The sequence below is a fragment of the Cupriavidus sp. MEYA8 genome (assembly GCF_059278825.1).
In genome coordinates this window covers 2,021,961-2,076,699 of the sequence record NZ_CM181221.1, presented here as the reverse complement: position 1 = coordinate 2,076,699, position 54,739 = coordinate 2,021,961, and the positions used below count along the sequence as shown (strand labels likewise).

The following is a 54,739-nucleotide window of genomic DNA, read 5'->3' as shown; positions in this document are numbered from 1 at the left end:
CTCGAAGTTGAGCGCCGCGTTCTTGGTGAAGGCTGCGCTGAGGTAGACGTCGGTGCGCTTGGACAAGCTGTAGTCGGCGATCATCGTGACCTGCCACGGGTTGGCCGGATCGCCCGCGGCGCCATAGACCGACCTGAGGTTGTCGTAGTAGACCGCGCCGGTCAGCTGCAGCGCCGGAGTGGCCTGGAAATTGAGGGCGAACCACCAGAGGTCGTCGCGCCCGATGGCGCCGGGCGTCGCGACATCGTTCTTGCCGTAGCGGTACGCGGCCTGGGCCAGCAACTGCGGCGTGACCTGGTAGCGCAGGCCCAGTGCTGCTTTCTGCGTCCGCTGGTAGTCGCCCGCCACCTTCGCGCTGTTCACATTGTCATAGGCCGCCGCAATGCCGAACGATCCGATGCGGTAGTCCACGCCGGCACCGTAGCCCGCGGATCCCGTCATCGAGCCCGGCTGCTCGCCAAAACTCCAGTGCAGTTCCGTGGACAGCGGGCCGAAGTCGCCGTGGTACTTCGCCATATTGTCCTGGCGCAGCCCGGCGCCGGCGATGGTGGTCACCGGTTCGTACAGGGTCGCATACGCGGTGGGCGAGTAGTTGGCCATGGTCAGGAACAGCGACGAGTATTGCCGGCCGAAGGTCAGCTTGTGCCCGCCGGCCGCGAGTCCGACCCAGGCCTGGCGCCCGAACAGCCGGCCGCCCTGCGTGGAAATGCCGGTGTCGACGCTGAAGCCGCTTTCCAGCGCGTAGATCGCCTGCTTGCCGCCGCCCAGGTCTTCCACCCCGCGCAGGCCCCAGCGGCTCGGCGACAGGCCGCCTGAGCTGAGCGCTACCTTTGACTTGCCGTCCGGCTGCCCCGTCGCGAGGTTGTTGTTGCTGTACTCGATGTTGGCATCGACCACGCCGTACAGCGTGACCGAAGCTTGCGCCGTGCCGGCCAGGCCGGCCAGGGCGCACGCGATGCCGATGGTGCTTTTTTTCATTGCTTTTCTCCTCCAGGATGAACGGATTGCGCGGCTGATCCCGCCGCTGCACCGGGGTGCCATTGCATCAACGGCATGAACAAAATGGCCGGAAACGGCGTTTTCCGGCGGCACGGACCCGCGCCCGAGGCGCAGCCCAGGCAGGGCTGCAATCCATCGGACGCATCGGACGGTGTCGGGGTGGCGAGGGGTGGAAAACTCAGGCCGGCACGAGGCCCGGCTCGAGGTCAGCGAAGCGACGGCCTTCGCGCGCCAGGCGTTGAAGCAGCGGGGACGGGGTCCACCAGTAGCCATGGCGGGCATGGAAGCGCTCGATATCCGCGCAGACGCTGGCCAGTCCCAGCTGGTCCGCCAGGTACATCGGTCCGCCGCGGTGCGCCGGGAAGCCGTAGCCGGTCACGTACACGATGTCGATATCGCTCGCGCGCAGCGCAACGCCCTGTTCGAGCAGTTTCGCGCCTTCATTGATCATGCCGTACAGGCAGCGCTTAAGGATCTCTTCCTCGTCAACCGGCTGGCGCGCGATGCCCAGCCTGGCGGATTCGTCGACGATAAACTGCTCGACCGCCGGGTCGCGTTGCGGCGTGCGGCTGCCTTGTTCGTAGCGATACCAGCCCGCACCGGACTTTTGGCCCAGGCGTCCCATCTCGGTCAGCTTCAGGATCAGGTCGTTCCAGCGCCGGTCGGTGGGGCGGGTGGCCAGCTGCGCCTTGCGGGTCTGGTAGCCCACGTCGTTGCCGGCCATGTCATGCACGGCGAAGATCCCCATCGCATAGCCGAAGCGTGTCAGCGCCTGGTCGACTTCATGCGGCAGCGCGCCTTCCTCCAGCAGGAAGTGCGCCTCGCGCGTGTAGTTGCGGAACAGCGCGTTGCCGATAAAGCCCGGATAGACGCGGGCGAGCACCGAGACCTTGCCCAGGCGGCGTCCCAGCTCCATCAGCGTCGCGATCACGTCCGGCGCAGTCTGCTGCGCGCGCACGACCTCAAGCAAACGCATGACATGGGCCGGGCTGAAGAAATGCGCGCCGACCACATCCTGCGGCCGCTGCGTGACCGCGGCGATGGCGTCCACATCCAGCCCCGAGGTATTGGTGGCCAGGATCGCACCGGGCTTGGCCAGCGCATCGAGCTTGCGGAAGATGTCCTGCTTGAGCGCCATGTCTTCGAACACGGCTTCCACGATCAGGTCGGCTCGTGCCACGTCGGCGAGCTCGACCGAGCCGCGGATCCGCGCAAGCCGCTCGTCCATCTGCGCCTGCTGCAGCCGGCCGCGCGCGACGCTGCCCGCATAGTTGTCGCGCACGCGCTGCAGGCCACGCTCCAGCGCGGCAGGCTCGGCATCGATCACCGTCACGGGAATGCCGGCATTGGCAAGCGCCATGGCGATGCCGCCGCCCATGGTGCCGGCGCCGATCACGGCCACGTGTTCTACCGGGCGCAGCGGCAGTTCCGCCGCAATGTCGGGAATCCTGGAGGCTTCCGCCTGCGCCAGGCGGATGTGGGTCTCGGCGGCGTCGCGTTCCGGCTGGGTCGCGGCGTTGCCGGCAAGGGCAGGGGTGGGGTTTGTCATGGCCTCAGTCCTGTTTGCCTGCCGGGGAGACCAGCGGCTGGGCCCGCCCTTCGACGAATTCGCGCAGCCGCTCGGCGGTTTCGGGGGAACGCTCCATGTTCGAGTTCAGGTACTCCATGAACAGGCCGTCGTCATGCGACAGGTCGTTGATGCGCGGCAGCACATTGGTGATGCGCCAGTTGGTGTCGGGCGTATTGCGGGCGATCCTGGCGGCCAGCTCGCGCGCCTTGTCCAGCGCCTGCCCGGCCGGCACAACGTAGCGCACGATGTGCTCGCGCTCGCCCTCGGCCGCCGACAGCAGGCGGCCGGTCAGCATCATGTCGGCCATCACGGTGTAGCCCACCACGCGCTGCACGCGCACCGTTCCGCCGCCGCCGACAAAGATGCCGCGCTGGCCTTCGGGCAGGCCGAAGAAGGCGGATTCATCCGCCACGCGCACGTGCGCCGCGGTGGCCAGCTCCAGCCCGCCGCCGACCACCGCGCCATGCAGTGCGGCCACGAACGGAATGGGACCGCGCGCGATGATGTCGAACACGGTGTGCCAGGAATGCCGCTGGCGCTTGCGTGGCCGCGGGGCGTTGGCGAGGGCGCCGGCCGCGCGCGCCAGCGCTTCCTTCAGGTCCAGGCCCGCGCAGAAGTTGCTGCCATGGCCAAACAGCACGCCGACGCTGGCTTCTTCGCCGGCGCGCACCACGGCATCGCGCAGCGCCCACACCACGTCTTCATTGATGGCGTTGCGCTTGTCGGGGCGGTTGAGGCCGATCAGCGCGACCGGCCCGTCGAGTTCATAGGTAACCAGTTCAGTGCTCATAATGGGAGTTCCAGTTGGCAGGAGCGGATATCGCTCGTTCGTTCATTCGATCGGTGGATGGGGGCGGTCACAGGTCCAGCACCAGCTTGCGGCTCCTGGCGCCGGAGCAGCAGATCATCATGCGTTGGTTCGCGGTCTTGTCCGCCTCGCTGAGCACCAGGTCGCGATGGTCCGGCACGCCGTCGAGCACGCGCACCTCGCAGGTGCCGCAGATGCCCTCCTGGCACGAATACGGCGGCTCGATGCCCTGGCCGAGCAGGCAGTCCAGGATGGTCTGGCCCGCCTGCACTTCGACGCTGCGGCCGCTGCGGGCCAGCTCGACGGTGAAGCCGCCCTCGGTGGCGGCGCTCTCGCGCGCCGCGAAGTACTCGCGGTGGACCTGCGCGGGCGGCAGGCCGGTAGTGGCCTGCTCGAACGCTTCCAGCATCGGCAGCGGGCCGCAGCAATAGACATGGGCGCTGGCCGGCAGCGCACGGACGATGCCGGCGATATCCAGCATGCGCCCGCCGGGCTCGCGGTCGAAGCACAGCTGCACTTCGGCGTTGGCGTCATCGCGCAGCGCCTGCACGGCGTCGAGGAAGCCGGCATTGCGGCGCGTGCGCGCTGCGTAGTGCAGCTGCCAGTGCCGGCCGAGCGCCTGCAGGCGGCGGATCATGCCGAGGATCGGCGTAATGCCGATGCCGCCCGCGATAAACACACTCAGCGCGGCCGACTCCTCGAGCGGGAAGTTGTTGCGTGGGGCGCTGATCGCCAGCGTATCGCCGGGGCGCAGCACCTCGTGCAGGTAGCGCGAGCCGCCGCGGCTGTTCGGGTCCTTGTTCACGCCGATCACGTAGCGGTGCCGCTCGTGCGGCGCGTTGAGCAGCGAGTAGTTGCGGATCAGGCCATTGGGCAGGTGCACGTCGATATGGGAGCCGGCCGAGAACGGCGGCAGCGCCTTGCGCGGCGGCTCGGGCCACAGCTCGTAGCTCAGGATGCCGTCGGCCTCCCAGGCCATGGACTTGACCCTCACCTGCAGTGTTTCGGAATTGCTCATGGTGCTTCCTTCGGTTCTTCCTGTCGGAACGCTGTTATTCCGGGCGGAAGCCGGACGACCTGATGATGGGTTCCCACGTCGCCAGTTCGGCGCGCTGCCGGCGGGCCATGTCCGCGGCGTTGAGGTAGTCGGGCACGACCGACAGGCGCTGCATCAGGAACGTCGCGGTCCCGGGTGCGGACAGGATCTTGCGCAGGGCTTGCTGCATGCGCTCAAGTTCGGCCGGCGGGGTCCGGGCGGGCGCCCACATCGCGGTCCAGCCTTCGGCGAACGGCATGTTCACGCCTTGCTCGGCCATGGTCGGGATCTCGGGCGCCAGCGGCGATCGCTTCGGGCTGAAGATGCCGATCACGCGGACCTTGCCGCTGCGGTGGTACTTCATCATGTCGTCCAGCAGCGTGACGGCCGCGGGCACATGGCCGCCCACCAGGTCGGTGATCATCGGCGGGGTACCCTTGTAGGGCGCCGCAGTCAGCGTGATGCCGGCCGCCCGCGCGAACTGCATGCCGAGGAAGTGGTTCTGCCCGCCCAGCCCGGGCGTGCCGAAGGCCTCGGCTGGATGGCTTTTGGCCCAGCGGATGAACTCCTGCGCGTTCTTGCCGGTATCCGGGCGCACGGCCATGCCCAGCGGGTATGACACCAGCCCGGCCACCGGCGCGAAGTCGCGCCACAGGTCCCACTTGAGCTGCTTGCCGAACACCAGGGTCTGGAAGGTCGGCGTCGCGTTGGGGGCGATCATGTAGGTCAGGCCGTCGGGCCTGGCCGCCATCAGCATATCGGCCGCGATGCGGCCGCCCACGCCGACATGGCTTTCGATGATGACGGGCTGGTCCAGCAGCGCGGGCAGCCGGTCGGCGAAGTAGCGGGCGATCGCGTCGGTGCCGCCGCCGGGCGGCAGCCCGAGCAGAATACGGATCACGGGTTTGCCCTGCATGCCGGCATGCGCCGCCGCGGGGGCGGCTGGGGCGGCTGGGGCGGCTGGGGCGGCTGGGGCGGCGATGGCGGCACAGGCCGCCAGCAACAGCCGGCGTCGGCACATGCTTGTCATGCTTGTCTCCGTTTCTCTTTGTCTTTGTTTTCCGTGCCGGCGCGCTTCAGCCCGCCTGGGTCAGCACGCGCCAGTCCGTGCCGGCGGGCAGCACGCCGCCCACTGATACCGCTTGCGCGTAGTCGAGCTCGGGGCTGTCCGCCAGCGTGGGGGTCTTGCCGGCCATGAACTCGCGCACGGACTTCAGCAGCGCCTGGCGCACGCGCAGCACGGCGCCGTCGGCCGAGCACAACTGTTCGGTGGTGCGGTCGGCGATCGGGCCCTGGCCCAGGAACATGGCGAAGTCTTCGGTCCCCAGGTGCTGCGGGAAGCCGGTGGCGTGGCCGCGCCGCATCAGGTCGCGGTTCTGTCCCCAGTTGTTGTCGGGGCCGCCCGGCGGCAGCGGCGGGAAGTCCCACACGTCCGGCGTGGCCGACATCACCGTCATGCCCAGCGGCCGGTGCGGATTGAAGTGGACGAACCAGGCGCGGTGCGTGACGTCGTCGACAGGCGTCGAGAAGAACACCGTGCCGGGACCCTTCGCGTCGGGGGCGCAGATGATCCCGTACCACGGCATCACGAAGTTGTTGACGCGGGCATAGACCTTGTCGTCGGCCAGGGGGCGGATGGCCGCATAACGGTAGCCGTAGGGCCGGTCCTCGAATTCCAGCCGCGGCGCCAGGGCCTGCGTCATGTGCAGGCGCTCGTTGCCGGAGCCGGCGGTGATCTGCGTGGTGGACTCGTGCAGCACGCCGACATGCGAAGAATCCATCGAGGCTTCCACGCCTTGGACCCAGTTGGTCGGCACTTCCTGGCTGGTGACCGAGCGCTGGTCTTCCGGCAGGGTGGTAAATGGCAGGTCGGGGAACTTCGGCGCTTGCTCGCCCTTGCCCAGCCACACCCAGACGATGCCGCCGCGCTCCTCCACCGCATAGCGGTTGACGCGCACGTGCTTGCAGAACTGCGCCTGCTCGCCGGTGTGGTTGGGCGCCTCCACTACCTCGCCGCGGGTGTTGAGCTTCCAGCCGTGGAAGATGCAGCGCAGGCCGTTGTCTTCGTTGCGGCCCATCAGCAACGAGGTCTTGCGGTGCGGGCACAATTCGTCGACCACGCCCACGCTGCCGTCGGTGGCGCGGAAGGCCGCATAGTTGCTGCCCAGCAGGCGCACGCGCACCGGCGCGCCGTCTGCCACCAGCTTGGCCGACGGCACCGCCGGCAGCCAGTAGTGCTGGCGGATCATCTCGCCCATCGGCGCGCCGCCCTCGACGCGGGTGAGCAGGTCGTTGTCTTCGCGGGTCATTGCCATGTCAGCACTCCTCGTCCTTGCGGAAGGCGCGTGAGTAGAGGCGGGTGCAGTTGCACTCGAAGATATTGCGGCGCTGTTCCTCGGTCAGCCAGTCGATGCTTTCGATCACCGGCTTCATGTCGTCGAAGTCGCGGCCCGAGACCGGGTCGCGCGCGCTACCCGTGCCGGGCTTCTCGGTGCCAAACAGCACGTTGTCGGTGCCGGCCACCTTGAGCAGCAGCTCGATCGCCTCGCGCGAGTAGTTGCAGGTGTCGAAGTACAGGTGCCTGAGCTGGTCGTCGAAACTGGTGGCTTCGCCCTTGCGCACGTTCCACGCGCGGAAGCGGCCCATCTGGTAGGGAATCGCGCCGCCGCCGTGTGCCACCACGATCTTCAGGTCCGGGTACTTGTCGAACACCTTGGCGCCCAGCAGCGAGACGATGGCGATGCTTTCCTCGTTGATGAACTTCAGCGTGTACGACTCGCGCGCGCTGCAGCTGCCCGCGGAGTGGATCAGGCCCGGCACGTCCAGTCGCGTCATGGCGTCGTAAAGCGGATGCCAGAACGGGTCGCCCAGCCCCGGCGGGGTCGGGCCTTCGCCTTCGGTGGGATCCGGATTGATCAGGCAGCCGACAAAGCCCAGTTCCTTGACGCAGCGTTCCAGCTCGGGCACCGCGCGCAGCGCCGGCGATTCGTCCATGTACTGGGGCAGGCCCGCCACGCCGCGGAAGCGGTCGGGGAACAGCTCGACGAAGCGCGCGATCAGGTCGTTGCAGTGGCGCGACCACAGTTCCGTGACGCGGCCGGGCTTGACCGAATGCATCTGCAGGTAGGGGCGTGGCGAGATGAACTGCACGTCGGTGCCGACGTTGTCCATGCTGCGCACCAGCTCCTCGGCGACCTTGCGCACCGATTCATCGGGGATGCGCGGCGTGGTCGAGGGGTTGGCGCGGCCGCCGACCAGTTCCGCCATGTAGCGGAAGCTTTCGGGGGGCATGACGATGTGGGCGTGGGAATCGATGATCATGGGTTTCAGCCTTGGGTATCGCTGGCCACCACGGCCAGGCATTCGAGTTGCAGCAACATGCCGTGCTGGAGGTCGTGCACGACGATGTGCCGCGCGGGGCGGTCGCGCGGGTCCGGGAAGCAGCGCAGCCATGCGCCGTTGATGGCATCGCGCACGCTGTCGTCCTTCACGTACACGGTGAGCTTGAGCACATCGGCGAGCGAGGCACCGCCGGCATCGAGCACGCCCTGCAGGTTGTGGAAGGCGAGCGCGGCCTGCGCGGCGGCGTCTGGCGGCAGCTCGCCGGTGCGCGCATCCTTGCCGGCGATCGCCGACGTGCAGATCAGGTTGCCCACGCGCGCGCCGACCGGGATCGGAGCCTTGTGCGCGAGGCCGGGAACATCGAGTGAGCGAGCCGGGCGGGTCATGGAGTCCTCTGTCAGGAGATGTCGGCGCCGTGGTCGCCGTCGAAGAAATGGCGGGGCACGGTGGCCAGGAATTCGGAAAAGCCGGTGGTGCCGGCCGGCACGTGCAGCAGCATCGCCTTGCCGGCCTGGGTTTCGTCGCCGGCCTGGATGGCGCGGGCGATCTGCTGGTGGTCGTGCAGCGACCTGGCGATCTGCGCCGGGCTGATGAAGTCGCGCGTGCGGTAGCGCTGCAGGCGCCGGCGCGCGTGGCGGATGTGGTCGGCCAGGAAGTCGTTGCGGCTGCCGGCATAGATGGCCTCGTGGAACACCACGTTGGCGGCCGCGTAGCCGGCGGCGTCGCCGCTGTCGGCGGCTGCCTGGCAGCAGCGCAGACCCTCGTCCAGCGCCGCCTGCACGGTTTCGTCGATGCGCCGCGCGGCCAGCCTGGCGCTCAGCGCCTCCAGTTCTCCCACGTACTCGAGCATCGCCCGCACCCTGGCGATCGACATGCGCGCCACCGTGGCGCCCTGGCGCGGCGACATGCATACCAGCTCGCGCGCGGCCAGTTGCTGCAGCGCCTCGCGCACCGGCGTGCGCGACACGCCGAAGCGGTCTGCCAGCGCGCGCTCGTCCAGCAGCGCGCCGGGCGTCAGCACACCCTTCTCGACCTCATCCTCGAGCGTGGCCCGTATGTCGTTGGCCAGGCCGGCACGTGCCGGGGCGTCAGCAGCGCCGGTGCCTGCCGTCGGGGCGGGCGTGTGCGGGTGAGGAGTGTGCGGAGTCATCGGCGTTTCTTTCTGTCGGGGCGAAGCCAGCTCTGTATGCGAAAAAATATACAACACATGCTTTGTGGTATGCAAACAGAGATTTCAGGCATCCAGTTAGGTTGAGGCTGATACGCCGCTGGCAAAGTGCTGGTTTCGGGCCCATCGATGCATGCCGTCGCCGCCTCGGCAAGCTGTTGCTCCGGCTCGGAATTCGCAGCAAAGCCTTTGCTGGTGCGGAAAGCGCGTCCTAATCTGTTGCTGCGGAAGCGGCCTGGGAAGCAGTGCCTTCGGCGCCGCGCCGCGCTCGGGTGCGCAATCTCCGCCTAGGGAAAACACCGATCGGTGAATGCCAAGAAATTTATGTGGTGTGTTGAAATTGGTGTTCTGGTATGCCAGAATGAATTCAACCAACCCGGTCACGAACCAACCATGGCTGCGTGGGGCCTGCATGGCCCGGGCCGCACCATCCAACTGGAAGCTGCAATTCCATGAACAGTCACACTCCCGCCCCTGCATCCGAACTGGTGCCGGTGGATCGCATCCTGAAGCCGCGTTCGATCGCCATCGTCGGCGCCTCGGCGGACCCGAGGTCGTTTGGCGGCTTCGTGCTCGATAACCTGGAGCGCTTCGGCTATGCCGGCGCCATCCACCTGGTCAGCCGCAGCAGTACCGAGATCAACGGCCGTGCCTGCGTGAAGAGCGTGGATGAACTGCCGGAAGGCATCGACCTGGCCGTGCTGGCGATTCCCGAAGCCGGCGTGCTGGATGCCGTGCGGGCGCTGGCCGAGCGCCGTGCCAGCGCGGCGGTGTTGTTTGCCTCGGGCTATGCCGAGACCGGCGACGAAGGCCGTGCGAAGCAGGAGGAGCTGGCTGCCGCCGCGCGTGCGGCCGGCATCCTGCTGCTGGGCCCCAACTGCATGGGCTTCACCAACTTCGAGGCCGGCGTGCCGGTGACCTTCGAGCCGGTGCAGCCATATCCCTGCGGCGGCCGTCCCGGCATCGGCGTGGTGGCGCAGAGCGGCGCGATGGCGGCCAACCTGCGCGATGCCTTCATCGGCCGCGGGTTGCCGATGACCGCCACGGTGTCCACGGGCAACGAGGCGTCGGTCGGCATCGAGGACGTGCTCTCGTATTACATCGCCGATCCGCAGACGCGCGTCATCGCGGTCTACGCCGAGCAGGTGCGCAGGCCGGGCCTGTTCCTGCAGCTGGCGCGCACAGCCCGCGCCGCCGGCAAGCCCGTGGTGATGCTGATGCCGGGCCGCAGTGCGCGGGCGCGCGAGGCCGCGCAGTCGCATACCGGCGCGCTGGCCGGCGACCACGCCACGGCGTCGGTGCTGCTGGCGCGCGAGGCGGTGGTGCTGGTCGATGCGCTCGACGAACTGTTCGACACAGCGGCGATCCTGCTGCGTTTTCCGGTTCCGCCCAGCGGCGGGCCGGCCTTTATGACCGGATCGGGTGCGATGAAGAACATCGCGCTCGACTTCTGCGACGGACTCGGCCTGGAGCTGCCGGCGCTGACCGCGCCGACCACGCAGCGCCTTACCGAAATGCTGCCCGGCTATGCCGTCGCGGAGAATCCGCTGGACTACACCACCATCGGCGTGCGCCAGCCCGGCCTGATCGGCGACATCCTGCTGACCATGCTGGCCGATCCCAACATCGGCAGCATCGTGCTGGGCATTCCGGCCGGCCCGGAGGTGGCCCAGCGCGACAAGGCCGAGCACATCGTGCCGGCGCTGGCCCGCGCGGACAAGCCGGCGGTGCTGGTGGTGACCGGCGACAGCGGACCGATCGAACCGTTCTTCGTGGAGGCGATCCGCGCCAGCGGCGTGCCGTTCTTCCGTTCGCCGGACCGCGCGCTGCGCGCGCTGGCGCGCGTGGCCGCCTACGGCGAGGCGCTGCAGCGTGCGCACCGTGCCACGCAGGGCGCGCCACGGGCGCTGCCGCTGCCCGGCCCGGTGCCACCCTCGGGTGTGTTTGCCGAGTACCAGGGCAAGGCCTGGCTCGCCGGCGCCGGGCTGCCGGTGCCGCAGGGTGGCCTCGCCGCCACCGCGGACGAGGCCGTCGCAGTGGCCGCGCGCATCGGCTATCCGGTGGTGATCAAGGCGCAGGCCAGCGAGCTGCCGCACAAGAGCGACGTCGGCGGCGTGATCGTCGGGCTGGCGGGCGAGGCGGCCTTGCGTGCCGGCTGGCAGCAGCTGCACGACAACATCGGCAAGCACCGTCCCGGCCTGCGCCTGGACGGCGTGCTGGTCGAGGCCATGGGCCCGCGCGGGCTCGAACTGGTGGTTGGCGCGCGGCGCGATGCCGACTGGGGGCCGGTGGTGCTGGTGGGCCTGGGCGGCATCTGGATCGAGGCGCTGAAGGACGTGCGGCTACTGCCGGCCGACCTGGCCGAGGCCGACATCCTGCAGGAACTCGGCCGGCTGAAGGCGGCATCGCTGCTGCGCGGCATCCGTGGCGCGGCTGCGGTCGACACCGCGGCCATCGCCAAAGTGGTCGCGCTGATCGGCGAGCAGATGCGGGCCAATCCCGGGCTTGCGGAGATCGACATCAATCCGCTGGTGGCCTACCCGGACCGCGTGCTGGCGCTGGATGCGCTGGTGGTCCTGCAGCCGCAGGCGGTGGTCATGAAGCCGCACGCATGAGGCAAGCACGATGAGACTGACATTTTCCCCCGCAGAAGAAGCCTTTCGCCAGGAAGTGCGCGCCTTCGTGAAGGCGCACCTGCCGGCCTCCATCAAGCGCAAGGTCGAACTCGGCCTGCGCCTCGAACACGCCGACTACGTGACCTGGTTCCGCATCCTGGAAGCGCGCGGCTGGCTCACGCCGGGCTGGCCGGTCGAGCACGGCGGCCCGGGCTGGACCCACGTGCAGCGCTACCTGTTCGACGAAGAGACCATGCTCGGCGGCGCGCCGCGCATCATCGCCAGCGGTATCCAGATGCTGGGCCCGGTGCTGATTGCCTTCGGCACGCCCGAGCAAAAGGCCAGATACCTGCCGGACATCCGGCAGAGCAATACCTGGTGGGCGCAGGGTTTCTCAGAGCCGGGAGCCGGTTCGGACCTGGCAGCGGTGCGCACGACGGCGGTGCTGGAATCCGACGGCAAGCATTTCGTCGTGAACGGGCACAAGGTGTGGACCTCCTACGCGCACTGGTGCTCGATGATGTTCGCGCTGGTCCGCACCGATCCCGATGCCGCCAAGCCGCAGGAGGGCATCTCCTTCCTGCTGATCGACATGAAGTCGCCCGGCGTGGAAGTGCGCCCGATCCGCATGCTCGAAGGCGGCACCGACCTCAACGAGTGCTACCTGGACAACGTGCGCGTGCCGGTCGAGAACCTGGTCGGCGAGCTGCACAAGGGCTGGTCCTACGGCAAGTACCTGCTGGGCCATGAGCGCACCGGCATCGCCGGCATCGGCTCGTGCAAGCAGCAGCTCGAGCGGGCACGTGCGCTGGCGGTGCAGCAGGGACTGGAGCACGACGCGGTGCTGCAGTCGCGGCTCGCGCAGTTCGAGATCGAGCTGATGGCGCTTGAATTCACCGCGCTGCGCCTGCTGAGCCCGAACCAGCAAAGCCGCGTGCCGGCCGTCGAGGCCTCTATGCTGAAGGTGCGCGGCACCGAATTGCGCCAGGCCATCTATGAGCTGCTGGTGGAAATCGCCGGCCCGCATGCGGTGCCGTTCGACGAGGCCGCGCTGCTGGGTGGTGCCGGTGATGGCGCGGACGCAGCCAGTCCGCCGGAGCTCGCCGCGCTGGCGGCCAACTACCTCGATGCGCGCAAGCTGTCGATCTACGGCGGCGTCAATGAAGTGCAGCGCAACCTGATCAGCAAGGCCTTCCTTTCGGCCTGACACCGTACCCGACCATGGATTTTTCTCTTAGCGACGAACACCTGGCGCTGCGCGATGCGGTGCGCCGATTCTGCGACGGCGAGTATCCCGCCCACCAACGCGGCGAGGCCGAGCCGGCGGAACTGGCCGCCGCGCGCTGGGCCGGCATGGCCGATCTGGGCCTGCTCGGGCTGCCGCTGGCCGACGATGTCGGCGGCAGTGCGCAGGGCCCCGTGGAAATGATGCTGGTGGCGCAGGAACTCGGCCGCGCGCTGGGTGGCGCGGGCTGGCTCTCCAGCGTGGTGCTGGCCGGCCAGCTGCTGGACGAGGCGGGCAGCCAGGCCCAGCGACAACGCTGGCTGCCGGCCCTCGCCGGAGGCGAAGCGCGCATGGCGCTGGCATGCAGTGAAGCCGATGCGCGCTACGACCTGTCCCGCGTCACCACGCTGGCGCGGCGCGATGGCGCTGGCTGGGTGCTGGACGGCACCAAGACCCTGGTGCTGGAGGCCGGCAGCGCGGACGTGTTTCTGGTTGTCGCGCGCACCGCCGGCGATGCCGACGATGCTGCGGGCCTCTCGCTCTTTCTGGTCGAGGCGGGCACTTCGGGCCTTTCGCTCAGGGAATTCAGCACGCTCGACGGGCGCCGCGCCGCACACCTGACGCTGCGTGGCGTGCGCGTAGCGGCCGATGCCCTGGTGGGAGAGGCCGGCGCAGCGCTGCCACTGGTCGAGGCCGCCACCGACCGCGCCAGCGCCATGCTGTGCGCGGAGGCGGTGGGCGCGCTGGAAGCGCTGATCGAGCTGACTGCCGAGCAGCTCAAGACCCGCAAGCAGTTCGGCTCCACGCTGGCCAAGTTCCAGGTGCTGCAGCACCGCATCGCCGACATGCTGATCGCGCTGGAGCAGGGCAAGTCGATGGCCTGCGCGGCCGCCATGGCGGTGCAGGAAGGCGAGCCGGCACAACGGCGCCGGCTGGTGTCCGCGGCCAAGGTGCTGGCCGGCCAGGCCGGCCGCCAGCTCGGGCAGTGGGCCATCCAGATGCACGGTGCCATGGGCATGACCGACGAATGCCGCGTGGGGCACTACGCCAAGCGGCTGATGGTGATCAACCAGCTGTTCGGCGACGCCTCGCATCACCTGCGCCGCTTCGGCGGACAAGCGTAGCCGCCCGGACGGCGCATCCATAAAGATAAAAGGAGACAAGGCATGGCCATTTTCAAGACCCTCAGGACGGTGTGCTGCGCGCTGGCGCTGGGCTTCTGCCTCGCGGCCCACGCCCAGGAAAAGCCGCCGATCCGGCTGCTGGTGGGCTTTCCGCCGGGCGGCTCCACCGATACCGTCGCCCGCGTGCTGGCAGACAAGCTGCAAGGCGTGCTCGGCCAGGTGGTGATCGTCGACAACAAGCCCGGCGCGGGCGGCCGCATCGCCACCGGCATGCTCAAGCACAGCGCGCCCGATGGGCTGACCTATATGGTCGCGCCGAATGCCACCGCGATCTTCCCGACGCTGCTCTATCCGCCGGCAACGCTCAAGTACGACCTGCTGACCGACCTGAGCCCCGTCGCCGTGGTGATTTCCTACCCGCTGGCGCTGGTGGTGAGCAGCCAGACCGGCGTGACCAACGTCAGGGAATACGTGGCCTGGCTCAAGGCGCATCCCAAGGAAACCGTGTTCGGCAGCGCCGGCCTTGGCGGCCAGACGCACTTTACCGGGCTGCAGTTCGGCAAGGCAGCCGGCGTGCCGCTGAACGTGGTGCCGTACAAGGGCAACGGGCCGCTGGCGACAGACCTGATCGGCGGCCAGCTGGCCGCCGCGGTGATGACCGCCGGCGACATCCTGCCGCACACGCGCGGCGGCAAGGTGCGCATCATCGGCGTGTTCGGCGCCAGGCGCTCGCCGTTGCTGCCCGACGTGCCCACGGTGGCCGAGCAGGGCGTCAAGGTAGATGCCGGCGAGGCCTGGACCGGCGTCTGGGCGCCGGCGAAGACGCCCAAGGCCGAACTCGAACGCATGCAGACGGCGCTCGGCAAGGTGCTGGCCATGCCCGACGCGCGCAGCATGCTGGAAGAAAAGGCGGTGCTGCAGCCGGACTACCGCGACGCCGCGGACCTGGACCGCCTGCAGCGCAAAGAGCTGGCCTACTGGGGCCCCGTCATCAAGGCCAGCGGCTTCAAGCCCGAACAGTGACCCCTCCATCCATCCCGCTATGACTCTGAACGGATCCGCATACATCGTGGGGGCCTACGAGCACCCCACCCGCAAGGCCGACGATCTTTCCGTTGCCCGCCTGCACGCCGACGTCGCCCTCGGGGCGCTGGCCGATGCCGGCCTCTCGGCGAGCGATATCGACGGCTACTTCTGCGCCGGCGATGCGCCGGGGCTCGGCACCACCACCATCGTCGAATACCTCGGCCTGCGCCCGCGCCACGTCGATTCCACCGAATGCGGCGGCTCGGCGCCGATCCTGCACGTGGCCCACGCCGCCGAGGCGATTGCCGCGGGGCGCTGCAACGTGGCGCTGATCACGCTGGCCGGGCGCCCCCGCGCGGCGGGCGCGGCGCTCTCGCTCAAGGCGCCGGACCCGGACGCGCCGGAGCTGGCCTTCGAGTTGCCGTTCGGGCCGGCCACGCAGAATCTGTATGGCCTGGTGGCCCGGCGCCACATGCACGAATTCGGCACCACCAGCGAGCAGCTGGCGTGGATCAAGGTTGCCGCCTCGCACCATGCCCGGCACAACCCGCACGCGATGCTGCGCAATGTGGTGACGGTGGAAGACGTGGTGAATTCGCCCATGGTCTCGGATCCGCTGCACCGGCTCGACTGCTGCGTGATGAGCGACGGCGGCGGCGCGCTGATCGTGGCGCGTCCCGAGATCGCCAGGCAGCTCAAGCGCCCGCTGGTCAAGGTGAAGGGCGCTGGCGAGGCACCCAAGCACGCCATGGGCGGCAAGATCGACCTGACCTGGTCCGCGGCCGCGTGGTCCGGCCCCGCGGCATTCGCCGAAGCCGGGGTGACGCCGGCCGACATCAAGTACGCATCGCTCTACGACAGCTTCACCATCACCGTGCTGATGCAGCTGGAAGACCTCGGCTTCTGCAAGAAGGGCGAGGGTGGCAAATTCGTCGCCGACGGCGGCCTGATCTCCGGCGTGGGCAGGCTGCCTTTCAACACCGACGGCGGCGGGCTGTGCAACAACCACCCGGCCAATCGCGGCGGCGTTACCAAGGTGATCGAGGCCGTCCGCCAGCTGCGCGGCGAAGCGCATCCCGCCGTGCAGGTCAAGAACTGCGACCTGGCGCTGGCCAGCGGCATCGGCGGCGCGCTTGCCTCGCGCCACACCGCGGCCACGCTCATCCTGGAAAGGGTTTGAAACCATGAGCACCACGACTACCAACACCGCCGCGCGCAGGATCCCCGCGCCGCGCACGCTGCCAGAGAGCCTTCCTTTCTGGGAGGCCGCCGACCAGGGCCGCCTGCTGGTCAAGTTCTGCCTGGACTGCGGCGAGGCGCATCACTACCCGCGCGACGTCTGTCCGCACTGCCAGTCCCTGCGCACCGAATGGCGCGAGGCCAGCGGCCACGGCACGGTCTATTCGTACAGCACCATGGGGCGGGCCGAGGCGGCCTACACGCTGGCCTTCATCCAGCTCGACGAGGGCGTGACCATGATGAGCAACCTGGTGGACTGCGATCCGCGCGAGCTGGCCATCGGCCAGCGCGTGCGGGTGGTGTTCAGGGCGAGCGATGGCGGCCACGCGGTGCCAATGTTCACACCCGCATGACCTGGGAGAGCTTGAAGATGGAAGACAACGCAACCAATCCCCGGCAGGCGGAGCCGAAGCGCCACGGCCCCTTGTCGCGCTTCACCGTGATCGACGCCTCGCGCGTGCGGGCCGGCCCCACCGCGGTGCGGCTGTTCGCCGACATGGGCGCGCGCGTGATCAAGCTGGAGATCCCGCCCGGCGCACCCGGCGGCGACGACATGATCGGCGGGCGCGACCACAACCGTGCCGACTACGAGAACCTGCACCGCAACAAGGAAAGCCTGACGCTCAACATGAAGTCGCCGCAGGGCGTGGCGATCCTGCATGACCTGGTCCGGCGCGCCGATGTCTTCATCGAGAACTACCGGCCGGACGTGAAGCATCGCCTTGGCATCGGGCCCGATGCGCTGCGCGAGATCAATCCGCGCCTGGTCTACGCCAGCATCTCCGGCTTTGGCCAGGACGGCCCCTATGCGGGCTGGCCGGGCTTTGACTCCATCGCGCAGGGCATGGGCGGCCTGATGAGCGTGACCGGCAAGCCGGGCGAAGGGCCGATGCGGGTAGGCATTCCCATTGCCGACCTGTGCGCGGGCCACTTCTGCGCCATGGGCATCCTGACCGCGCTGCTCGAACGCGAAGCGTCGGGCCAGGGGCAGTGGGTGCAGACCTCGCTGCTGGAAGCGCAGATCGCCATGCTGGACTTCCAGGCCGCGCAATGGCTGATCGACGGCAAGGTGCCGGCGCAGAGCGGCAACGAGCATCCGCTCACCGTGCCCACCGGCGTGTTTGCCACGCGGGACGGCTACCTCAATATCGCCGCGATCGGGCAGACCATGTGGAAGCGGCTGTGCGAGGCACTCGACGTGCCGCATCTCGTCGACGAGCCGGGCATGGGCTCGGACCCGGAACGCGTGCGCAACCGCGACCAGGTCAATGCGGCAGTCGCCGCCGCGCTGCGCGGGCGCACCACCGCGGAATGGACCGAGCGCCTGCTCAAGGCCGGCGTGCCGTGCGGGCCGATCCACGGCATCGACCAGGTATTCGCCGACGCGCAGGTGCGCCACCTGGGCATGGCATGGCCGATGCGGCATGCGGAACTGGGCGAGGTCTCGCTGGTGGGCCAGCCCATGCGCCTGTCGCGCTATCCGCGCGAAGCGCCGCCGCGCATGGCGCCCGAACAGGGCGGCGACACCGACACCATTCTCGCGGAGCTTGGCTACAGCGCGGCGCGCATCGCCGAACTGCGCGCGGCATTCATCGTCTGATCGAAGGACATTTCCATGGCAAAAATCGTTGCCGCATTCGGCTCTTCACACAGCATCATGCTGGCCGCCCAGCGCGAGGACTGGCAATACGGCTTCCCGCAGGTCGATCCCAAGAACCCGTATTACTTCGACCGCGCGGGCGAGCCCACCACCTACGAGAAGCTGCTTGCCGCGGCGCCGGCCGAGGCCGAGTCCATGGTTACGCCCGGTCGCATGGGCGAGCGCTACGACCGCGCCGAGGCCGCCATGGACGAGCTGCGCGAGCGTATCCACGCCGCCCGGCTGGACGTGCTGCTGGTGGTCGGCGACGACCAGACCGAGTTGTTCCGCACCACCAACAACCCGGCCTTCGCGATCTACTACGGCGACACCATCCGCAACGCCAGGCGCGACGTGGGCGCGAACGACGGCTGGTACAAGAAGGCCCGCATGGCGCGGCAAGAGCCCGACGCCGACCGCGACTACCCCGTGCATGCGCCGCTGGCGCGCTGGCTGATCCGCGCGCTGTGCGACCGCGACTTCGACATCACCGCGATGGACGGCCTGGAGCGCGGGCAGTTCGAGGGCCATGCCTTCTCGTTTATCCACCGCCGCTACCTGCAGGACATTGACCGGCCAGTGGTTCCGATCGTGCCGGTGATCGTCAACACCTTCGATCCGCCCAACCAGCCCACGCCGCGGCGCTGCATCCAGCTCGGCACCGCGCTGCGCGAGCTGATTGCCAGCTACCCGGAAGACCTGCGCGTGGGCGTGCTGGCCTCCGGCGGCCTGAGCCACTTCGTGGTGGACGAAACGCTGGACGAAGCCATCATCGCCGCCATCCGCAACAAGGACACCGCCTTCCTGGCTTCGCTCGATCCGAAGCAGCTGCAGGCCGGCAGCTCCGAGATCCGCAACTGGCTGATCGCCGTGGAAGCGGTGCGCGAGCTGGACCTGGAATGGGTCAGCTACGTGCCAGGCTACCGCACCCCCGCGCTGACCGGCACCGGCCTGTGCTTCGCCGCCTGGCGCACGCTGGGCTGACCGGATCCCGCCACACAAGACAAGCCAAGACAACACCATGACGCAACCTGATTCCTACGTACAACGCCTGCGCCGGCTCGATTGCTGCGCCGTCTCGGACGCGCTCGACAAGCTGCAACTGCCCGGCGTGGTCACGGGCCTGCCGCAGCGCAGCGGCGCCGGCCGCATTGCCGGCCGCGCCATCACCGTCAAGCTCGGCACCGGCGCGCCGCCGGCGGGGCCGGTGCGGCACCTGGGCTGCACCGCCATCGAAGCGGCCGGCCCCGACCACATCATCGTGGTCGAGCAGCGCAGCGGCGTCGAAGCCGGCAGCTGGGGCGGCCTGCTGTCGCTGGGCGCCAAGGTGCGCGGCGTGGCCGGCGTGGTCGCCGATGGCCCCGTGCGCGATATCGACGAGGCCATCGCCTTTGATTTCCCGGTGTTCAGCCGGGGCCTGACGTCCTTCACCGCACGCGGCCGCGTGGTGGAGAAGGGCACCAACGTGCCGGTCGAGATCGCGGACGTGACCGTGGCCGGCGGCGACTACGTGCTTGCCGACCGCAGCGCGGTGATCTTCATCGCGGCGGGCGATATCGAGCGCGTGCTCGACACCGCCGAGGCCATCGTCCTCAAGGAGTCCGCCATGTCGAAGGCCATCCTGGCCGGCACGCCGATCGGGCAGGTGATGGGCGGCAACTACGAACACATGCTGAAGGACTGACGACCATGAGCGAATCAACGGACATCAACGTGGGCCGCGCGGCGCGGCTCGATACCGCCACCCTGAGCGACGCGCTCGACAAGCTCGGCATCGCCGGGCAGTGCTACCGCATCAAGCCGCGCGGCGACAGCTTTGCCATGGCGGGGCGCGCGTGGACGCTGCTGTACGGCCCGGCTTCCAACCCGCCGGGCACGGTGGGCGACTACATCGACGACGTGCCGCCGGGCAGCGTGCTGGTACTCGACAACGGCGGGCGCGACAACGCCACCGTGTGGGGCGACATCCTGACCGAGATCGCGCACCGCCGCGGCATCGCCGGCACCGTGATCGACGGCGTGTGCCGCGACGTGGCGCTGTGCCGCCAGCTCGGCTACCCGGTCTTCAGCAAGGACCACTGGATGCGCACCGGCAAGGACCGCGTGCAGGTGGAAGCCACCAATATCCCCGTCAATATCGGTGATGCGCGCGTGCAGCCCGGCGATATCGTGCGCGGCGATGCCGATGGGGTGGTGGTGATCCCGCGCGAGCATGAAGCGGCGGTGCTGGACACGGCCGAGGCCGTCGAGCATGCCGAGAACGCGATCCGCGAAGCCGTGCGCGGCGGCATGCGCCTGGACGAGGCGCGCCGCCAGTTCCGCTATCACCAGTTGCAGACGAAAGGGGCATGAGCATGAAGGAACATGACGCAGCCAGCACCACGCGTGCGGATTTCGAACGCGTGCCGGCGGAGGTCGTCGTGGCCGCGGCGACGCTGCCAACCGCCACGCTGCACGAGGCAGGCGGCAAGATCGGCGTGCTGCCGCCGGTGATCAAGCCGGTGGCGCCCCGCTTCCGCCTGTGCGGCCCGGCGCTGACCGTGCATTCGCCCGGTGGCGACAACCTGTGGCTGCATCGCGCCATCGAAGCCGCCCGGCCCGGCGATGTGCTGGTGGTCCATGTCGGCGGCGCCTACGAGCACGGCTATTGGGGCGAGATCATGAGCACTGCCGCCAAGGTGAAGGGCCTGGCGGGACTGGTAATCGACGGCTGCGTGCGCGACGGCGTGCTGCTCGACGAGATCGGCCTCCCCGTCTTTGCGCGCGGGCTGTGCATACGCGGCACCGGCAAGGACTATGGCGCCATCGGCTGGCTCAACGAGCCGGTGCTGTTCGGCGAAACCCGCGTGGAAGCCGGCGACCTGATCGTGGGCGACGCGGATGGCGTGGTGGTCGTGCCGCGGCGGAGCGCGGCCGACGTGGTGGCGCGCGCGCAGCAGCGCGAAGCTGCCGAAGCCGCCATCCTCGGCCGCGTGCGCGCGGGCGAATCGACCATGCAGATCTATGGCTTCCACTGACGGTAAGGCCAGCGCGACCGCGCCGGGGCAGCCGCCGGCGCTTGCCATCGACGGTGCGGTGGCGGTCATCACGCTGCGCCGGCCCGAGGTCGCGAACCGCCTCGAGCCGGAAGACCTCGACCTGATGCGCGAGCACATCGCCGCCATCAATGCCCGCGACGAAGTGCTGGTGCTGCGGATCGAGGCGCAGGGCAAGCATTTCTGCAGCGGCTTCCATATCGGAAAGGTCGGTGGCAGCAACGCCGGCGAGCGCTTCGAAGCCCTCGCCAACGCGCTCGAAGCGGCACGGCCCGTCACCATCGCGGTGATCCAGGGCGGCCTGTACGGGGGCGCTACCGACCTCGCGCTGGCCTGCGATTTCCGGCTGGGCGCGCAGGGCGTCGACATGTTCGTGCCGGCGGCGCGGCTGGGGCTGCTGTTCTATCGCGGCGGGCTGGAGCGCTACGTGGCCCGGCTGGGCCTGGCCACGGCCAAGCGCGTGCTGCTGGCGGCCGACAGGCTTGATGCGGCGCAGATGCTGGCATGCGGCTTCCTTGACCGCGTGGCGGCGGATGCGCAAGCGCTGCAGGTGCAGGCCGCCGGGTTGAGCGAAAAGCTGGCCGGCATGGCGCCGCTGGCCCTGCTTGGCATGAAGCGATACCTGAACCGGATCGCGGCCGGCACGCTCGATCCGGCGGAGATTGCCGCCGACATTGCGCGCGCCGATGCGTCCGCAGACCTGCGCGAAGGCGCGCAGGCCTGGCTGGAAAAGCGCGCGCCGCGCTTTCGCGGCTGCTGAGAAGAGAGGATAGGGAATGACATCGTTGTCGACATCGTTGGAAAAAGCCTCGGACAACTACTTTGCCAGGATGCGGCGCGGGCAGGTGCCGCCACCGCCGATCTGCGCATTGCTTGGCGGCAATATCGGCGCGGTCGACCTGCAAGCGGGAACGCTGGAATCCGCCTATCAGGCCACGCCGGCTTTCCTGAACCCGGCCGGCCAGGTGCAGGGCGGCATGCTGGGAGCGATGCTCGACGACGTGACTGCCATGCTGGTGACGGCTACGCTGGGCGCTGAGGAATTCTGTGCAACGCTGAACCTCAACCTCTCCTTCCTGCGGCCGGCCAGAGCAGGCGAATTGCTCGGGCGCGCCAGGCTGGAGCGCCGCGGCAAGAACGTCTGTTACGTTGCGGCGGAGCTGCTGCAGGACGGCCGGGCGGTCGCCACCGCGACGGCAACGTGCATGCTCGTCAGCCGGGCATCGGGCTGACCGGACGCGGCAGCCTTCAGCGCTTGCCGCCCGCTTGCGCCGCGAACGTCCGCCATTCGCGGAACACGGCGTCGAGGCATGCCGCCGTCTCGCAGCCGTCACGCTTCTTGCGGAACGCGGCAACCTCGGCCTCCGTGATCGTGCCGGCCTTCAGCTGCCGCTGCTGGTCGGCATAAATGCGCTGATAGCCCATCGAAAACAGCGCCGACTCGCAGATCAGCCGCTGCGAGGGCGCGTGGCCCGCGGGCGCGGCCGACGGGTCGCAGTCGATATCGGTCGCAGCATGGGCGGTGCCGGCGAGCGCAACGGCAATGGCGGCAATGCAGCAGCGCACAAAGCGGGAGCGGAAAAAGCGGAAGCGGAGAAAGCGGGTCATGACGGGTTATGCAGCGGCACGGCCTGACGGCGCTGTGGTGCCGAACTGCTTGCGGTAGGCGGAAGGTGAAATGGCAAAGGTCTGGGCAAAGTGCTGGCGCAACGAAACCGCCGAGCCGAACCCGACCAGGCCGGCGATCACGTCGATGCTCTTGCTGGTGGTCTCCAGCAGCCGCTGCGCCGCGGTGAGCCGGTGGTTCAGCACCCACTGCGTCACCGTGGTGCCGGTCTTGGCCTTGAAGCGCCGCGTGAAATTGCGCCGGCTCATGCCCGCCTTGTCGGCCAGCAGGTCAAGCGTCAGCGGCTGTTCCAGGTGCTCGATGGCCCAATCGAGCGTGGTGCTCAGCTTGTCGGCGCCGGCCGTCTGCGGCAGCGGCTGCTCGATGTACTGCGCCTGCCCGCCATGCCGGTGCGGCGCCACCACCATGCGGCGGGCCACGCGGTTGGCGACGTCCGCGCCATGGTCGCGGCGCACCAGGTGCAGGCAGCAGTCCAGCGCGGCGGCGGTGCCCGCCGACGTGAGGATGCTGCCATCGTCGATATAGAGCGAACGGCGGTCGAGCCGGACCCTGGGATAGCGCGCGGCGAAGTCATCGGCCCAGACCCAGTGGGTGGCCGCCGGCCGGCCGTCGAGCAGGCCGGCCTCGGCGACCACAAAGGTGCCCAGGCACAGCCCGGCGATGCGCGCGCCGCGGGCGCTGGCGGCCTGCAGCGCCGCCAGCAGGGCCGGCGACGGACGTTCCGCCGGGTCGCGCCAGGCCGGCATGATGACGGTATCGGCCTGTTCCAGCGCGCAGAGGTCGTGCTCGACCTCGATGCGGAAGCCCGACATGGTCCGGATCAGGCCGGTCTGCTCGCCGCAGATCAGCAGTCGGTAGCGCGGCACGCCCAGATTGGCGAGATCGTCGCCGAACACGATGCAGGGCACGGACAGGTGAAACGGGCTGATGCCTTCGAAGGCAATCACGGCGACGGTGTGCATCGCTTCCTCGCAGGCAGGGGGGCGTCTGAAGTTGGCCCGATTCTAGCGGATGTTGTCCATCGGGACGCTTTCGGGGCGGCGGCGGTCGTTGGAAACTGCGTGCAGCGATGTGCCATGGCGGCAATCCCGCCAGGCAGGCGCGCTCCCTTCCATCACGATGAAGACAGCGAGGACAACGATGACACACCCGACGATCCGCACCCTGGCCGGTGCCAGCGCCCCCACCGCGATCGCAGCCGCCAGCACGGCGCTGCTGGTGATCGATTTCCAGAACGAATACTTCGACGGCAAGCTGCCGATCCCGGATGGCGCGGCCGCGCTCGGCAACGCGCGGCGCCTGGTGGCGCATGCGGACGCCGCCGGCATTCCCGTGTTCCACGTCCAGCACCTGGCGCCGGCGGGCAGCCCCGTCTTTGCGGAGCAGGGCGCCAGCGCGGCGTTCCACCAGGACCTGCAGCCCGCAGGCCACCATACGGTGGTGCAGAAGACTTCGGTCAGCGTGTTTCCGACCACCGACCTGGACCAGCGCCTCAAGGCCGCCGGCATCAGGACGCTGGTCATCACCGGGTTGATGACGCACGCCTGCGTCGCTGGCGCCGCGCGCGACGCGGTGCCGCTGGGCTATGGCGTGATCGTGGCGGAAGACGCCTGCGCGACGCGCGACCTGGACCGGCCCGGCGGCGTGGTGCGGCATCGTGACCTGCACCAGGCGGCGCTGGCGAGCATCGAGGATACCTTTGGCGATGTGCTGACGACGGAGCAGGTGCTGAAGCTGCCGGTGGTCTGACCGCGGCGCTGCGCGGTCGCCTGCCTACTGTTGCCCCGTGGCGTGTCCCTTTGCCAACCGCACCGGATCCACGAGTCGGTCGAATGCCTCGCCGCTCAGCAATCCCAGCGCAATCGCCGCTTCCCGCGGCGAGACGCCTTGTGCCAGCGCGACTTTGGTGATCTGCGCCGCGCGGTCATAGCCCAGCACCGGGTTGAGCGCGGTGACCGCCAGCAGCGGGTTGTCCAGGTTGCGCGCCAGCCGTTCGGCGTTGACCGCCAGCCCCTGCACCAGCCGCAGGGCGAATACGCGCGCACCATCGGCCAGCACGCGGATCGACTGCAGCACGTTGTAGATCAGCACCGGCTTGGCCACGTTCAGTTCGAAGCTGCCGGAGGCGCCCGCCATGGTCACGGTGACGTGGTTGCCGGCCACCTGCATGGCGGCCTGCGCCACGACCTCGGCGATGGTCGGGTTGCGCTTGCCGGGCATGATCGACGAAGTCAGGCCATCGTCCGGCAGCACCAGCTCGCCCAGCCCGCAGCGCGGGCCCGAGCCCAGCCAGCGCAGGTCGTTGGCGATCTTGGTGAGGGAGACGGCGATCACGTTGAGCACGCCCGACAGCTCGACCAGCGCATCGTGCGCGGCCATGCCCTCGACCTTGCAGGGATTGGAGCGGAAGGAATGGCCGGTGAGCTGACTGGCTTCCTCGCAGAAGGCCTCGGCAAAACCCGCCGGGGCGTTCAGGCCGGTGCCGGCCGCGGTGCCGCCTTGCGGCAGCACCAGCAGGCGCGGCAGGGCGCCGCGCACGCGTTCGATGGCGTTGTCTACCTGCGCGGCAAAGCCGTCGAACGCCTGCCCCATGGTCATGGGCACGGCGTCCATCAGGTGCGTGCGCGCAATCTTGAGCATATCGGCAAAGGCCAGGGCGCGCTCGCGCAGGGTGTCGCGCAGCATCACCAGGGCAGGTAGCAGCCGGTCTTCCAGTTCCAGCACCGCGCTCAGGTGCATGACCGTCGGAAAGCTGTCGTTGGACGACTGCGACGCGTTGACGTGGTCGTTCGGGTGCACCGGCGCGCGCGTGCCCAGGGGTTGGCCCAGCCGCTCGTTGGCGCGGTTGGCGATGACCTCGTTGGCATTCATGTTGGTCTGCGTGCCCGATCCGGTCTGCCAGATCGTCAGCGGGAAATGGCTGTCGAAGCGGCCACAGCGCAGCTCGGCGGCGGCGTCGACGATCGCCTCGGCAATGGCGGCGTCGAGCGCGCCGCAACGCAGGTTGGCCCTGGCCGCCGCCATCTTGTGCACGCCGAAGGCATGGACCAGGCAGTCGGGAAAACGCTCTTCGCCGATCTCGAAGATCGCCAGCGCCCGCTGCGTCTGGGCGCCCCAGTAGCGGTCGGCGGGGATGTCGAGCGGACCGAAGGCGTCGTGTTCTACGCGATATGCTGTCATGGTTGCTCAGTCCAGCGCTCAGTCCAGCGAGATATTGGCCCTGGCCGCCACTGCCTTCCAGCGCGTGATCTCGGCCTGGGTGTGCTTGCCGAGCGCGCCGGCGGTGTATTGCTCAGGCGGCAGCATCTGGATCGCCTGCGCGGTCATCTTGCCGGTGAAGGCCTTGTCGGCAATGACCTTCAGGTAGGCCTGCTGCATCTTGTCGATGACGGCCTGCGGCGTGCCCCTGGGCGCGTAGATGCCGTACCACGTGCTGGCCTCGAAGCCGGCCAGTCCCGATTCGGCCAGCGTGGGTACGTCCTTGAGCTGCGCCACGCGGGTCGCGGAGGTGACCGCCAGCGGCCGCACCTTGGATTCGGTGATCTGCGGCAGCGCCGTATTGGTCTGGTCGAACATGCCGTCGACCTGCCCGCCGATCACGTCGATCAGCGCCGGGCCGGCCCCCTTGTACGGCACCAGCGATACCTGCATGCCCGCCGACGCCGCGAACAGCGCCGCCACCAGGTGCGAGGTGGAGCCCATGCCGGCATTGCTCAGGTTGAGCTTGCCGGGGTTCTTCTTGCCGAACTCGACCAGGTCGCGCACGTTTTTCGCGGGATGGTCCTTGCGCACCATCAGCACCATCGGCGTATCCGGGAAGCGGAACACCGGCGCGAAGTCCTTGACCGGGTCGTAGGACAGTTTCTTGTACAACGCCGGCGCGGCGCCCATGTAGCCCATGTGCCCGACCAGCATGGTGTAGCCGTCAGCCGGCGCGCGCGCCGCCTTGGCCGTGCCGACGGTGCCGCCGGCGCCCGGCGAGTTGTCGATGATGATCGACTGGCCGACCTCGCGCGAGACCCGCTCGGCAATGGTGCGCGCCAGCGCATCGGTGGGGCCGCCGGCCGCGAACGGGACGATCCAGGTGATCGGCTTGCTGGGCCAGGCCTGTGCCAGTGCCGGGGTTGCGGCCACGGCCGTGGCGAGTGCCAGTGCCGCGCAGGCGGCCACTTTGCGGATGGGGTTCATGGCTTTGTCTCCTTGGATTGATTGGTAATGCGGGTCGGCCTGCTGCCTCAGGCCGCGGATTGCTTTCGGGACAGCGCGACGGCGCGGTCGACCATCTGCGGCGCGAGGCCGAGGTAGTTGGCCGGATCGGTCATCCGGTCGATGGCGGCGCGGTCGAAGTGCTTCGTCACGGCCGGCAGCGCGGCCAGCGCGTCGGCCAGCGTGCCGCCGTGCTCGTTGACCGTGCGGCAGGCGTCGTAGACCACGTCGTGGGCCTGCTGGCGGCCGATATGCGGGGCCATCCCCATCATCACAGCCTCGGCCACGATCAGGCCGTTGGTGATACCCAGGTTGTGCTTCATGCGGGCTTCGTCGACGACCAGGTCGCCCAGCGCGAACTTCGCCTGGTGCAGCGCGCCGGCGGTCAGGATGAAGCTCTCGGGGATGGCAATCCATTCCGCATGCCAGGGTCCGGTGGCGCGCTCGAAGTCCTGCACCATCGCGTCGACCATCAGCCCGGCGTGCTGGCGCACCGCCTTGGATGCGGCCAGCATCAGCTCGCTGGAAATCGGGTTGCGCTTCTGCGGCATGGTGCTGCTGGCACCGCGGCCCTTGACGAAGGGCTCGTACACCTCGGCGAATTCGGTCGACGCCATGATCATGATGTCGAGCGCGATCTTGCCCAGCGAGCCGGTGATGAGCGCGAGCAGGTTGACCGCTTCGGCAAAGCCGTCGCGTGCCACGTGCCAGGTGGTGGCCGGCACGCCGAGGCCCAGCTCCTGCGCCAGCGCTTCCTGCACTGCGAAGCCCTTGTTGCCATCTTGTCGGCCGAGCGATGCCAGCGTGCCGGCCGCGCCCGCGAACTCGACCACGGCCACACGCGGACGCAGTTCGGCCAGGCGCTGCTGGTGGCGGTCGAACATGGCCAGCCAGATCGCCGCCTTGTAGCCGAAGGTCACCGGCAGCGCCTGCTGCAGGTGGGTGCGGCCGGCCATCGGCGTGTCGCGGTGCCTGACCGCCAGGTCGGCCAGGATGCCGCGCAGCGCGCGGATATCGGCGTCGATGCTGTCGAGCGCGTCGCGCACCTGCAGCGCGACCGCGGTGTCCATGATGTCCTGCGTGGTGGCGCCCCAGTGCACATAGCGTCCGGCGTCGCCGCACATCGCCACCAGCTGGTGTACCAGGGGCAGGATCGGATAGCCGACAATGTCGGTTTCCTCGCGCATGTGGTCGAAGTCGATGCGCTCCAGGCGCGACTCGCGGGCGATGACCTCGGCCGCTTCCGCGGGGATGATGCCGACCCTGGCCTCGGCCTTGGCCAGCGCGACCTCGACGTCGATATAGCGCTGGATCAGGGCCACATCGGAGAAAATCTGGCGCATCCCGGCGGTGCCGAAGGCATCGCGGAACAGGATCGAGTCAACGACAGTACTGGCCGTAGGGGCAAGGAACAGGGTCATGGGGCTACCTTGAGGAAAAGAGGGTAGTTCGTTAATATGTTCGAACATATCCAGCATTAAATATGTTCGAACATATTTAGGAAAGGAGGGTAAACCCGTGTCCTACGAGGCCGCGGGCAGGCGGTCATGAGCAAAACCAATCCGGCAGAGATCAGCAAACAACTTATCGAGGGCATCACCTCCGGCCGCTACGCGGTCGGATCGCTGCTGCCCACCGAATTCGAGCTGTGCGAGCAGTACCAGGCCAGCCGCTACACCATCCGCGCGGTGTTGCAGGAACTGCAGCAGCTGGGGCTGGTGTCGCGGCGCAAGAACGTGGGCACGCGCGTGGAATCGGCGCGGCCGCGGCCGGTGTTCCGGCCCTCGCTGGCGTCGGTGGACGACCTGATGCAGTTCGCCGCCGAGCACCTGCGCGTGGTGCAGTCGGTGGATGAGGTCGCGGTGACCGCCGAGGTGGCGGCCGAGATCGGCTGCGAGCCGGGTGCGCGCTGGCTGCGGATTTCCAGCCTGCGGATGGATGGCGGCGAGGGCGGCACGCCGATGGCATGGACCGACATCTACGTGGATCCTGCCTATGCCGAGCTTGGCGAACTGGTGCGCGCGTCGCCGGACATGCTGGTCAGCACGCTGATGGAGTCGCGCTATGACCGGCAGATCGCGGAGATCCGCCAGGACGTGCGCGCGTTTGCGCTCGGTGAGGGGCGCATCGCCGAAGCGCTCAGGCTGGAACCTGGCGCGGCCGCGTTGAAGATCGTGCGGCGCTACCTGGACGCCGCCGGCGAGACCTTCGAAGTCTCGGTTACGGTACACCCCGCCGACAGTTTTTCTGTTTCGATGCGCTTGCAGCGCTCGGCGGGGTAGGGATTGCCGCAGCCGCCGTGCGGCGGCTCTATGCTGAAGTGGGAGCGCCAGCGGACATGCACCATCCACACCTTCAGCCAGGCACACTTTGGCCGGCCATTGTCCGACGGACAGCGCACGCCCTGCAGAGCGGCGCATTATGTCCGATCGAGACCATCCAGACGGTAATCGAGGACGGCGGCGTGCGCTTCCTGGTGCGCGAGGTGTCGAGCCTGCGGAGCAAGGACAAGGCGCGCAAGGGGGGCAGTGCCGGCGGCAATCCGTTCCTGCCCTATGACGCTGAACTGTTTGTCACGGATATCTCCGACGGCCATGTGGCCCTGCTGAACAAGTTCTACGTCATCGAACATCACCTGCTGATCGTCACCCGCTGCTTCGAACCGCAGGAATCACTACTGACCCTCCCGGACTTTGCCGCACTGCTTGCTTGCATGGCGGAGTTCCCAAGCCTGGGCTTCTACAACGGCGGGGCGGCCGCCGGTGCGAGCCAGGCCCACAAGCACCTGCAGCTCGTGCCGCTGCCTCTGGCCGCAGGCAGTCCATTGCCGATCGATGCCTTGCTGCAGCCGGCGCGGATCAGCGGCGACCCAGGCGCCATCCGCGCCGTCCCGGGCCTTCCGTTTGCGCACGCATTCGCACCACTGGACCTGGTTGCGGCGCCCCCGCACGAGCTGGCGTGCACGGCCTGCGAGCGCTACCGCGCATTGCTCGATTCGGTTGGCGTACGGACGCTGCATGTCGATGGCACATTGCTTCAGTCGGCGCCATACAACCTGCTGGTCATGCCTGCCGGGCTGCTGCTGGTGCGCAGGGCCAGGGAATGCGTGGAAGGCATCGCGCTCAATGCCCTCGCATTTGCCGGCTCGTTGTTTGTCCGGGATGCAGCGCAGAGACGCACGGTTGAGAGGCTTGGCCCGATGAGTCTCCTCCGGCGCGCCGCGGCAGACGGTGAGACGGGTGGGGAGGGGTAGCCATGCAATGCCCGACAGGACACGCCTGTTTGGTGGGTCCGCCTGCCAACGCAACGCCATTATGTAAGCAAATGTTATATACATGACGTTTAATGCACATTAAGGCGTGGGCTTCACTTCACCTCTGGTAAGTCCCTAGGGACGAAATTAGAACAAGTCCTCTAATCTTTGCGTTGGTCTTTGTGCAGTGCACCAAGGCCCATAACCGTTTGGAAAACCACGCTCGACCGGTGCGTTGTAGCCTTGCGGCAGGCGACACCCGGCGACTACAAGAGGCATACCCAATCCATGTCCTTTTTTACGTCCGATCAGTTTGCGGCAGTCCATAAGAACAACCTGACCAACTTGGCCAAGCTGTCGAACTCCACCCTCGAAGGGATCCAGAAGCTGACGGAACTGAACCTGCAGGCGGCCAAGGCAGCCATGGCTGAAGGGCAGGTAATCCTGCAGGCCGTGTCGGCCAACCAAGATCCGGGGTTGTCAGTTCAAGGCAATGTGCCGCAATCTGCTGCGGACAAAGCCATCGAGTATGCGCGCCACGTGTGCGAGATCGCATCGCAGGCCCAGGCCGACCTGGCCAGGGCCGTTGAAGAGCAATACGAGCAGCAGCAGCGCAATGTGCAGGCCTTCGTCGATGCCTTCGTGAAAAATGCCCCGGCCGGTTCCGAAGCCATTTCCGCCACGCTGCAGGCGACATTAGATAACGCCACGCAATCCTACCGCGCCGCGCAAGCCCTGAGCCAGCAGCTGGCCGGCCTGGCTTCCGCCACGTTTACCGCAACCCCCGGCGCGGCTACGGGCCCGGATCGCCAGCCAACGCAGCGCTAGTCCGCCGGATCGAGCGGCGCGCGCCGGCCTGGCCGGTATCCATCCAAGAAGAAACTCGGCCATCGATCGGCTCCCCCCTTGCCGCATGGCGCCGGCAGGGGCTGCAGCCGTTGCGGTAAGCCGTTAAGTCGGCCTGCCATTCCCGGCAGGTCAGGGGTCTTTTACTTTGCAAGAAGAGAGAATCAGCATGACGAAGAAAATCGCATTGGTTACCGGCGGCATGGGTGGCCTGGGAGAGGCCATTTCCATCCGCTTGCATGACGCGGGCTATACGGTGGTGGTCACGCATTCGCCGGGCAACACCAAGGTCCAGGAATGGCTGGCATCCATGGCCGCCGGCGGCCGCGAGATCCGCGCGTACGAGGTCGATGTGGCGGACTACGAGAGCTGCCAGGCAGGCATGGCACGAATCCTGGCCGAGTTCGGCCGCGTCGACATCCTGGTGAACAACGCCGGCATCACGCGGGACATGGCGTTCAGGAAGATGGACAAGCCAAACTGGGATGCGGTGATCAGGACCAATCTCGACTCCGTGTTCAATGTCACCAAGCCCCTCTGCGAGGGCATGGTGGAGCGCGGGTGGGGCCGGATCATCAACATCTCGTCAGTCAACGCTTCCAAGGGCGCCTTTGGCCAGACCAACTATTCCGCGGCCAAGGCCGGCATGCATGGCTTCACCAAGGCCCTGGCCCTGGAGGTCGCCAGGAAAGGCGTGACGGTCAACACGGTATCGCCGGGCTACCTGGCCACCAAGATGGTGACGGCCGTGCCGAAGGAGATCATGGACAGCAAGATCCTGCCGCAGATTCCGATGGGGCGCCTGGGCAAGCCCGAGGAAGTGGCGGGGCTGGTCGCTTTCCTTTGCTCGGAGGATGCGGCTTACCTGACTGGTGCGAATCTCGCCATCAACGGCGGTCAGCATATGGACTGACGTAGGGATGGGCGGTCGGGGCGCCGTCAATGGCTATATCGCCGGCTATGCGGCAGCCGTGATTGCCGGCCTCGGATTCCAAAGAAAATGCCCGCCGTGATCCGCGGCGGGCATTCCTTGGCAACGAACCCGGTGGCGGCGCGCCGGCCTTACTCCAGCTTCGCGCCCGAACGCTCGACGATGTCCTTCCACTTCTTGTAGTCCGACTGCACCAGCTCGGAGAACTCCCTGGTCGTCATCAGCTTGGCTTCCGCGCCTTGCTCCTGGATCGCCTGGATCATCGCCGGCGTGGCCAGGACCTTGTTCACTTCGGCATGGATGCGGTTGACCACCTCGGGCGGCGTCCTGGCCGGGGCGAACAGGCCGTACCAGGTGCTGACGTCCACCTGCTTGTAGCCGCTTTCCGCCACGGTGGGCACGTCAGGCAGCGACGTGCTGCGCGTGGCCGAGGTCACGGCCAGCGCGCGCAGCTTGCCCGCCTTGACCTGCGCCAGCGCCGACGGCACCGATGCCACCATCAGGTCGACGTTGCCGGCCAGCGCGTCCATCATCGCCGCGTTGGAGCCCTTGTAGGGCACGTGCAGCAGCTTGATCCCCGCCGCATGGCTGAAGATCTCGGCAGCCAGGTGGATGGTGGTGCCGTTGCCGGGCGAACCATACTTGACTGCGCCCGGTGCGCTGCGCGCGGCGGTGACCACGTCGGCCAGCGTCTTGAAGCGCGAATTGGCCGACGTGACGATCACGATCGGGGTGTAGGCGACATGGCTGATCGCGACCAGGTCGCGGTTCGGCACATAAGTGACCGACTTGTACAGCCACGGCGCGACCACCAGATTGTCCTTCTGGCCCATCACCAGCTCATAACCGGTCGGCGCTGCCCGGACCGCCTCGGCGATGCCCAGCGTGCCGCCGGCGCCCGGCTTGTTGTCCGGCACGAAATTCCACTTGGTGGCCTGGCCGACCTGCGTTGCCACCAGGCGGGACAGGATGTCGGTGCCGCCGCCGGGCGGGAACGGGATCACCAGCCGGATCGGCTTGGTCGGAAAGCTGGCCGGGGTCTGCGCGTGGGCGCTCGTCAGTCCGCATGCCACCAGCAGGGTGGCAAAGAGGGCCTTCAACATCTTGTTTCTCCTCGATCGAAATCTTGCGGGGCGGACCCTGGCTTGCTGCCTGTGAACCTGTCGGATTGCGGCGGTGTCGGGCACTGGAACGGCCCGGAGCGGATGGCGGGGAACGTCTGGATCGTGCGGTGGCGAGGCAAGCGCAGGGGTCTCGGCCCTGGTCGCGAGCCGACATTTTCGCATATTAGGTATGCGTTGGCCCGATATCGCCTTCGGGCAGCGTGGGTCCTGTTGCGTTGGCGCGCTCAGCCGGCCAGCGCGCGGCAGAGCGATGGCAGGTCGCTGAGGATCAGGTGCGGGCGCGCGCCGCCGCGTTGCCATTGCGCCGTGTGCGGGCCGTCCGGGCGCACCAGCCACGCGGCCTGCAGCCCCGCGCCGAGTGCGCCGACGATGTCGAGGTCGGGATCGTCGCCGACATGCAGCATCTGTTCCGGCGGCGTGTCGACTGCCGCGGCCGCCGCATGGAAGATCGCCGCCGCCGGCTTGGCCGTGCCGAACGTTCCGGCGCTGAGCGCCGCGCGGAAGAAGTGATGGCCGCCGGTGACCTTCAGGTCGGCGTTGCCGTTGGACACGGCCACCAGCGGGAAGCGTTCGCTGAGCCATTCCAGCGCGGGCAGCGCGTCCTCGAAGAATTCGACCTGCTGCCGCGCGGCAAAGAAGGCGTCGTATGCGTCTTCTGCCAGGCTAGCGTCCTCGCCGGCCATCTCCAGCGCCAGCAGGATCGAGCCGAGGCGCAGCGCACGGTAGTCATGCGCAAGGTGCGGGTTGCGGCCTTCATAGCTCGCGCGCAGGTCGCGCAGCACCGCGGGCGAGGTCAGCACCCCGGCTGTCTTCGGCGCGTGCTGCAGCAGCCAGGCCAGCAGCGTCGCCTCGGCGCGGGCCACGGCGGGGCCGAACGGCCACAGGGTGTCGTCGAGATCGAAGGAGATGGCGGAGACCTTGGACAGGCGCATGGGGCGGGGACGCTGCGGATTGGCGAGGGCGATGGGGTCTGGTAGCTTACCACCGCACGGGCCCCGTTTCCGTCGCTCGTTTCCGCCGGCCATTTCCGCCGGCCGTTTCCGATGTGCCGGCCGCGCCATAATCTCGCACCGCCCGCATCTTGTGGCGGGAATCCGCCAGCGTGTTCGAGCCCGATTATGCGACCGAGGCGTCGCGGCGCGGCGACTCCACCGTGCGCGTGCACCTGCGCAACTACGATGCCGCGCGCCTGCAGCGCTTCTGGCATGCGTGGTGCGCAGATACGACGTACAACCTGACCTACCGGAATTGCGCCGTCAGCGTGGCGCGCGCGCTCGAAGCCGCGGTGGAAGGCGCCTTGATGCGCAGGCGAGGGCAGCGGCAGTCGTGGACGCTGCTGCTGCAGACGCTGTGCATGCCGGAGCTATGGCTGGCCGCACAGATCCGCAAGCGCGGCAAGACCATGGCGTGGACGCCGGGGCTGGTGCGTGACTACGCGCGTGCACTGAGCCTGCTGGTCGATCCGCATCCGCACCCGCATGCGCACCCGCGCCGGTTGTGGCGGCTCGGCATCGCTGCGATGAATCGCTGGCGCCGGCAGCGGCGGCAATGGCGCGCGGCCGACCACCGCGTGCACGCGGAATAGCGCGCGTACGCGTGGTCGTCTTCAATGCAAGCGCTGGCTACTTGCCCTGCCGCTGACCCGGCTTGCGGCTTGCATCGCCCTGGTGTTGCCTGCTTGGGTCCTGGTTCTTGAAGCCGCCATAGCTGCTCTGGCCCGGATCTTCGCTGCGGCTCTTGATGTCGCGCGCGTCGCGGTCGGTCCTGACGCCCGGATTGGGCTGGGCCCCAGGCGCATTCCGCTGTTCCTTCTGCGTTGCCATATCGCTCTCCTGTGGGTTGGCCGGAACCGATGGAGTTGCAACATCCATGCCGTGGCGGGCAGGGCGCTGCAGACTCCGGCAGAGCTGTGCCGGAGGGCGTTGCGCCCTGGGTTTCCGTGCCTCCCGCTGAACATCTTGCCGCCCGTTGTAGAAATGAAACCCGTCGCGGGCGATGCGGTAACAGGCGTGTTCTAACATCTCTGTTCCCGCGCTCCGGTGACGTGGCACGAGCCGAACTTTCGCGCCGCCGGGGTGTCGTTAGCTCCATAACCGTGCAACCCGCAATGAACAGGACGACGCATGAACCTTGACCTCCTCCTCGATCATCCCTGGTTCGGCACGTGGACCGCCGCGCTGGTCGCCGTCATCGTCGCGCTGATCGCGCATCGCCTTGGCGGCCTGGTGCTGTTGCGCATTACGCGCGCCACGCCGGTGCTGCATGCCATCGCGATCAAGTCGCGCGCGCCGGCCAAGGCGGTGCTGCCGCTGCTGGCGTTGCAGGCAGTTTGGCAGGCGGCGCCGGACGACCTGCGCTGGATCGACAACGTGCGTCATCTGAACGGCCTGCTGATGATCATCGCCATGACCTGGCTGGCGGCGCGCGTCATTGCGGGCTTTGCGCAGGGCGTGCTGGAACGGCACCCGGTCGATGTGGCGGACAACATGGGCGCGCGGCGCATCCACACGCAGACTCGGGTGCTTTCGCGCATCGCCATGTCGCTGGTGATCGTGATCGGCGCGTCGATGGTGCTGATGACCTTCCCCGGCGCTCGGCAGGTCGGCGCCAGCCTGCTGGCCTCGGCCGGCGTGGTCGGCCTGATCGCGGGCTTTGCCGCCAAGCCGGTGTTCAGCAACCTGATCGCCGGCCTGCAGCTGGCGCTGACCCAGCCGATCCGGCTGGACGATGTGCTGATCGTCGAGGGCGAGTGGGGCCGCGTGGAGGAGATCACCGGCACTTACGTGGTGCTGCGGATCTGGGACGATCGCCGCCTCATCATTCCGCTGCAGTACTTCATCGAGAAGCCGTTCCAGAACTGGACCCGCAGCAGCGCGGAGCTGCTGGGCTCGGTGTTCTTCCACGTGGACTACGGCATGCCGCTGGCACCGCTGCGCAAGGAGCTGGAGCGCATCGTCCACGCGGCGCCCGAATGGGACCGGCGCTTCTTCAACCTGGTGGTGACCGATGCGACCGAGCGCACCATGCAGCTGCGCGTGCTGTGCACCGCGGCGTCATCCGGCCTGGCGTGGGACTTGCGCTGCGTCGTGCGCGAAGGGCTGATCGACTTCATGCAGCGCGAGTATCCGCAGTTCCTGCCTCGCCTTCGCATTGAAGGGGAGGGTGAGGGCAAGGGAGATGCCGCGGTTCGCGGCGCCGCCGTGCACATGGCGTAAAGCGGTGTGCACGGCAACGACCCTTGCCGTGCGGATCAGAAATCTACCTTTTCTCCCGGCTGCGGCACGATCACGCGCGTGACCGCGCCGGCGCCCAGCGCGGTGGTGAATTCCTCCGGCGTGCCGCGCAGCTGCGGTGAAGTCTGATAGTGGATCGGGATGGCAAAGCGAGGCCGGATCATGTCGCGCACCGCGATCGCCGCGTCCTGCGGCCCCATGGTGAAGTGGTCGCCGATCGGGATCAGCACCAGGTCGGGGCGGTAGCGGTCGCCGATCAGCCGCATGTCGCCGAACAGGCCGGTATCGCCCATGTGCCAGATGCGGAAGCCGTTCTCCATCTCGACGATGTAGCCGACCGGTTCGCCGCCATAGTGGGTTTCGTCCTTGCCGGTGGCCGGGTTCTTCATCACCAGTTCGGACGAGTGCTCGGCGTGTACCGCGGTGATCTTGGGTCCGGTCTGGCCGAACGGCATCACGGTGCCGCTCTTGCCAAAGCGCTGCACCAGCGCGGCCGGGACCATGCCGAGGTTGATCAGTGCCTGCCCCATGCCGCCTGCGTTGTAGATCGGCGCGTTGTTGAGCTGCGCGAGCGCGGGGGCGTCGCCAAGATGGTCGCTATGCGCATGGGTGACCAGGATCAGGTCGACCTTGCCCAGCGACGTCAGCTGCTTGAATCCTGCAGGGGTCTTTGGGTTGGTGGTGAGCCACGGATCGATGACGATGACCTTGCCGCCCGGCGAGGTGATGCGGATCGCGGACTGGCCGAGCCACAGGACTTCAGTCTTGCCGGCGGCGGTGGTGGGGGTGGGTACCTGCGTAACCGCGGTCGGTGTCGGCGTGGGCGTGCCGCAGGCGGCGAGTGTGGCGACGGCGGCGGTGAGTACGACTGCGCGGAATCTGATCATGGTCATTCCTTCCGTGGCGGAGTCATGGGTTTGCGGCAAGGCTTAGCGGACGAAAACGCCGAGCCCTTCGTGGTCGTAATACTCCAGCCATACCCGGTCGCTGGAGAATTCTGCCCGGGAGATGGTGCCGGGATTGGCGTTCTCGTTATTTAGCGTGAATGTAAAGACATCTCCGTCCCAGTGCGTCAGCGGCAGGACCAGCGGTTTCGCGCCCAGCGTCATCACCAGCGCGCCGCCCTGCTCGGCGACCACTAGCGGGCCGTAATAGTCGTTGCGATAGGTGCCGGCATAGGTTGACAACGCCCGCGCGGGCAACGGGCTTGCCGGCGGCGACTGCCCGACCAGCCTGCCTTCGGGCAGCAGCAAGGGCGCGAAGGCCTCGGCAAAGATCGCGCCCCAGTCGCGGCGGAAGGTGCCGTACTGGACCAGATCGAAGAACTGCGCATTCAATGTTTCCGGGATGCCGATGGGGTAGCCGTTGGTCAGCGTGACGATGGCCAGGTTCAGCGACGGCACCGCGGTAAAGCTGGTCGCCGCGCCGACCGCGAAGGCCCCGGAATGGTTGTAGTTGGTCAGCCCCAGTTCGGTCGTGCCGATATTGAAGCCGTAGCCGTAGTAGCTCGCAGGGCGGCCTTGCACGGGCGGGCCGCTTTGCATCTGCTGCGACAGCGCCGGCGCAAGGGCCGCCGCATCGACGATGCGCTGGCCGGCGAACTCGCCCTTGGCCAGCACCATGATCAGCCATTTCGCCAGGTCGTTGACCGAGGCGCTGACGCCGCCCGCGGGCGATTGCGCATCGGGCATGGTGCCCATGCCCTGCACCCAGGTGCCGTTGACCTTGACGTGGCCGAGCGCGCGGTTGTCGCGCGCGGCAAAGTCGGCGTAGCGCGAGCTGGTGCGGGTCATGCCCAGCGGCTGGTAGATGGCCTGCTCGGACAGCGTGGCCCAGTCGATGCCCGCGGCGCTGGCCACCGCATCGGCGGCGGCGGTCATGCCGAAGTTGGTGTACTCGTAGACCGCGCCCAGCGGATGCAGCGGCAGGAAGCGCAGGCGCGTCAGCACTTCGCGGCGGTCGTAGCCCATGTCCTCGAGGCGGTCGCCGGCATGGTCGGGCAGGCCGGAGCGATGCGCATAAAGGTCGCCGATGGTGACGGCTTCTGTCGTTTCCGCATCGGCCAGCGCGAACCATGGCAGGTGCTGAATGACCGGGGTGTCCCAGCCGATGCTGCCGCGCCCCACCTGCCGCGCCACCACCGTGGCGCCGATGGACTTCGACACGGACGCCAGCTGGAACACGGTATCGGCATCGACTGGCGCGGGATCGGTGACCAGCCGGCGGCCGAAGCCCCTGGCGTAGACGACCCGGTTGCCGCGCACCACCGCGATGGCCATGCCGGGCACGCCCGAGCTGGCCATCAGGTTGGCGGCCAGCGTATCGACCTGCGCGATGGCGGCGGTGATCTGCGCTTCGGGAACCGGATCCGGCGGCGGCGTGGGATCGTCATCGCCGCCGCAGGCGGGCAGGGCCGGTGCGAGCAGGCCGCTCAGCGCGGCTCCCAGGAAACGGCGACGCTCTTTCAGTTTGCCCACGGCAGGTCTCCCGACGGCGGCGCTATGGCGCCTGTCGGATTTACTGTAGGCGATGGATGCGGGCAATGAATGCGAAGCGTCTCATGTACGCCCTGACGGCAGGGCGGGAGACTGGAAGCCTCACCGAGGGGTTCGGTGAGGCGGGCGTGACAACCCGAAGGAACCAAGGGAGTTTGGTAAGAATCGCGCGAGCAAGCCGTTTCCACGGCGGGCCGGGCGGGGCAGCCGCATGGCTGGCCGGTTTTCCCTCGGTTCACCGGTTGTCACCCCCGTTGTCAGGCCCGCCACCTCCTGTCTGAACCAGATCGGCGGCGTTTCTCTTGTCGGAGGAAGAATGCTATGCATACGCGCAGTTATCACACCACAGACGTACTCAACATTGTCCCGCCCGGGACGGCGGAATCGCTGGAGCGAATTAGCGCCGGATTGAGCGCCATCTTGTTGTTGCTGGAGAAGGAGAGCGAGCGATCAGAGTCGACGCATGATATCCATTGCCTGTTGGCAATGGTCAAGTCGCAATGGACTTGGCGGCGTCGGAGCTTTGCTCGGCGGATTGATTGACAGGTTCCGGAAAAACAAAAAGCCCGCACATTCGTGCGGGCTTCTCGCTTGAAACCTTTGGTGCCCAGGAGAGGACTCGAACCTCCACAGTGTTGCCACCGCTAGGACCTGAACCTAGTGCGTCTACCAATTCCGCCACCTGGGCAAGGTGAGCGCCGCATTCTACACGGCGCGTCGGAATTTGCAAGGCCCGGAAGCACCGTGTCCAAAATTCATATCAGTCGGCGCAAAAACAAAAAGCCCGCACATTCGTGCGGGCTTCTCGCTTGAAACCTTCTGGTGCCCAGGAGAGGACTCGAACCTCCACAGTGTTGCCACCGCTAGGACCTGAACCTAGTGCGTCTACCAATTCCGCCACCTGGGCAAGGTGAGCGCCGCATTCTACCGAAGGCGGCGGAATTTGCAAGCACGAAGTTGCAGAGCCAGGCGCGTCCGGTCAGAACGACGGCACCATCGCGCCCTTGAACTGGGCCTTCATGAACTGGCGCACGTCTTCCGACTGGTAGGCGGCAACCAGCTTCTTGACCCACGGCTTGTCCTTGTCCTGCGTGCGCACCACGATGATGTTGGCGTACGGGCTGTGGATGTCTTCCAGTGCGATCGCATCCTTGGTCGGCTGCAGGCCGGCGGCCAGCGCGTAGTTGGTGTTGATCACCGCGGCGCCGACATCGGGCAGGGCGCGCGCCAATTGCGCAGCGTCCAGTTCCACGATCTTCAGCTTCCTGGGATTCTCGGCCACGTCCAGCGGCGTGGCGTTGTTGCCATTGGTGCCGGCACCGGCCTTGAGCTTGATCACGCCCTGCGACTGCAGCAGCAGCAGCGCGCGGTTTTCATTGGACGGGTCGTTGGGCACCGCCACCTTGGCACCCTGCGGCAGGTCCTTGGGCGACTTCAGGTTCTTCGAGTAGATGCCCAGCGGCGAGATATAGGTGTAGCCGACGCTCTGCATCTTGTAGCCACGCTGCTTGACCTGGCTGTCCAGGTAGGGCTGGTGCTGGAAGCTGTTGGCATCCAGGTCGCCTGCATCCAGCGCGGCGTTGGGCTGCACGTAGTCGTTGAATTCCACGACCTTGACGTTCAGGCCGTTGCGCTTGGCGACCTTCTGTACGACTTGCCAGACTTCCGCGTCCGGACCGCTGACCGTGCCGACGCGTATGGTCTGTTCCTGGGCCGAGGCGCTGCCGGCGGCGATAAAGCCGATTGCGGAGACGGCAACCGCCAGGCGCTTGATAAGGGAGGTGCTGCGCATAGGAGTTCTGTATGTTTTGATTATGTGGCGAGAGAGACAGGTACGCCTTGGCAGGGATTGTCTACGCAGGCGAGGCCACAGATTAACGCAATTGCGCTAAAACCGCGCAACAGGAACGGATCTGGCGTCTATTTCTTTTTCATATGCTTATGAAGCCTACCTAAAGGCGAATGCCGGCATTAAATGGCGCTATGCTGGGCGCGGCGTCCTGTCACACCAGGGACGGCGCGCAGCGCGGCCGAAGGCGTCCACCGATAACGCATTTAGCAGGCGGCCTACGCCCTGCATGGGGATCGTCCAATAGTGGGACGACGTAGCCACTATCCCAAACTCACCTGGCGTAGCAGGTTCGAACCACCATCCACATCGAACGGAAATCACCACCGCCCGAACCACGCACGCAGCTAAATTGATAGCCAGCCGCTCAGGCGACGCGTTTTTTGGTTACTTTTTGTCGCTCGGACAAAAAGCGACCCGCCCAGGAGGGCGGAACCAGGCGGTTCAACGGCCGACAACATGTCACCAGCCGCGACAAGGCCAGGCTTTGATAGCGGCAAACCGGTCATTCAGCCCGCCACCACCCCATACCCCTCACCCCTCCACTCAACAAAACAAAGCCCATGCCCAAACGGATCCGACAACGTAGCCTGCCGGCCCCAGTCAAAATCCTGCGGCCAGTCCTCGATCTCGGCCCCGGCTTCCAGCGCCCGTTCAATCGCGACTTCCAGATTGGCAACAACAAAATCGAGATGGACCGGCGTCCAATGCCGCCGGTAATCGCGCCGGGTATCCGAACGACTGGTAGGGCGGGTGCCGGCGGGTTTGACGAGCAGGTAAATCGGCGTATTGCCGCCCAGCATTTCAGCGACGGTGCCATCGAACAGCCGACGCTGCAGCTTCAGCCCCAGGCCTTGCTCGTAGAAGGCGATGCCGCGCGCGAGGTCGTCGACATCGATATTGATCAGCAACTCCATGACAGCCTCCTTGCGGCGTTCCGTGTGAAAGCGGCCGCATTGTGCGCCGGCCCTCCTGACAACTGCTGTCAGGAGTGATGTTTCAGCCGGCCGCTGAAGGAGTGCCGAGACGCGGGGGTCAGCGCGGCAGCAGTTCGCGAACGACAGGATGCAATGCGTCGCCAAGCGCCACGTGGGCGTCCGCGTCAAGATGCACGCCGTCGACGGCGCTGCTGTGGATGACCGTGCCGGCATCGAACATCGGGCAATCCAGCTGCGCGCAGAGTTCGGCAACCGCCTGCGGCAGGCCGGTCCATTTATGCTCGCCACCGGCAAACTTGGGCGCCAGCGGCCCGCGCGGCGTGCGGATCGGCGGCGGCACCACCACCAGCACGGATGGCACCGGCATGCCCGGTTCGATCGGTGCGCTGCGGATGGCCTGCACCAGGGCGCCGATGCCCTGGGAGGCGTGCCAGGCATTGTGCGGATGCATCGACTGGAAATCGTTGTTGCCCAGCATCAAGACCACCAGTGCCAGCGGCGAGTGGATCTCGATACGCTGCGCCAGCCCCTGCAGCCCGTTGCGTCCCGGCTTGAAGGGATCGTCCCAGACCGTGCGGCGGCCGTTCAGGCAGTCTTCGATGATGCGCACCGGCGTGCCGCGGTCGGCATTCAGCGCCAGTTCCAGGCGGCCCGGCCAGCGCACCGGGAACGGCAGCCGCTGGCGCGTGCCGGGGACGATCCCCCAGGACAGTGAATCGGCATAGACAAGGACTTGCAGCGGATCGGTGTCTGCTAGCGACGCGGCAGGCATGCGCGGTACTCCAGTCAACATGATGATCGGTCGATATCCGGCGAGAGGGCTGCCTCGGCAATGTTGCACCGCGCAGACAAAAACGTCTTCCGAACACGCGGAGACTTCATAATATCGACTTATTGAAGACAGGGAGAGAGAAGTTGCGTTTCGAGCACTTGGTGGAAATCAATGATCCCGGCAACCCCCAGCTGGATCCGCTGACACCCGACCAGCTTTGGCAAGGCCTGGTGTTGCGCGCCGAGTCTCCCGAACTGTTCGTGCTGGGCCTGGACAGTGCCGAAGTGGTGGCGCGCGGCGACAACTGGATCGACCGCGTGCTGCATTTCGGCGAGGCGTCCATCCATGACCGCGTCGTGTTCGAGCCGCGCCGCCAGGTGCGCTACGAAACCGCAGCCACTGCCGAGCACGCCGGGGGCACGCTGACCATGGTGATCGAGACCCCCGGCCCGGGCGCGCTGCTGCTGCGCTTCACCTACGACACCACCATGCCGGCCGTCGATGCCAGCGGCGACGACCGCTACGCCGAGATCGTCAAGTCCGCCTATCACGAGGCCGACCTCGACACCGTCCGCAAGATCCGCGAGATCGCCGACACCGGGCGGCTGGGGTGAGCGAGGGCCCCGTCGCGCCGGAGACGTCCGGCAAGCAGCCGGGCGGGCCGACCCGGGCGGCGCTGCGTGAGCGCTATGGCGACCGCCTGCGCTGGCTGGTGCTGATGACACTGATGCTGGGCACGGTCTCGTCGATCGTCTCGTCCACCATCATCAACGTTGCCATCCCCGACCTGAGCCGGCACTTCGTGCTGGGGCAGGAGCGCGCGCAATGGGTCGCGGCCAGCTTCATGATCGCGATGACGCTGTCGATGCTGCTGACGCCGTGGCTGCTCAACCGCTACGGGCTGCGCCGCACCTTCCTGGGGTCGCTGCTGCTGCTGGGCGCGGGCGGACTGTTCGGCGGGTTCTCGCCGACCTACGGCGTGATGATCGCCATGCGCGTGGCCGAAGGCGCCGCCGCCGGCATCATGCAGCCGCTGCCCAATATCCTGATCCTGCGTGTGTTCGAGGAGCGCGAGCAGGGCAAGGCCATCAGCATGTTCGGCTTCGGCGTGGTGCTGGCGCCGGCGCTGGGGCCGAGCCTGGGCGGCTTCCTGGTCGAGGCGTTCGGCTGGCGCTCGATCTTCTTCGTGGTGGTGCCGCTGACGCTGCTCGGCGCGGCGATGGCGCGGCGCTTCATGGCGGTGGATTCGATCATGATGGGCGAGCGCGAGCCGCTGGACTGGCGCGGCCTGGCGCTGGCCGGCGTGGCGACCGTGAGCCTGCTCAACGGCGTGGTCGAAATGCGCGAAAGCGTGGCCGCGGGCATGGCGCTGGCCGGCTTCGGCGTGCTGATGCTGGCGGCGTTCGTGCTGTGGCAGCTGCGCGCGCCCCATCCGCTAATGAACATGCGGCTGTACAGCTACCGGCAGTTCGCGGCGGGCGCGGTGGTGGCATTTATCTACGGTGCGGGCCTGTTCGGCTCGACCTACCTGCTGCCGGTCTACATGCAGATGGCGCTGGAGTACACGCCCTCGCGCGCGGGCCTGGTGCTGCTGCCGGCGGGCGTGATGCTGGCGCTGACCATCGCCGTGGCGGGCCGCTTCACGCACCGGATCTCGCCGCATGTCCAGGTATCGTTCGGGCTGGCGCTGCTGGCGCTGTCGTTCCTGCTGATGGCGCTGGGGTCGCCTTCTACGCCGTATCTGCTGCTGGTCGCGCTGGCGGTGCTGGGGCGGATCGGGCTCGGCTGCATCTTGCCGTCGCTGACGCTGGGATCGATGCGGGGCGTGGATTTCTCGCTGATCGCGCAGGGGTCGAGCTGCATCAACTTTATCCGTCAGCTGGGCGGCGCGATCGGCGTGAGCCTTGCCGGCGTGGGGCTGCAGTGGCGGCTGACGCAGCACGGCGCGGTGCTGGACCAGGCGGGCGACGCCGCGCTGCAGGCGGCGCGCATCCGCGCCTTCGATGAGACTTTCCTGGCGGTCGGGGTGGTGATCGCCAGTGCGATCTTCGCGGCCTGGCGTATCCGGCCAAGGCCGCTGCCGGCGGGCTGAGGCCGCCGGCTGGCGTGGCAGGGCTTAGCTGGCCGCGCCGCTGCGCAGTTCTTCCACCAGCGCGATGTACTGCTCCATCGCCTGCTCGCGCGCGGTGCCGCGCAGCGCTTCCCAGGCTTCGAACTTGTAGCGGCCGACAAAGTCGGTCATGCCCGGCTTGTCGCCGTGCGCGTCGCCTTCGCTGCCTTGCTTGAACAGGGCGTACAGGCGCAGCAGGGTCATGTTGCTGGGGCGCTCGCTCAGTTGCTTGACGTCGATCTGGGACTGGTCGAAGCGTGCCTGCAGGTCGCTCATGGGTTTCTCCGTGGGAGTTTGTGAAAGTGCTGCCGATGATAGCCGCGCCGGTGCGCCAGACCGCGCGTCTAAAACCGAAGAAGCCCTCGGTTCCGGGCGCCAGCGGCTACAATCGCGCCATGTCCTGGATTCTTGCTGTTGAAACTTCTACGGAGTGGTGCTCGGTCGCGCTCGGACGTGCCGTGGCCGGCGCCGGCATTGAGTGCCTGGTGCGCCATGAGCACACCGGCGCACGCTCCTCCGCGCGCGTGCTGCCCGCCGCCGGCGAGCTGCTGGCCGAGGCCGGCATCGCACTGGCCGATTGCGCCGCGATCGCCTTCGGCGCCGGTCCCGGCTCGTTTACCGGCCTGCGTACCGCGTGTGGCGTGGCGCAGGGACTGGCCTTCGGTGCCGGCCTGCCGGTGGTGCCGGTCAATACCTTGCTGGCTTGCGCCGAGCGCGTGCGCGCCGCCGAGCCGGCGCTGCCCGCGGATATCTCGGTGCTGGTCGCGCTTGACGCACGCATGGACGAGGCCTATGCCGGCGCCTTCGGCTGGGATGCCGCCGCGCAGGAGTGGGTGGAGCGCACGCCGATGCTGGTAAGCGCGCCGGAAACCGTGCAGCTGCCCGGTGGCGAATTCTGGCTGGCGGGCAATGCCGCCACGGTCTTCGGCGAACGCCTCGCCGGCCTGGCGCGCGCGCAGCGCGTGCTGCCGGAGGCGATGCCCCATGCGCAGCCGATGGTCGCCATCGCACTGCGCGCGCTGGCGCGCGGCGAGGCCATCGACGCCGACCGTGCCATGCCGATCTACCTGCGCGACAAGGTCGCGCGAACCGTCGCCGAACGCGAAGCCGCCGCCGCCGCGCGCGCCGCGGCCACGGCCGGGAGTGCATCGTGAGCGCCGCCTACCCGCTGGAAGAGCGTGCCGACTGGCCGGCCGTGCCCGCCATGCCGCCGCTGCCGCCGGGCTTTGCGCTGGGCCGGATGAGCGCGCTCGACCTGGAGGCGGTGGCCGGGATCGAGGCGCGCGCCTACAGCCATCCGTGGACGCGCGGCAATTTCGAGAACTCGGTCAAGGCCGGGCATCTCGGCCTGACGCTGCGCGATCCCGCCGGCACGCTGGTGGCCTATGCAGTGCTGATGCCGGTGGTCGACGAGATGCACCTGCTCAATATCACCGTCGACCCGCCGCGCCAGCGCCAGGGGCTGGGGCGGCTGATGCTGTCGATCGTGCTGGCGACCTCGCACGCGCATCGCATCCATACCATGCTGCTGGAGGTGCGCCCGTCCAATGCCGGCGCGATCGCGCTGTACCAGGCCGCCGGGTTTGCCGAGATCGGCCGCCGCAAAGGCTATTACCCGGCGGTGGGCCGGAACCGCGAAGACGCGCTGGTGCTGCGCCGGAGCTGGCCTGACAAGGTGGCCGGGAAGTCCAGGGAAGGCGGGGAGGGCCGCGCATGAGCCGCCGCGCGCGTTTCCTCGAGGCATTGGGCATCACGGCCGAATGGCTGCCGCGGGCACGCGCTGACGCGCCGCAGGCGGTCGTGGTGTCCGAAGCCGTTGCGCTTGCCGTGCCCGTTGCCGAGGCCATTGCCGAGGCCATTGCCGAGCCTGTCACGGTGGCCGCGCCGGCCGTTGCGCCCCTCGTGGAAGCCGCGCCTGCGCTCGAAATGGCTACCCCGGTGGTGCCTGCCGTCCCCGTGGCGGCGCCTGTCTCGCGTGCGCCAGCCGAGCCCTCGCTGGTACCGGCCGGCCCCGAGCCCGACTCGGCGCAGGCCGCGCGCGAGGCTGCCATCGCCGCCATGGCATGGCCCGCGCTGGATGCCGCCGTGGCCGGCTGCACCGCTTGCGGACTGTGCCAGACCCGCACCAATACCGTCTTCGGCGTCGGCGACCGGCAGGCGGAATGGATGCTGGTAGGCGAGGCCCCGGGCGAGAACGAAGACCTGCAGGGCGAGCCTTTCGTCGGCCAGGCCGGCAAGCTGCTCGACAATATGCTGGGCGCGCTCGGCCTGGCGCGCGGGCGCAACGTCTTTATCGCCAACGTGCTCAAGTGCCGCCCGCCGGGCAACCGCAACCCCGAGCCGGCCGAGGTGGCGCAGTGCGAGCCCTTCCTGCGCCGGCAGATCGCGCTGGTTCGCCCGAAGGTGATCGTGGTGCTGGGCCGCTTCGCCGCGCAGTCGCTGCTGCGCACCACCACGCCGATCGGCAAGCTGCGCGGCACCGTGCATACCTATGAAGGCATCCCCGTGGTGGTGACTTACCACCCGGCCTACCTGCTGCGCACGCTGACCGACAAGGCGCGCGCATGGGAAGACCTGTGCCTGGCCCGCGAGGTACATGACCGTGCGGGAGCTGGGGCCTGACCTCTCGCTGCATCGCGGCGGCGACGGCAACCTGCCGCCGGAGCCGCCGCTGTGGCGCCGCGCCTTGTCGCCGCGCACGCGCGACCTGGCCTGGACCACGCTGTCGCCGCCGCTGCTGTCCGCGGTAGCGGGCGCCGCTGCGGCGCGCTGGCCCGCCGGTACGCTGGCGGCGTGGCGGCACTGGCTGGAAGCCGCCGACCCGGCGGCGCTGCCGGCCACCATCGACGAACTGGCCGCCGGCCATGCCGCCTTTCCTTCCGATCCCGCTCCCGGCTCCGCCGCCGCGCTGCAGCCGCAGGATCCCGCCAGCCGCAGCCTGCGGCTGGGGCGCCATGCCGAACGGCTGCTGCATTTCGCGCTGCGCCGGATGGAGGGGCTGACGCTGCTGGCGGCCAACGTCCCGGTACGGCGCGCCGGTGCGCATGGCATCCGCACGCTGGGCGAGCTGGACTTCGTCTGGCGCGAGCAGGCCTCCGGCGACGTGGTCCATTGGGAAATGGCCGCCAAGTTCTACCTGATGGCAGGCGCCGTGGCGGCGCCGACCCTGCTCGATTTCGTCGGGCCCAACATGGTCGACCGGCTCGGCGACAAGCTCGGGCATGTAGTCGGGCGCCAGCTGCCGCTCGGGCGCACGCCGGAAGCGCGCGCGCTGCTCGGCCATGTGGTCGACCGCAGCGAAGTCTACCTGCTGGGCTGGCTGTTCTACCCGGACGGGCAAGTGCCGGCGGGACTCGACCAGCTGGGCATCGCGCCGGACCACCTGCAAGGCTGGTGGTCGACGCTCGACGGCTGGCGTGCGCGCGCGGCGGCGCGGCCGGGCCTGCGCTGGTGCCGGCTGCCACGTTCGGAATGGTTGTCGGGGGCGCTGGTGCCTGCCAGCGGCACGGAGGAGGTCGACGCCCTGTACGCCACGCTGGCGCAGCGCTTTGCCGACCCGCGCCACGACCACGGCTGGCGCCGCGAAGCGCCGGTGATGCTGTGCGAGCTGGAGCTGGCCGGCCACGGCTGGTGGCGCGAATGCTCGCGCGGGTTCGTGGTGCCGCCGGGATGGGAGGCGCGCGCCATGGCGCGGGCGGCGGAGCCGACCCGGCAGGGCGCGCAGGCGCTGGCCGACGGACCCTGAACGGGGCGCCGGCCTGGGGAGGTCAGGAGGTCAGTGGTGCTTGTCCTCGCCGATCATCGCCAGCGAGTTGAAGGCGCGCATGTTGTACTTGTGCAGCTTGATCACCAGCATCATGGTCACGCAGATGAACAGGCCCAGCGCGATGATGACCACGCCGATCGGCACGTTCAGCTTGATCAGCAGCGCGTACAGGCACAGCATCAGCAGCACCGATACATTCTCATTGAAGTTCTGCACCGCGATCGAGTGGCCCGCCGACAGCAGCACGTGGCCGCGATGCTGCAGCAGCGCGTTCATCGGCACCACGAAGTAGCCCGACATCGCGCCCACCAGCATCAGGAACACGTAGGCGATGGCCATGTACAGCGGCATGTTCATGCCCAGGATGCTCAGCGTCACCTGGGGCATGGCGTCCTTGGTGTAGAAAGCCATGATCATCACGGTCGCGCCCATCGCCACACCGAACGGCAGCACCGACAGCGACTTGCGTAGCGGAATGCGCGCGGCGGCGGCGATTGCGCCCACGGCCACGCCGACGGCCACTACCGCCTGCAGCAGTGCGCCCTGCGACAGGTTCAGGCCCAGCGACTTCTCCGCCCACTTCAGCACGATGAACTGCAGCGTCGCGCCCACGCCCCAGAACAGGGTCGTAACCGCCAGCGAGATCTGGCCCAGCTTGTCGCGCCACAGCGCCAGGAAGCAGTCGCCGAATTCGGCGATCAGCTTGATCGGGTTCTTTTCCTGCTGCGGATAGCGGGCGCCGGTATCGGGAATGAACAGGTTGAACACCGACGCGATCACGTAGAACAGCATGATCACGACCATCGCGGCCTCGGCCGGCGTGTCGATGCCGGTGTCGATGAAGGGCAGGTCGAGCCGCATCAGGATGTCCGACACATGCACGGAAATCAGCGCGCCCCCCACCACGGTGCCCAGGATGATCGAGCCCACGGTCAGCCCCTCGATCCAGCCGTTGGCCAGCACCAGTTTCTCCGGCGGCAGCAGCTCGGTCAGGATGCCGTACTTGGCCGGGGAATAGGCCGCCGCGCCGAAGCCCACCACGCCGTAGGCGAGCAGCGGGTGGAAGCCGAACATCATGATCGCGCAGCCGACCACCTTGATGGCATTGGTGATGAGCATCACCCGCCCCTTGGGCATCGAGTCGGCAAAGGCGCCGACGAAGGCGGCGAGGATGACGTAGGAGAGAACGAAGAACAGCTTGAGCAGCGGGGTCATCCACTGCGGTGAATGCAATTCGGTGAGAAGGGCGATGGCGGCGATCAGCAACGCATTGTCGGCCAGCGACGAAAAAAATTGCGCGGCCATGATGGTGTAAAAACCCTTCTTCATGCTTTCGACTTTGTCTCCATCGCGGACTTCCGTCACGCCGGTCAGGGCGGCACCGGCTGGGGAGGCTATGGTTTGCAGGGAACCTTGCGCCGCGGCCGTGTCGAATTGTCTTTGTTGCACTGCGCTGCGGCGCCGTGCGGTTTGCCTGACAGTCATTGACATAATGCTTCGCTTTTAGAACATGGCCGGAGCGTCCGGCTTTATATCACGAAAACATGACATTCCCGAACCCCGGCAAGGTGCCTTTTTGACTGCAAATTGCCGCGCCGATTCCCCAATGACCCCCGGCAGCGGCTCCCGGATGTGTTCAAATAACGGCTGCGATCCCGGCCAGACGACGGGTGTACCGCTGACTGGTGCAGCGGCAAGACAATATCGCAGCCGGACGCCCACGTGACCAGGCAAACGCAAATTTCCCATGGCCGCTCACCTTAGCGCGACATGCCCGCAATATGAAGCACTTCGCATCTACGTGCCGTCGCCCACTGACAGGTGACCCTCGCGCCATTAAAGCTGAGACAGAGCCGTCCTTCCAGTCCCCGCAGTGACGTGAGCGATGCGCCACCGCGCTGCCCGCACTGCCTGATTCCCGAGATGTGACTCCATGCCAAGACCCATCCACGCCGTCATCCACCAACCCGCCCTGGCCAACAACCTCGACGTCGTCCGCCGCAGCGCCCCCGCTTCGCGCATCTGGGCCGTCGTCAAGGCCAATGCCTACGGCCACGGCATCCGCCGCGTCTTTGCCGCGCTGCGCGGCGCCGACGGCTTTGGCCTGCTGGACCTGAATGAAGCCGTGCTGCTGCGCGACCTGGGCTGGCAGGGCCCCATTTTGCTGCTGGAGGGCTTTTTCCAGCCGCAGGACATCGCCCTGATCGAGCAATACCGCCTGACCACCGCGATCCACTGCGACGAACAGCTGCGCATGCTGGAAAGCGCGCGCCCCAGGGGCCCGCTGGCGATCCAGCTCAAGCTGAACACCGGCATGAACCGGCTCGGCTTCCATCCAGCCCAGTATCGCGCCGCCTGGGAGCGCGCCCGCGCCATGCCCTGCGTAGGCAGTATCGTCCATATGACGCATTTTTCCGATGCGGATAGTCCCCGAGGCATCGCCCACCAGGTCGAGGCCTTCGACGCCGCCACCGCCAACCTGCCGGGCGAGGCGAGCCTGTCGAACTCGGCCGCGGTGCTGTGGCATCCGCAGGCGCACCGGGCCTGGGTGCGTCCCGGCATTATCCTGTACGGCGCCTCGCCGACCGGCCGCGATGCCGATATCGCCGGCACCGGCCTGCAGCCGGCCATGTCGCTGCACAGCGAGCTGATCTCGGTGCAGGACCTGCAGCCGGGCGAGACGGTGGGTTATGGCTCCTTGTTTACCGCCGACCGCCCGATGCGCATCGGCGTGGTCGCCTGCGGCTATGCCGACGGCTACCCGCGCCATGCCTCCGGCTGGGGCGCGCAGCGCGCGCCGGTGCTGGTCGACGGCGTGCGTACGGAACTGGTCGGCCGTGTCTCGATGGACATGCTGTGCGTGGACCTGACGCCGTGCCCGAAGGCGCGGGTCGGCAGCCCGGTGACGCTGTGGGGCCAGGGCCTGCCGATCGACGAGGTGGCACAGGCCAGCGGCACGGTCGGCTACGAGCTGATGTGCGCGCTGGCGCCGCGCGTGCCGACCACGGTGGCAACCATCACGGCATCCGACAGCGCCGCGCCGGCCGTGGTGTAGAAGGTTGCAAACGAGAGGTTGCAAACGAGAGCTGGCGGCAGCGCCTGCCGCCGGCTAGTGTGAGGGCCGGGCCACTTCTGCGCCCGGCCTGTTCTTTCCCGCAAGGATTTTCCGTTGGCCAAGACCAAGACCGTCTACACCTGTACCGAATGCGGCGGCACCGCGCCGCGCTGGGCCGGCCAGTGCCCGCATTGCCAGCAATGGAACACGCTGGTGGAAACGGTGGCCGAGACGGCCGCGTCCAAGCGCTTCCAGCCGCTGGCGGCATCGGCCATGGTGCGCAAGCTGTCCGAGATCGAGGCCGCGGACGTGCCGCGCTTCTCCAGCGGCATCGACGAGTTCGACCGCGTGCTGGGCGGCGGACTGGTGGCGGGCGGCGTGGTGCTGATCGGCGGCGATCCCGGTATCGGCAAGTCCACGCTGCTGCTGCAGGCGCTGGCCAACCTGGCCGGGCAGCGCCGCGTGCTCTATGTCAGCGGCGAGGAATCGGGCGCGCAGATCGCCCTGCGCGCGCAGCGGCTGGGCGTGGAAAGCCCGGCGCTGGGGCTGCTCGCCGAAATCCAGCTAGAGAAGATCCAGGCCACGCTCGAAGCCGAGAAGCCGGAAGTGGCGGTGATCGACTCGATCCAGACGCTGTACTCGGAGGCGCTGACGTCGGCGCCGGGCTCGGTCGCGCAGGTGCGCGAGTGCGCGGCGCAGCTCACGCGCATCGCCAAGAGCAGCGGCATCACCATCATCCTGGTCGGCCACGTCACCAAGGAAGGCAGCCTGGCCGGGCCGCGCGTGCTGGAGCATATCGTCGACACGGTGCTGTACTTCGAGGGCGATACGCATTCTTCGCACCGGCTGATCCGCGCCTTCAAGAACCGCTTCGGCGCGGTCAACGAGCTGGGCGTGTTCGCCATGACCGAGCGCGGGCTGCGTGGCATCAGCAACCCCTCGGCGCTGTTCCTGTCGCAGCATGAAGAGACCGTGCCCGGCTCGTGCGTGCTGGTGACGCAGGAAGGCACGCGCCCGCTGCTGGTGGAGATCCAGGCGCTGGTCGACACCGCCCACGTGCCCAACCCGCGCCGGCTGGCGGTGGGCCTGGAGCAGAACCGGCTGGCGCTGCTGCTGGCGGTGCTGCACCGGCATGCGGGCATTGCCTGCTTCGACCAGGATGTGTTCCTAAACGCGGTAGGCGGGGTCAAGATCACCGAGCCGGCCGCCGACCTGGCGGTGCTGCTGTCGATCCATTCGTCGATGCGCAACAAGCCGCTGCCGCGCGGGCTGGTGGTCTTTGGCGAAGTCGGCCTGGCCGGCGAAATCCGGCCCAGCCCGCGCGGCCAGGAACGGCTGAAGGAAGCGGCCAAGCTGGGGTTCACGCTGGCCGTGATCCCCAAGGCCAATGCGCCCAAGCAGAAGATCGACGGCCTGGAAGTGATCGCGGTGGAGCGCATCGAGCAGGCAATCGACCGGGTGCGCCACCTGGACTGAGGCATGGGCGCCGGCGGCTTGCTTATGGAAACTCGCGCAGGCGTTGCGCAGCCGATGTGGCGTCCAAGGCGGGGGCGGAAAAATCGGTAATAATGCGCAGCAATGCCGCGCCCCCGAACTAAACACACCTGACGGCACCCGTTTGCCGGATCACCCCGGATCACCACGGATCACCATTTATCACCGCTATGCAAGCCAATTCCCGCGCCTATTTCCTGCTGATCGCCCTGGTTTCCTTCGGCCTGGTCGGCGTTGCGCTCTACCTGCAGTTTGAAAAGGGCTACCAGCCCTGTCCGCTTTGCGTGATGCAGCGCTTTGCGTTTATCGGCATCGGCATCTTCTCGCTGCTCGCCGTGGTGGCGCAGAACACGCGCTCTTTGTGGCAGGGCCTGGGCATGCTGTCCGGCATCGCCGGCATTGCCGTGGCGGTGTATCACGTGTCGCTGTTGCTCAACCCGAAGGCGACCTGCGGCATCGATCCGCTGGAGAACTGGGTCAACGCGCTGCCGACCGCCAAGGTGCTGCCGCAGGTGTTCTACGCCGATGGCCTGTGCGCGGCGCCGCTGCCGCCGGTGCTGGGCCTGTCGGTGCCGGCGTGGTCGCTGATCTGGCTGTTTATCCTGACGCTGACGCTGGCGGTGGGGTTGATCCGGCGGGAGAAGAATTTCCGTTGAGTGGTAAGGGCAAACAAAAACCGGCCTAAGGCGCTGCGCTAAGGCGCCGTTTTTTTACTGCGGGAAGGTTGAAGTCCAGCGGGTTTGCTGCCCTCTCCCACTTCGCGGGAGAGGGCAGCGTCCGCAAGGGGTGTAAGGCTATGCAGGCGCTGTTGGCGTTGAGGGGCTCCTCACGCAATCTGCTCGATTTGCTCCTGTAACTCCAGCCACTTCTCTTCCAGCGTCTCCAGCTCGCCATTGACCTCGCCCTGGCGCTTCAGCATCTCCATCAGCTTCGCCTTGCTGGCTTCGGCATAGCTCGATTCATCGGCCATGAATCGGTCGATCTCCTCCTTGGCGGTTTGCAGCACTGCCATCCGCTTCTCGACCTTCTCCAGCTCCTTCGTCAGCGGCTTGCGCAGCGCCGACAGGCGCTGGCGCTCGTCGGCCTCGGCGCGGCGCTGGTCCTTGCGGTTGATCGTGGCGGCGCCATCGCCGCCATTCTCTGCCAGGTGCGCGGCCGCGGCGGCGTTGCGCTTGGCGGCGGCCTGCTGCAGCAGCCAGTCGCGGTAGTCGTCCAGGTCGCCGTCGAAAGGCTTGATGGTGCCGTCGGCAACCAGCATGAACTGGTCGGCGGTGGCGCGCAGCAGGTGGCGGTCGTGCGAGACCAGGATCAGCGTGCCTTCGAACTGCGCCAGCGCCATGGTCAACGCCTCGCGGGTATCGAGGTCGAGGTGGTTGGTCGGTTCGTCGAGCAGCAGCAGGTTGGGCTTCTGCCAGACGATCAGCGACAGCGCCAGCCGCGCCTTTTCGCCGCCGGAGAAAGGCTCGATCGGCGAGGTGGCCATGTCGCCGCGGAAATTGAAGCTGCCGAGGAAGTCGCGCAGCTCCTGCTCGCGCACGTCGGGCGCGAGCCGCGCGAGGTGCTGCAGCGGCGAGTCGTGGTCGCGCAGCGTCTCGAGCTGGTGCTGGGCGAAGTAGCCGATCTGCAGGCCCTTGCCCAGGCGCAGCGTGCCGGTCAGCGGATCCTGCGTGCCGGCCAGCGTCTTGACCAGCGTCGACTTGCCCTGGCCGTTGGCGCCCAGCAGGCCGATGCGCTGGCCGTTCTGGATCGACAGCGCCAGGTTGTGCAGGATGGTGACCGGCGGCTCGGCCTCGGCGTAGCCGCAATCGACGCCGTCGAGCACCATCATCGGATTGGGCGCGGCGTCGGGCTCGCGGAATTCAAAGGCAAAGCCGGCGGCGACGTGCACCGGCGCGAGCCGCTCCATCTTCTCCAGCGCCTTGACGCGGCTCTGCGCCTGGCGCGCCTTGGTCGCCTTGGCCTTGAAACGCGTAATGAACGACTCCAGGTGCGCGATTTCCTTCTGCTGGCGCACATAGGCGGACTGTTGCTGCGCCATCTGCTGCAGCCGCAGGGTCTCGAACAGCGTGTAGTTGCCGCCGTAGCGGCGCACCTGCTGGTTCTCGATATGCACGGTGACGTTGCAGATCGCATCGAGGAATTCGCGGTCGTGCGAAATCATCACCAGCGTGCCCGGGTAGCGCGCCAGCCAGTCTTCCAGCCAGACGATGGCGT

The 54,739-nt window shown here is 67.9% G+C and carries 54 protein-coding genes and 2 tRNA genes (2 of these 56 only partly in view); 29 read left to right on the top strand and 27 right to left on the bottom strand.

The window, feature by feature from the left end; all coding sequences use genetic code 11:
• The 9 genes from AC5WJ1_RS09580 to AC5WJ1_RS09540 all read right to left on the bottom strand — a co-directional run.
• Window positions 1-978, bottom strand: partial view of a porin gene (locus AC5WJ1_RS09580; protein WP_135705432.1) — the 5' portion only. It extends 90 nt beyond the left edge of the window; only the first 978 of its 1,068 coding nucleotides appear in the window; the start codon lies at window positions 976-978; its stop codon lies beyond the left edge, outside the window.
• A 199-nt stretch (window positions 979-1,177) separates the two neighbouring features.
• The gene (locus AC5WJ1_RS09575) at window positions 1,178-2,548 is read right to left on the bottom strand and encodes a 3-hydroxyacyl-CoA dehydrogenase (protein WP_135705431.1); all 1,371 of its coding nucleotides are present in this window, start codon (window positions 2,546-2,548) and stop codon (window positions 1,178-1,180) included.
• Between the two features lie 4 nt (window positions 2,549-2,552).
• Window positions 2,553-3,359 (bottom strand): crotonase/enoyl-CoA hydratase family protein, encoded by an 807-nt coding sequence (locus tag AC5WJ1_RS09570; RefSeq protein ID WP_133096398.1) that lies wholly within the window; start codon window positions 3,357-3,359, stop codon window positions 2,553-2,555.
• Window positions 3,360-3,426: 67 nt separating this feature from the next.
• Window positions 3,427-4,395, bottom strand: a complete 969-nt coding sequence (locus tag AC5WJ1_RS09565; RefSeq protein WP_494476050.1) for a PDR/VanB family oxidoreductase — start codon at window positions 4,393-4,395, stop codon at window positions 3,427-3,429.
• Between the two features lie 34 nt (window positions 4,396-4,429).
• Window positions 4,430-5,443, bottom strand: coding sequence for a tripartite tricarboxylate transporter substrate-binding protein (locus AC5WJ1_RS09560; protein ID WP_255519695.1), 1,014 nt, complete (start codon window positions 5,441-5,443; stop codon window positions 4,430-4,432).
• A gap of 46 nt (window positions 5,444-5,489) precedes the next feature.
• Window positions 5,490-6,728 (bottom strand): Rieske 2Fe-2S domain-containing protein, encoded by a 1,239-nt coding sequence (locus AC5WJ1_RS09555; protein ID WP_133096395.1) that lies wholly within the window; start codon window positions 6,726-6,728, stop codon window positions 5,490-5,492.
• 1 nt (window position 6,729) lies between these two features.
• Window positions 6,730-7,734: an amidohydrolase family protein gene (locus tag AC5WJ1_RS09550; protein WP_133096394.1), complete on the bottom strand. Its 1,005-nt coding sequence runs from the start codon at window positions 7,732-7,734 to the stop codon at window positions 6,730-6,732.
• A gap of 5 nt (window positions 7,735-7,739) precedes the next feature.
• Window positions 7,740-8,141, bottom strand: a complete 402-nt coding sequence (locus AC5WJ1_RS09545; protein WP_135705428.1) for a RidA family protein — start codon at window positions 8,139-8,141, stop codon at window positions 7,740-7,742.
• A gap of 11 nt (window positions 8,142-8,152) precedes the next feature.
• The gene (locus AC5WJ1_RS09540) at window positions 8,153-8,905 is read right to left on the bottom strand and encodes a GntR family transcriptional regulator (protein WP_135705427.1); all 753 of its coding nucleotides are present in this window, start codon (window positions 8,903-8,905) and stop codon (window positions 8,153-8,155) included.
• A 470-nt stretch (window positions 8,906-9,375) separates the two neighbouring features.
• On the opposite strand from AC5WJ1_RS09540, the gene AC5WJ1_RS09535 reads away from it, so the two are divergent.
• The 13 genes from AC5WJ1_RS09535 to AC5WJ1_RS09475 are packed head-to-tail and all read left to right on the top strand — an operon-like array spanning window position 9,376 to window position 22,058.
• Window positions 9,376-11,538: an acetate--CoA ligase family protein gene (locus AC5WJ1_RS09535; protein WP_135705426.1), complete on the top strand. Its 2,163-nt coding sequence runs from the start codon at window positions 9,376-9,378 to the stop codon at window positions 11,536-11,538.
• A 10-nt stretch (window positions 11,539-11,548) separates the two neighbouring features.
• Window positions 11,549-12,745 carry an acyl-CoA dehydrogenase family protein gene (locus AC5WJ1_RS09530; RefSeq protein WP_494476049.1) on the top strand — a complete coding sequence of 399 codons (1,197 nt, stop codon included), beginning with the start codon at window positions 11,549-11,551 and terminating at the stop codon, window positions 12,743-12,745.
• Window positions 12,746-12,759: 14 nt separating this feature from the next.
• A complete protein-coding gene (locus tag AC5WJ1_RS09525; protein ID WP_135705425.1) occupies window positions 12,760-13,887 on the top strand; it encodes an acyl-CoA dehydrogenase family protein in 1,128 nt (375 codons plus the stop codon).
• Between the two features lie 42 nt (window positions 13,888-13,929).
• Window positions 13,930-14,910: a Bug family tripartite tricarboxylate transporter substrate binding protein gene (locus AC5WJ1_RS09520; protein ID WP_494476048.1), complete on the top strand. Its 981-nt coding sequence runs from the start codon at window positions 13,930-13,932 to the stop codon at window positions 14,908-14,910.
• Between the two features lie 19 nt (window positions 14,911-14,929).
• A complete protein-coding gene (locus AC5WJ1_RS09515) occupies window positions 14,930-16,093 on the top strand; it encodes a thiolase family protein (RefSeq protein WP_135705424.1) in 1,164 nt (387 codons plus the stop codon).
• Window positions 16,094-16,097: 4 nt separating this feature from the next.
• A complete protein-coding gene (locus tag AC5WJ1_RS09510) occupies window positions 16,098-16,505 on the top strand; it encodes a Zn-ribbon domain-containing OB-fold protein (protein WP_494476047.1) in 408 nt (135 codons plus the stop codon).
• A 17-nt stretch (window positions 16,506-16,522) separates the two neighbouring features.
• On the top strand, window positions 16,523-17,752 hold the full coding sequence (locus tag AC5WJ1_RS09505) for a CaiB/BaiF CoA transferase family protein (RefSeq protein ID WP_133096384.1): 1,230 nt from the start codon (window positions 16,523-16,525) through the stop codon (window positions 17,750-17,752).
• Between the two features lie 15 nt (window positions 17,753-17,767).
• Window positions 17,768-18,775, top strand: coding sequence for a DODA-type extradiol aromatic ring-opening family dioxygenase (locus tag AC5WJ1_RS09500; protein ID WP_135705422.1), 1,008 nt, complete (start codon window positions 17,768-17,770; stop codon window positions 18,773-18,775).
• A gap of 37 nt (window positions 18,776-18,812) precedes the next feature.
• On the top strand, window positions 18,813-19,475 hold the full coding sequence (locus tag AC5WJ1_RS09495) for an RraA family protein (protein ID WP_133096382.1): 663 nt from the start codon (window positions 18,813-18,815) through the stop codon (window positions 19,473-19,475).
• A 5-nt stretch (window positions 19,476-19,480) separates the two neighbouring features.
• Window positions 19,481-20,143 carry an RraA family protein gene (locus AC5WJ1_RS09490; RefSeq protein ID WP_133096381.1) on the top strand — a complete coding sequence of 221 codons (663 nt, stop codon included), beginning with the start codon at window positions 19,481-19,483 and terminating at the stop codon, window positions 20,141-20,143.
• A 2-nt stretch (window positions 20,144-20,145) separates the two neighbouring features.
• Window positions 20,146-20,808, top strand: a complete 663-nt coding sequence (locus AC5WJ1_RS09485; RefSeq protein ID WP_494476537.1) for a 4-carboxy-4-hydroxy-2-oxoadipate aldolase/oxaloacetate decarboxylase — start codon at window positions 20,146-20,148, stop codon at window positions 20,806-20,808.
• Window positions 20,795-21,586: an enoyl-CoA hydratase/isomerase family protein gene (locus AC5WJ1_RS09480; protein WP_135705421.1), complete on the top strand. Its 792-nt coding sequence runs from the start codon at window positions 20,795-20,797 to the stop codon at window positions 21,584-21,586. The genes AC5WJ1_RS09485 and AC5WJ1_RS09480 overlap by 14 nt, the downstream gene beginning before the upstream one ends.
• Before the next feature lie 16 nt (window positions 21,587-21,602).
• Window positions 21,603-22,058: a PaaI family thioesterase gene (locus AC5WJ1_RS09475; RefSeq protein WP_135705420.1), complete on the top strand. Its 456-nt coding sequence runs from the start codon at window positions 21,603-21,605 to the stop codon at window positions 22,056-22,058.
• Window positions 22,059-22,074: 16 nt separating this feature from the next.
• Here the strand turns inward: AC5WJ1_RS09475 and AC5WJ1_RS09470 are convergent, their stop codons facing one another.
• Both AC5WJ1_RS09470 and AC5WJ1_RS09465 read right to left on the bottom strand, forming a co-directional pair.
• Window positions 22,075-22,434: a hypothetical protein gene (locus AC5WJ1_RS09470; protein ID WP_218959496.1), complete on the bottom strand. Its 360-nt coding sequence runs from the start codon at window positions 22,432-22,434 to the stop codon at window positions 22,075-22,077.
• A 6-nt stretch (window positions 22,435-22,440) separates the two neighbouring features.
• On the bottom strand, window positions 22,441-23,415 hold the full coding sequence (locus tag AC5WJ1_RS09465; protein ID WP_195427602.1) for a GlxA family transcriptional regulator: 975 nt from the start codon (window positions 23,413-23,415) through the stop codon (window positions 22,441-22,443).
• Window positions 23,416-23,593: 178 nt separating this feature from the next.
• Between AC5WJ1_RS09465 and AC5WJ1_RS09460 the strand changes: the two genes are divergently transcribed.
• Complete coding sequence (locus tag AC5WJ1_RS09460; RefSeq protein WP_494476046.1) at window positions 23,594-24,202, top strand: cysteine hydrolase family protein; 609 nt, start codon at window positions 23,594-23,596, stop codon at window positions 24,200-24,202.
• Window positions 24,203-24,226: 24 nt separating this feature from the next.
• Here AC5WJ1_RS09460 and AC5WJ1_RS09455 read toward each other — a convergent pair whose 3' ends face one another.
• The 3 genes from AC5WJ1_RS09455 to AC5WJ1_RS09445 are packed head-to-tail and all read right to left on the bottom strand — an operon-like array spanning window position 24,227 to window position 28,080.
• Window positions 24,227-25,633, bottom strand: coding sequence for a class II fumarate hydratase (locus tag AC5WJ1_RS09455; protein ID WP_133096378.1), 1,407 nt, complete (start codon window positions 25,631-25,633; stop codon window positions 24,227-24,229).
• Between the two features lie 18 nt (window positions 25,634-25,651).
• The gene (locus tag AC5WJ1_RS09450) at window positions 25,652-26,641 is read right to left on the bottom strand and encodes a tripartite tricarboxylate transporter substrate binding protein BugD (RefSeq protein WP_135705417.1); all 990 of its coding nucleotides are present in this window, start codon (window positions 26,639-26,641) and stop codon (window positions 25,652-25,654) included.
• Between the two features lie 47 nt (window positions 26,642-26,688).
• Window positions 26,689-28,080: a class-II fumarase/aspartase family protein gene (locus tag AC5WJ1_RS09445; RefSeq protein WP_135705416.1), complete on the bottom strand. Its 1,392-nt coding sequence runs from the start codon at window positions 28,078-28,080 to the stop codon at window positions 26,689-26,691.
• A 126-nt stretch (window positions 28,081-28,206) separates the two neighbouring features.
• On the opposite strand from AC5WJ1_RS09445, the gene AC5WJ1_RS09440 reads away from it, so the two are divergent.
• The 4 genes from AC5WJ1_RS09440 (at window position 28,207) to phbB (ending at window position 31,671) form a co-directional block, all read left to right on the top strand.
• A complete protein-coding gene (locus AC5WJ1_RS09440) occupies window positions 28,207-28,941 on the top strand; it encodes a GntR family transcriptional regulator (RefSeq protein ID WP_135705415.1) in 735 nt (244 codons plus the stop codon).
• Window positions 28,942-28,997: 56 nt separating this feature from the next.
• Complete coding sequence (locus AC5WJ1_RS09435; RefSeq protein ID WP_494476045.1) at window positions 28,998-29,912, top strand: ATP adenylyltransferase family protein; 915 nt, start codon at window positions 28,998-29,000, stop codon at window positions 29,910-29,912.
• A gap of 288 nt (window positions 29,913-30,200) precedes the next feature.
• Window positions 30,201-30,740 (top strand): TIGR01841 family phasin, encoded by a 540-nt coding sequence (gene phaP / locus AC5WJ1_RS09430; RefSeq protein WP_133096555.1) that lies wholly within the window; start codon window positions 30,201-30,203, stop codon window positions 30,738-30,740.
• A gap of 187 nt (window positions 30,741-30,927) precedes the next feature.
• Window positions 30,928-31,671 (top strand): acetoacetyl-CoA reductase, encoded by a 744-nt coding sequence (phbB, locus tag AC5WJ1_RS09425; protein ID WP_133096373.1) that lies wholly within the window; start codon window positions 30,928-30,930, stop codon window positions 31,669-31,671.
• 149 nt (window positions 31,672-31,820) lie between these two features.
• On the opposite strand, the gene AC5WJ1_RS09420 is transcribed toward phbB, so the two are convergent.
• Window positions 31,821-32,792 carry a Bug family tripartite tricarboxylate transporter substrate binding protein gene (locus AC5WJ1_RS09420; protein ID WP_135705413.1) on the bottom strand — a complete coding sequence of 324 codons (972 nt, stop codon included), beginning with the start codon at window positions 32,790-32,792 and terminating at the stop codon, window positions 31,821-31,823.
• Window positions 32,793-33,037: 245 nt separating this feature from the next.
• Window positions 33,038-33,745 carry an HAD-IA family hydrolase gene (locus tag AC5WJ1_RS09415; protein ID WP_135705412.1) on the bottom strand — a complete coding sequence of 236 codons (708 nt, stop codon included), beginning with the start codon at window positions 33,743-33,745 and terminating at the stop codon, window positions 33,038-33,040.
• Window positions 33,746-33,915: 170 nt separating this feature from the next.
• Here AC5WJ1_RS09415 and AC5WJ1_RS09410 point away from each other — a divergent pair, with 170 nt between their 5' ends.
• Window positions 33,916-34,398 (top strand): hypothetical protein, encoded by a 483-nt coding sequence (locus AC5WJ1_RS09410; protein ID WP_195427608.1) that lies wholly within the window; start codon window positions 33,916-33,918, stop codon window positions 34,396-34,398.
• Between the two features lie 37 nt (window positions 34,399-34,435).
• Here the strand turns inward: AC5WJ1_RS09410 and AC5WJ1_RS09405 are convergent, their stop codons facing one another.
• Window positions 34,436-34,636 (bottom strand): hypothetical protein, encoded by a 201-nt coding sequence (locus tag AC5WJ1_RS09405; protein ID WP_135705411.1) that lies wholly within the window; start codon window positions 34,634-34,636, stop codon window positions 34,436-34,438.
• Window positions 34,637-34,936: 300 nt separating this feature from the next.
• Between AC5WJ1_RS09405 and AC5WJ1_RS09400 the strand changes: the two genes are divergently transcribed.
• Window positions 34,937-36,028 (top strand): mechanosensitive ion channel family protein, encoded by a 1,092-nt coding sequence (locus AC5WJ1_RS09400; protein WP_133096369.1) that lies wholly within the window; start codon window positions 34,937-34,939, stop codon window positions 36,026-36,028.
• Between the two features lie 35 nt (window positions 36,029-36,063).
• Here AC5WJ1_RS09400 and AC5WJ1_RS09395 read toward each other — a convergent pair whose 3' ends face one another.
• The 7 genes from AC5WJ1_RS09395 to AC5WJ1_RS09365 all read right to left on the bottom strand — a co-directional run bounded on the left by AC5WJ1_RS09395 (window position 36,064) and on the right by AC5WJ1_RS09365 (window position 42,100).
• Window positions 36,064-36,933: a metal-dependent hydrolase gene (locus AC5WJ1_RS09395; RefSeq protein WP_135705410.1), complete on the bottom strand. Its 870-nt coding sequence runs from the start codon at window positions 36,931-36,933 to the stop codon at window positions 36,064-36,066.
• Window positions 36,934-36,975: 42 nt separating this feature from the next.
• Window positions 36,976-38,523, bottom strand: coding sequence for a serine hydrolase (locus AC5WJ1_RS09390; RefSeq protein ID WP_494476044.1), 1,548 nt, complete (start codon window positions 38,521-38,523; stop codon window positions 36,976-36,978).
• Window positions 38,524-39,142: 619 nt separating this feature from the next.
• Window positions 39,143-39,229: transfer RNA gene (locus AC5WJ1_RS09385), tRNA-Leu, on the bottom strand.
• A gap of 132 nt (window positions 39,230-39,361) precedes the next feature.
• Window positions 39,362-39,448: transfer RNA gene (locus tag AC5WJ1_RS09380), tRNA-Leu, on the bottom strand.
• A 72-nt stretch (window positions 39,449-39,520) separates the two neighbouring features.
• Entirely contained in the window at window positions 39,521-40,333 is an 813-nt protein-coding gene (locus AC5WJ1_RS09375) for a MetQ/NlpA family ABC transporter substrate-binding protein (RefSeq protein ID WP_116320578.1), read from the bottom strand.
• Between the two features lie 566 nt (window positions 40,334-40,899).
• Window positions 40,900-41,307, bottom strand: a complete 408-nt coding sequence (locus tag AC5WJ1_RS09370; RefSeq protein WP_494476043.1) for a VOC family protein — start codon at window positions 41,305-41,307, stop codon at window positions 40,900-40,902.
• A gap of 118 nt (window positions 41,308-41,425) precedes the next feature.
• The gene (locus tag AC5WJ1_RS09365) at window positions 41,426-42,100 is read right to left on the bottom strand and encodes an SGNH/GDSL hydrolase family protein (RefSeq protein WP_135705406.1); all 675 of its coding nucleotides are present in this window, start codon (window positions 42,098-42,100) and stop codon (window positions 41,426-41,428) included.
• 143 nt (window positions 42,101-42,243) lie between these two features.
• Here AC5WJ1_RS09365 and AC5WJ1_RS09360 point away from each other — a divergent pair, with 143 nt between their 5' ends.
• Complete coding sequence (locus AC5WJ1_RS09360; RefSeq protein ID WP_133096362.1) at window positions 42,244-42,714, top strand: SRPBCC family protein; 471 nt, start codon at window positions 42,244-42,246, stop codon at window positions 42,712-42,714.
• A complete protein-coding gene (locus AC5WJ1_RS09355) occupies window positions 42,711-44,192 on the top strand; it encodes a DHA2 family efflux MFS transporter permease subunit (RefSeq protein ID WP_135705405.1) in 1,482 nt (493 codons plus the stop codon). Before AC5WJ1_RS09360 ends, AC5WJ1_RS09355 begins: the two co-directional genes overlap by 4 nt.
• 24 nt (window positions 44,193-44,216) lie before the next feature.
• On the opposite strand, the gene AC5WJ1_RS09350 is transcribed toward AC5WJ1_RS09355, so the two are convergent.
• Window positions 44,217-44,486, bottom strand: coding sequence for an acyl-CoA-binding protein (locus tag AC5WJ1_RS09350; protein WP_133096360.1), 270 nt, complete (start codon window positions 44,484-44,486; stop codon window positions 44,217-44,219).
• Window positions 44,487-44,605: 119 nt separating this feature from the next.
• Here AC5WJ1_RS09350 and tsaB point away from each other — a divergent pair, with 119 nt between their 5' ends.
• The 4 genes from tsaB to AC5WJ1_RS09330 are packed head-to-tail and all read left to right on the top strand — an operon-like array spanning window position 44,606 to window position 47,955.
• Window positions 44,606-45,364, top strand: a complete 759-nt coding sequence (gene tsaB, locus AC5WJ1_RS09345) for a tRNA (adenosine(37)-N6)-threonylcarbamoyltransferase complex dimerization subunit type 1 TsaB (protein WP_167884589.1) — start codon at window positions 44,606-44,608, stop codon at window positions 45,362-45,364.
• Window positions 45,361-45,927: a ribosomal protein S18-alanine N-acetyltransferase gene (gene rimI / locus AC5WJ1_RS09340; protein WP_133096359.1), complete on the top strand. Its 567-nt coding sequence runs from the start codon at window positions 45,361-45,363 to the stop codon at window positions 45,925-45,927. Before tsaB ends, rimI begins: the two co-directional genes overlap by 4 nt.
• The gene (locus tag AC5WJ1_RS09335; protein ID WP_135705404.1) at window positions 45,924-46,832 is read left to right on the top strand and encodes a uracil-DNA glycosylase; all 909 of its coding nucleotides are present in this window, start codon (window positions 45,924-45,926) and stop codon (window positions 46,830-46,832) included. The genes rimI and AC5WJ1_RS09335 overlap by 4 nt, the downstream gene beginning before the upstream one ends.
• Window positions 46,807-47,955, top strand: a complete 1,149-nt coding sequence (locus AC5WJ1_RS09330; protein ID WP_133096357.1) for a DUF1853 family protein — start codon at window positions 46,807-46,809, stop codon at window positions 47,953-47,955. The genes AC5WJ1_RS09335 and AC5WJ1_RS09330 overlap by 26 nt, the downstream gene beginning before the upstream one ends.
• Window positions 47,956-47,985: 30 nt before the next feature.
• Here the strand turns inward: AC5WJ1_RS09330 and lplT are convergent, their stop codons facing one another.
• Window positions 47,986-49,305, bottom strand: a complete 1,320-nt coding sequence (lplT, locus tag AC5WJ1_RS09325; RefSeq protein ID WP_135705403.1) for a lysophospholipid transporter LplT — start codon at window positions 49,303-49,305, stop codon at window positions 47,986-47,988.
• Window positions 49,306-49,909: 604 nt separating this feature from the next.
• On the opposite strand from lplT, the gene alr reads away from it, so the two are divergent.
• From alr to AC5WJ1_RS09310, 3 genes are all read left to right on the top strand, one after another.
• Window positions 49,910-51,031 carry an alanine racemase gene (gene alr / locus AC5WJ1_RS09320; RefSeq protein ID WP_133096355.1) on the top strand — a complete coding sequence of 374 codons (1,122 nt, stop codon included), beginning with the start codon at window positions 49,910-49,912 and terminating at the stop codon, window positions 51,029-51,031.
• A 114-nt stretch (window positions 51,032-51,145) separates the two neighbouring features.
• Window positions 51,146-52,507 (top strand): DNA repair protein RadA, encoded by a 1,362-nt coding sequence (gene radA / locus AC5WJ1_RS09315; RefSeq protein WP_133096354.1) that lies wholly within the window; start codon window positions 51,146-51,148, stop codon window positions 52,505-52,507.
• Window positions 52,508-52,695: 188 nt separating this feature from the next.
• Window positions 52,696-53,181 carry a disulfide bond formation protein B gene (locus AC5WJ1_RS09310; RefSeq protein WP_029045809.1) on the top strand — a complete coding sequence of 162 codons (486 nt, stop codon included), beginning with the start codon at window positions 52,696-52,698 and terminating at the stop codon, window positions 53,179-53,181.
• A 170-nt stretch (window positions 53,182-53,351) separates the two neighbouring features.
• On the opposite strand, the gene AC5WJ1_RS09305 is transcribed toward AC5WJ1_RS09310, so the two are convergent.
• Window positions 53,352-54,739 carry the 3' portion of an ATP-binding cassette domain-containing protein gene (locus tag AC5WJ1_RS09305; protein WP_494476042.1) on the bottom strand. 547 nt of this gene lie beyond the right edge of the window, so the window shows 1,388 of its 1,935 coding nt (coding positions 548-1,935); its start codon lies beyond the right edge, outside the window; the stop codon is at window positions 53,352-53,354.

Bases quoted from the DNA above. Each gene is read 5' to 3' on its own strand.
- AC5WJ1_RS09575 (WP_135705431.1), bottom strand. From the start codon at position 2,548: ATGACAAACCCCACCCCTGCCCTTGCCGGCAACGCCGCGACCCAGCCG.
- AC5WJ1_RS09570 (WP_133096398.1), bottom strand. From the start codon at position 3,359: ATGAGCACTGAACTGGTTACCTATGAACTCGACGGGCCGGTCGCGCTG.
- AC5WJ1_RS09565 (WP_494476050.1), bottom strand. From the start codon at position 4,395: ATGAGCAATTCCGAAACACTGCAGGTGAGGGTCAAGTCCATGGCCTGG.
- AC5WJ1_RS09560 (WP_255519695.1), bottom strand. From the start codon at position 5,443: ATGACAAGCATGTGCCGACGCCGGCTGTTGCTGGCGGCCTGTGCCGCC.
- AC5WJ1_RS09555 (WP_133096395.1), bottom strand. From the start codon at position 6,728: ATGGCAATGACCCGCGAAGACAACGACCTGCTCACCCGCGTCGAGGGC.
- AC5WJ1_RS09550 (WP_133096394.1), bottom strand. From the start codon at position 7,734: ATGATCATCGATTCCCACGCCCACATCGTCATGCCCCCCGAAAGCTTC.
- AC5WJ1_RS09545 (WP_135705428.1), bottom strand. From the start codon at position 8,141: ATGACCCGCCCGGCTCGCTCACTCGATGTTCCCGGCCTCGCGCACAAG.
- AC5WJ1_RS09540 (WP_135705427.1), bottom strand. From the start codon at position 8,905: ATGACTCCGCACACTCCTCACCCGCACACGCCCGCCCCGACGGCAGGC.
- AC5WJ1_RS09535 (WP_135705426.1), top strand. From the start codon at position 9,376: ATGAACAGTCACACTCCCGCCCCTGCATCCGAACTGGTGCCGGTGGAT.
- AC5WJ1_RS09530 (WP_494476049.1), top strand. From the start codon at position 11,549: ATGAGACTGACATTTTCCCCCGCAGAAGAAGCCTTTCGCCAGGAAGTG.
- AC5WJ1_RS09525 (WP_135705425.1), top strand. From the start codon at position 12,760: ATGGATTTTTCTCTTAGCGACGAACACCTGGCGCTGCGCGATGCGGTG.
- AC5WJ1_RS09520 (WP_494476048.1), top strand. From the start codon at position 13,930: ATGGCCATTTTCAAGACCCTCAGGACGGTGTGCTGCGCGCTGGCGCTG.
- AC5WJ1_RS09515 (WP_135705424.1), top strand. From the start codon at position 14,930: ATGACTCTGAACGGATCCGCATACATCGTGGGGGCCTACGAGCACCCC.
- AC5WJ1_RS09510 (WP_494476047.1), top strand. From the start codon at position 16,098: ATGAGCACCACGACTACCAACACCGCCGCGCGCAGGATCCCCGCGCCG.
- AC5WJ1_RS09505 (WP_133096384.1), top strand. From the start codon at position 16,523: ATGGAAGACAACGCAACCAATCCCCGGCAGGCGGAGCCGAAGCGCCAC.
- AC5WJ1_RS09500 (WP_135705422.1), top strand. From the start codon at position 17,768: ATGGCAAAAATCGTTGCCGCATTCGGCTCTTCACACAGCATCATGCTG.
- AC5WJ1_RS09495 (WP_133096382.1), top strand. From the start codon at position 18,813: ATGACGCAACCTGATTCCTACGTACAACGCCTGCGCCGGCTCGATTGC.
- AC5WJ1_RS09490 (WP_133096381.1), top strand. From the start codon at position 19,481: ATGAGCGAATCAACGGACATCAACGTGGGCCGCGCGGCGCGGCTCGAT.
- AC5WJ1_RS09485 (WP_494476537.1), top strand. From the start codon at position 20,146: ATGAAGGAACATGACGCAGCCAGCACCACGCGTGCGGATTTCGAACGC.
- AC5WJ1_RS09480 (WP_135705421.1), top strand. From the start codon at position 20,795: ATGGCTTCCACTGACGGTAAGGCCAGCGCGACCGCGCCGGGGCAGCCG.
- AC5WJ1_RS09475 (WP_135705420.1), top strand. From the start codon at position 21,603: ATGACATCGTTGTCGACATCGTTGGAAAAAGCCTCGGACAACTACTTT.
- AC5WJ1_RS09470 (WP_218959496.1), bottom strand. From the start codon at position 22,434: ATGACCCGCTTTCTCCGCTTCCGCTTTTTCCGCTCCCGCTTTGTGCGC.
- AC5WJ1_RS09465 (WP_195427602.1), bottom strand. From the start codon at position 23,415: ATGCACACCGTCGCCGTGATTGCCTTCGAAGGCATCAGCCCGTTTCAC.
- AC5WJ1_RS09460 (WP_494476046.1), top strand. From the start codon at position 23,594: ATGACACACCCGACGATCCGCACCCTGGCCGGTGCCAGCGCCCCCACC.
- AC5WJ1_RS09455 (WP_133096378.1), bottom strand. From the start codon at position 25,633: ATGACAGCATATCGCGTAGAACACGACGCCTTCGGTCCGCTCGACATC.
- AC5WJ1_RS09450 (WP_135705417.1), bottom strand. From the start codon at position 26,641: ATGAACCCCATCCGCAAAGTGGCCGCCTGCGCGGCACTGGCACTCGCC.
- AC5WJ1_RS09445 (WP_135705416.1), bottom strand. From the start codon at position 28,080: ATGACCCTGTTCCTTGCCCCTACGGCCAGTACTGTCGTTGACTCGATC.
- AC5WJ1_RS09440 (WP_135705415.1), top strand. From the start codon at position 28,207: ATGAGCAAAACCAATCCGGCAGAGATCAGCAAACAACTTATCGAGGGC.
- AC5WJ1_RS09435 (WP_494476045.1), top strand. From the start codon at position 28,998: ATGCACCATCCACACCTTCAGCCAGGCACACTTTGGCCGGCCATTGTC.
- phaP (WP_133096555.1), top strand. From the start codon at position 30,201: ATGTCCTTTTTTACGTCCGATCAGTTTGCGGCAGTCCATAAGAACAAC.
- phbB (WP_133096373.1), top strand. From the start codon at position 30,928: ATGACGAAGAAAATCGCATTGGTTACCGGCGGCATGGGTGGCCTGGGA.
- AC5WJ1_RS09420 (WP_135705413.1), bottom strand. From the start codon at position 32,792: ATGTTGAAGGCCCTCTTTGCCACCCTGCTGGTGGCATGCGGACTGACG.
- AC5WJ1_RS09415 (WP_135705412.1), bottom strand. From the start codon at position 33,745: ATGCGCCTGTCCAAGGTCTCCGCCATCTCCTTCGATCTCGACGACACC.
- AC5WJ1_RS09405 (WP_135705411.1), bottom strand. From the start codon at position 34,636: ATGGCAACGCAGAAGGAACAGCGGAATGCGCCTGGGGCCCAGCCCAAT.
- AC5WJ1_RS09400 (WP_133096369.1), top strand. From the start codon at position 34,937: ATGAACCTTGACCTCCTCCTCGATCATCCCTGGTTCGGCACGTGGACC.
- AC5WJ1_RS09395 (WP_135705410.1), bottom strand. From the start codon at position 36,933: ATGATCAGATTCCGCGCAGTCGTACTCACCGCCGCCGTCGCCACACTC.
- AC5WJ1_RS09375 (WP_116320578.1), bottom strand. From the start codon at position 40,333: ATGCGCAGCACCTCCCTTATCAAGCGCCTGGCGGTTGCCGTCTCCGCA.
- AC5WJ1_RS09370 (WP_494476043.1), bottom strand. From the start codon at position 41,307: ATGGAGTTGCTGATCAATATCGATGTCGACGACCTCGCGCGCGGCATC.
- AC5WJ1_RS09365 (WP_135705406.1), bottom strand. From the start codon at position 42,100: ATGCCTGCCGCGTCGCTAGCAGACACCGATCCGCTGCAAGTCCTTGTC.
- AC5WJ1_RS09350 (WP_133096360.1), bottom strand. From the start codon at position 44,486: ATGAGCGACCTGCAGGCACGCTTCGACCAGTCCCAGATCGACGTCAAG.
- tsaB (WP_167884589.1), top strand. From the start codon at position 44,606: ATGTCCTGGATTCTTGCTGTTGAAACTTCTACGGAGTGGTGCTCGGTC.
- AC5WJ1_RS09335 (WP_135705404.1), top strand. From the start codon at position 45,924: ATGAGCCGCCGCGCGCGTTTCCTCGAGGCATTGGGCATCACGGCCGAA.
- AC5WJ1_RS09330 (WP_133096357.1), top strand. From the start codon at position 46,807: ATGACCGTGCGGGAGCTGGGGCCTGACCTCTCGCTGCATCGCGGCGGC.
- lplT (WP_135705403.1), bottom strand. From the start codon at position 49,305: ATGAAGAAGGGTTTTTACACCATCATGGCCGCGCAATTTTTTTCGTCG.
- alr (WP_133096355.1), top strand. From the start codon at position 49,910: ATGCCAAGACCCATCCACGCCGTCATCCACCAACCCGCCCTGGCCAAC.
- AC5WJ1_RS09310 (WP_029045809.1), top strand. From the start codon at position 52,696: ATGCAAGCCAATTCCCGCGCCTATTTCCTGCTGATCGCCCTGGTTTCC.